Source organism: Rhodococcus sp. BH4 (assembly GCF_002079265.1).
Lineage (GTDB): Bacteria > Actinomycetota > Actinomycetes > Mycobacteriales > Mycobacteriaceae > Rhodococcus_F > Rhodococcus_F qingshengii.
Genome location: NZ_CP014942.1, coordinates 517,114 through 574,615 on the forward strand (window position 1 = coordinate 517,114; position 57,502 = coordinate 574,615).

Genomic DNA, 57,502 nt, shown 5'->3' on the forward strand with positions numbered 1-57,502 from the left:
GCACCGGCGGGCGGTCGGGTTCACCGCTCACATAGGTGAGCCCGGAGAATGCGCTGGCGATCCTGTCGAATGCACCCCGATCTCGATAAGGTCCGGTCAGACCGTAGCCGGTGACGAAGACGAAGACGCCGTGCGGATTGACTGCTTGCATCGACTCGGGGGACAGTCCCCATTTTTCGAGCGTGGGCAGGCGGTGGTTGCTGACGACCACGTCGAAATTGGGGATGAGTTCACGCAAAATTTGCTGCCCTCGGGCCTGTCTCAGATCGAGGGTGACGGACTTTTTGTTTCGCCCCTCCTGCGCCCACTGCAGTGAGCGCTTTCCCGGGGTGCCGGAATTTCCACGGAGGAAGTCGCCCGCGGTCGGCTCCTCGACCTTGACGACCTCGGCGCCGAAGTCGGCAAGGAATGTAGTGGCGACGGGTGCCGCGATAACCGAGGAGATGTCCAGGACCCGGATGCCTTCAAGGGGTAGTTCAGCCATGTTCTTCAGCGTCCTTCGATGTCGTGCCGTGAGTGGGATTTTGTCGTCAGGTGTCTCGGATGGGCTCTCGGCTCGGCGGGTGGGGCCGAGTTAATGCGCCCACGAAGCTGCGTTCGCAACCGGTTCTCGAGTCGTCTGAAAGCCATTGGCGGGATGTTCTTCGTCGGCGTAGCCGAACGAGATTGCGCAGACGATCTTGCGGTTGTTGTCCAGTCCCAAGAATTCGCGGATGAACTCGGCGTAGCCGGCCAGCGCTGCCTGAGGAATGCAGGCGACACCGAGGCTCTCCGCTGCGAGCAGGAATGTCCCGACATAGAGTCCGCAGTCCACCGCGCCGTACACACCGAGGGCGTCCTCAGTGGTTATCACTGCGACGTGAGGGGCTCCGAAAAATTCGAAGTTCTTCATCGCTTGTCCTACTGACGCGACACGGTCACCTGGCTCGATGCCCAGAGCGCCGTAGAGCTGGGCCGCACAGTGTCGTCGCCGGGCGCGATACTCACCTTCGTATGCATGTGGGAACGGAAAGTCCGGTTGATGTGGTCCACTACGCACGTGTTGGACTAAGCCACGCCGAAAACGCTCGGTAGCGTCTTTGCTTGTGATGGTGGCGTGCCAAGGTTGGGTGTTGCACCAGGATGGCGACTTCTGTGCCATCTCGAGAATTCGCTCGACGATATCGGTGGGAACTGTCTCCGGGCGAAAGGCGCGGCAGCTTCGTCGGTCCTGCAGAATCGCGTCCAGGACTTCGGGACGTCCCGTGGTGTGGAGCTCTGAATCAGGCACTGAGCCAAGCCTTTCCAAAAAGCATGATGGAGTCCATGCTTGGTTCGATACCGTGAACGCCGGCCGCCCACAGAGTGAAAGTCGGCGCCGCGCCGAGTGTGACGAACGGGAGGGTCTCGTTCACCAGGCCCTGAAGTTCTTCGAGCAATTCTCGACGTGCATCCGAGTCTGCATCTGTTGTCTGAAGTTGAGAGAGCAAGGCGTCCATGCGTGGGTTCGAATATCCCAGGTAGTTATTGTTGGACGTACTATTCAGTGCTGATGTCAGTTTGTTGACGGGTGCGGCAGCGGGCAAGCTGATGCCGGAATAGCTGATGTCGTAGTCGTGCGCGACGTTGAGTCTTTTGGTTACATCGCCGGCGCTGTTCTCCAGCTCCAGTGTGACTGTGAAGCCCACCGCTTGGAGCATGGACTGCACCGCGAGTGCAGTGGCTTGCGATTTCGCTGCGGCGATGCCCAGAAACGATAAGTGTCCGTCGTATCCGTCGCTCTTTGCCTCGTCGAGGAGTCGTTTCGCAGCCTCTGGGTTGTAATCCAGTCCGCTGACTTCACCGTGCAGCGGGGACCACTCGGGGAAGATCGAGGATCCGGGCAGGCCAGCGCCTTTGTCAACGCGTTCGTTGAAAGTGTCCAAATTGACGGCGTGAGCAATGGCTTGACGCACGCGAACATCGGCACCGGGGCGACCTGGACGGTTGTTGATCATGACGACGCTGGCGAGGGGCACCGTCTCGATATATCCGGGATAACCCTCCGTCCGGGCGCGCTGTACCGCCTCAGAGGAACGGATGAATCCAACTTGGACATCGTTCACATTGAGGGCCTCAATCTTTTCCGTATCTCCGGTCAACCCGACGAAGCGCAGAGCATCCAGATATGGCTTTCCGCCCCAATAGTCCGGTCTTGCCTTGAGTCGGAGTTCCTCATTTGGCCTGAATTGGTCAATTGTGAAGGGTCCAGCTCCGATGGGAGTGAATTGCTCACCCGCGACAGAGCTCGCGGAGACGACCATGCCGTAACCGCTGGCGAGTGTTGCGGGAAACTCTGTCCACGGCTGTTTCAGCGTGAACGTGATCGAGCGAGGTCCCGAGGTTTCCGCGGACGCGACATTCGACTTCCATAGTTGGCTTCCGGGGCCGTTTGCGTTGGTGTATCGGTCGATGCTCGACATCACCGCGGCTGCAGTCACATCATTTCCGTCGCTGAACGTAACCTCGTCGCGTAGTTGCAGGACCCACTGCAACCCATCCGATGACACAGTCAAAGACTCGGCCAAGTGTGGGACGAACGTGCCGGAAGTGGGCTCATAGCGCATCAGAACGTCGTAGATAGCCGCCATTTCATTGCCACCGGTCGCGCCCAGCGCCGGGGTCTTAGCCGGGTCGAGGTTGGTGACATTGGAATAGGCGGCCATCGTCACGGTGCCGCCGCCGGTGGGTTCGGTGGATGTTTGCTGCCCGCCGACGATCCCATTATCGACAGCTCCCGTAGGCGTTTCCGTCAGATCCGCGCCGCTGGAGTCGCACGAGGCCAAGAGTGTCATCGTCAGCAGGGCGATGCCGATCATCAATCGAGTGGATCGAGCACCGCTTCGTCGAAGCGGCAAGAACACGCGCATGGATCCTCCAGCCTGTGAACTAGCATAATGTTACTAACGAAACGCTAGCAGCAATGGGGTTCCATCACAAGGATTTTCGACCACTCGGTTCAGGGGTCAAGACCAGGCTCGCGAACTGTTAGCGTTGTTTCGATCCAGAGGAGGGGCGATGACCGAATTACCGAAGTCTGAGGACAACCGTGGCTCGCGCAGGTCTCGCGACCGGAAGGCAACTGAACAACGGATGCTCGATGCGGTGACACGACTGCTCGAGCGCGACGGTGTGCTGGCGGGCATCAACCTCCGGGAGGTGGCGGACGAGGCCGGTGTCAATCGCGGCCAGGTCTACCAGTATTTCGGTTCGAGAAGAGGTCTACTTCGTGCTGCAATTGCCCAGCACAGCTGGGGAGAAGCCGCGATTTTCCAGGCCGACCGCGCGCTACCGTTCACACAGAGGCGCGCGCGTGTGCTGGAAGAGACGATCCGTGCACAAGAAGCTTTGCAGCTTACCGCGCTTCTCGTGCTCGACGGAGATCCTGATGTACGACTGTTCCCTCAGCTGGATCGCAGCAAGGCCGATCTCGAGCGCGATCAGAAAGAGGGGGATCTGCACCCCGATCTTGATCCGGTCGCAGCCCATGTCATGACTGCCGCAATGAACTACGGCTACACCATCTTTCGTGAGCAGATGAGTCGCGAGACAGGTATTCCGGTAGAACAGCTCGACGAGCGCGTCACTGAGGTGGCAGTCCGTATGCTCACGGGTCTGTCAAAATGAGCGACTGCGCATTCTCCCATTATCCGGGAGCCGCTAAAGATCGTGAGTCACTGCTCATGCCGACCCAATTCGCAAATATCCTGCTTGTCTGCCAGGCACTGGTGCCGGTGTGAGCCACTCCAGCTGATCGAACCTTTCCGCACCCCGGTCGGTGAGGAGAGACATGTCAATTCCAAGGATGAGCGGATTCCAAAATTGGGGCCGCTCGATGTGAGAGCGACCCCAAATGCTTTGTGATTCAGGAAATATGCTTGACGCTGATGACGCGGGTTTGTAAGAAATCCTCGATGCCCGCGAGACCGCCTTCTCTGCCGAAGCCGCTGGACTTGGTACCGCCAAACGGCAACTCGACCTCCAACGCGTTGTGCTGGTTGACCCACACCGATCCGGCGTCTATCCGCTCGGCGACTGCGGTCGCCGCAGCTTCGTCAGCACCCCATACCGATGCTCCGAGCCCGAATTCCTGGGCATTGACCGTCGCGATCACCTCGTCCAGGCTGCTGTAGGCGACTACGGGGAAGACCGGACCGAACTGCTCCAACGCCACGATTTCGGCGGAATCGTCGACGCCGCAGACCAATGTCGGTTCGAGGAAATAGCCCGGCAGGTCGGTGCCGGGTTTTCCGCCGGCCACGATCGTGGCACCACCGGCCACTGCCTTGTCGAGCAGTCCCTGCACGAAGGCGAGTTGCGCCTTGCTGTGAAGAGGCCCCATCCCCGTACCGGGTGCGAGTCCGTCACCCACGGTGAGCCTGGCCATGAGTTCGGAGAAGATCCGACAAAACTCGTCCACCTTGCCTTCCGGTACATAAGCACGTTTGGGTGCGACGCACATCTGTCCGGCATTGAAGAAGGCCGAGTTCACGAGAAATTGCGCAGTGGAAGCGATATCGGCGTCATCAAGCACGATCGCCGGATCGTTGCCACCCAGTTCGAGAGTGACCGGTGTGATGGCCTCGGCTGCTTGTTTCATGATCAACTTGCCGACTCCGGTGGATCCGGTGAAGGTGACCTTGCGAATCAACGGGTGTTCGACGAGTGCTTTACCGATGGCCGGCCCGCCGTGGACGACCTGAATCACGCCCTCCGGCAGAATCGCGGCAAGGACCTCGACGACCTTGTCCACCACAAGGGAGACGGACTCGGCCGGCTTCACGACGACGGTGTTACCGGCGGCGAGCGCTGGTGCGATCTTCGCGACCATCAGAAAGACCGGGAAATTCCACGGCACGATAGCGGCGACAACCCCGAGTGGCACCCGCTGTATCCGGGCGGTTCGTCCCACGACGTCGGGTCCGAATTCCTCGTCAGCCCAATCGATCTGAGCCGCGTGCGTGAAGTTTTTCGCGCTGACCCACATCTCGCCGCCGGCTTCGATGGCCGTCTTGCCCTGTTCCTTCACCAGCAGGGGCACGATCTCGGCGCTCCTGCGTGTCAGCTCGAGAGCGCAGGAGTGCAGCAACTCTTGCCGGTATGTGCGGTCGGTTTTCCACTGTGCGAAGGCTGAGTCCGCGTTCCGGACGGCCTGATCCAGCTCCTCCTCGGTCGTGATCGGAATACGCCCGATCTCTTCGAGCGTGGCGGGATTGATCGATACGAGTTCGTTCATCGTCTGTTCTCTCATCGTCGTGACTCTCATCGTGTGCCAGTGGCTCAGTGTCCGAGCCACTGCGGCGGGCGCTTCTCGAAGAAAGCACTGATGCCTTCCTTCATGTCGTCCGATGCGAGGAAGACCTCGATCGCTCGTTCGGTGGCCTGCCATCCGAGTGCGTCCTCGTCGGCGGTCAGGGTGCGTAGCGCACGCAGGCTCTCGCCTACCGACATCGGGGACGAGAGGCAGATGTCTTCGGCGAGCGCCATGGCCCGCTCGAGCGCGCATCCAGGCTGGGCCACCTCGTTGACCAGTCCGAGTTGGTAGGCCCGGTCCGAGTCCAGCGTGCGGCCCGAGATGAGGAGTTCTCGCGCGATGTTCGGTGGCAATGCCCGCGCGGCCCGGAAGAGTGCGCCCGATGTGGCGACGAGTCCGCGGCGGGTCTCGGGGAGGCCGAAACTCGCGGTACGGGAGGCTATGAGCGCATCGCAGGCGAGCGCGATTTCGAATCCTCCGCCGAGGGCCGGGCCCTCGACGGCGGCGATCAGGGGGGTGCTCCGCTCCCGTCGGATGATCCCGTACTCGCCACCGCGCTCGGTTTTCAGGTCGGCGCCCGCGCTCAGGTCGGTGCCTGCACTGAAGATCGTCGTTGTCCCCGTGATGATTCCGGCCCACAGTGCCGGATCGTCGTCGAGTCGGTTGAGGGCTTCGTCGATTCCCTCGGCCATGGTGCGGTCGATCGCGTTGCGTTTGTTCTCCCGATCGAGGCGGATGATCAGGATCCTGCCGTGCTGTTCTTGGATTACGCTCATGCGCCTACCACCTCAGCGACGGTAGCGCGAGCCCAGCGGTAGTCCGCCTTTCCGGCGGGAGAGCGCACGATGGCGGGAACGACGACGATCGAACGCGGGATTTTGTACCCGGCGATCGAGGCCCGGCAATGTTCGGCGATCTCATCGGTGTCGATATCTTCGAAGCCCTCGCGAAGTTGCACCACAGCCGAGACTTGTTCGCCGAATCGGGCGTTCGGTGTGCCGGCGACGACTGCATCCATCACGGCGTGATGACTCTTGACGGCAGCTTCGACCTCTTCGGGGAACACCTTCTCGCCGCCGGTGTTGATGCACACCGAGCCGCGGCCGAGCAGCACGATCGAGCCGTCCGGTTCGACCCGGCCCATGTCTCCGAGGATCGACATCCGCACCCCGTCGACCACGGGGAAGGTCTCTGCGGTCTTCTCCGGCTCGTTGAAGTACCCGAGTGGTACGTGTCCGACGCGGGCAATGTATCCGAGCATGCCGGAGCCGGGCTCGATCGGACGCAGTTTTTCATCCACGACCAGCATGTCGGGGTTGCCCACGACGCGCATGTTGCCGTCCGCGTCGATCTCGAGTGTGCCGTCCACCCCGGATTCCGATGCTCCGAATCCGTCGCGCAAGAACAGGTTCGGCATCAGTTCGAGAAGCTGGTTCTTCGAGCTGCGTGACCACAGTGCCCCGCCGGAGCTGACAAGTGTCAGCGAGGTGAGGTCGTAGTCGGAGCCGTGGCGGGCTATCGCATCGGTGAACGGACGTGCCATCGCGTCACCGACGACCGTGATGCAGGACAGTTGCTCGTCCTGAATGAGACGGAGCGCTTCGACTGGTTCGAAGCTGCGCATGAGAACCTGTTTTGCGCCGCTGAAGAAGCCGCTGAACACCGAGTAGACCGCGGCTCCGTGCATGAGCGGTGCCGGGAGCAGAAACGCCATGGGGTGGGAGTTGGCTGCGACAGCGTCGGCGAGGTCGGCGGTGTTGGTGAAGGCGGCACCTCCGTGGTTTCCACCGGCGAGTGCGGCCATGAAGAAGTCCTCGTGTCGCCACACCACTCCCTTCGGCATTCCGGTTGTGCCCCCGGTGTAGATGACGAATCTGTCGTCATCGCTGCGTGGGCCGAAGTCCCGGTCCGTCGAGTGGGTCCGCATCGCGTCGTCGAAGTCATTGAGAGGCAAGGGTATCGACGTCGGGTCATCCACGTACCCGAAGACCAGGACGTTCTTGATGCCAGGGCAGGCGGGGAGGGTGCCGGCGATGATCGGAACGAATTCGCTGTCGACGATCAACGAGACGATCTGAGAGTTGTTGTAAAGGTATGTCAGCTCGTCTTCGGTGTACCGGTAGTTGATGTTGACCGGCACCGCCCGAATCTTGAGGCAGGCCAGCAGTGCCTCGACGAACTGGGTGCTGTTGCGCATGTGGATGCCGACGTGCTCACCCACCTGGACACCTTGCTTGGCGAGGTAGTGTGCGAGTCGGTTGGCCCGTTGGTCGAGCTGGGAGAACGTGCGACGCTCATCGCCGCAGACCAGTGCGGTGCGGTCGGGAAGTTTGTCGACAACGGCTTCGAAGAGGTCTGCAAGGTTCAACGACATGTGAGGGATCCTTCTCGAGTGGAACGAAGACGTGGGCAGCGGCGGGCCGTCAGCTCAGGACACCCAGTCCACGACTGTTCCGATGTCCGCCCGATCGGTGCGGAAGCCGTTGGCGGGGTGGGATTCGTCTGCATAGCCGAACGAGATCGAGCACACCACCTTGCGGTCGGAGGGAAGGTCGAAGAAGGTGCGAAGGTAAGGCGCGCTCCCGGCGAGAGCGGCCTGCGGAACAGCGGCGACACCGAGGCTGTGCGCGGCGAGCAGGAATGTGTTGATGTACAAGCCGCAGTCGATCGCGCCGTAAACTCCGAGTGCCTCGTCGGTGGTGATGATCGCGACGTGGGGTGCGTCGAACAGATCGAAGTTCTTCATGGTCTGCTCGGACGAGGCTTGGCGATCACCGGCCGCGATGCCCACGCTCGAATACAACTGCATTGCGCATTCCTTGCGGCGCGCACCGTACGCACCCCGGTACTCTGCTGGGAAAGGGAAGTCGGGCTCCTGCGGGGACGTTCGAACGTACTCGGCGAGTCCCTTCCGGAAGCGCTCGGTGCTTTCCCCTTCGGTGATCGAAACCTGCCAGGGCTGGGTGTTGCACCAGGAGGGAGTGCGCTGCGCCATCTCGAGGACCTGTTTGATCGTCTCACGCGGAACGGGGTCCGGTCGGAACCCTCGGCAGCTGCTGCGCGTCTCGAGTACGGACCGCAGATCGGTGTGGACAGGCAAGGTGGGTACTTCGGTCACGATGACACTCCTGTAGATGACTGGACGATCAGACGTCCGGAGATGGGGCGTTGGACCCGTTGTGAAATGTTCGACGCGGAAGCTGTGGCTTCCGACGGGTTCTTGAAGTGTTGCTGATTTCATCAGTAAGTTACTGGCGCAACAGAATTAGTTCTTCTAGATCAATCCTGGGGTGGGGATTCCCACGTAGTCGAGCGGTCAAATCGCTTATGAAAGGTCTTGTCCATGAGCACATCACAGATGACCCTGCGAAGCCCGAGGGCAATTCGAGAGTGCGATGACGAAACCGAGCGCGGCGACGATTCGCCCTCGGTTCGCCGCGATATTGTGTGAAGTGGCCGTTCCTTGTTGTTGCAGATTATCGGGAGAGGCCGACAGGCTTGTCGCCGACGATCGAAATCCGCTCCATCACACGGCGTGCCGGGTAGTAGTCGCTCGACGCGTAGTGCTGGCATGTCCGGTTGTCCCAGAAAGCGATGGTGTTCGGCTTCCAACGCAAACGAACCTGCAGTTCGGGGCGCATCAGGTGGCGGTACAGCAGGCGCAGCAACTCGTTCGACTCTTCCTCCGATACGCCCAGAATCCGTTGCGTAAAAGCGACATTGACGAAAAGAACGCGCCGGCCGGTCTCCGGGATCACTCGCACGACGGGGTGGTGTACCGGTGGGAAGTTCGGTCGGAGCTTCTCGATCGCTTCCTGTGGCATCCCGGAGCCGAACGATTTGATCCAGTCGTGTTCGGCTTCGAGGTGATCGATCCGGGCTTTGATGTCGTCGGGAAGTAGGTCGTATGCCGCGCCTGTGTCGGCCCAGAGTGTGTCGCCACCGACGGCGGGGATCTCGATGGCACGCAAAACTGCTGCGAACGAGGGGAATTCGTGCCACGTGACGTCGTTGTGCCAGATGTTTTCGGCGCCGACGGCGGCTGCGTCCTTGGCGAGGGTGGCGACGTCGACATCGCTTTGCCCTGGTTGGGTGTAGCGGTAGAACGGGTGCTGTTCGAGGGCGCCCCAGGCTTCGGCAAAGGCACGGTGGTCCGCGCGTTCGATGTTCTGGTCCCGGAAGAAGAGGACCTTCCATTCGAGCAGTGCGCGGCGCAGTTCGGCCATTACCTCGTCTGACAGGTCTCCGCCCAATCGTATTCCGGAGATTTCGGCCCCGATGGTCGGCGTCTGTGGTTCCAGCGAGAATAGTTCGTAGGGAAGGACTTCCATATTCGCTCCGGTCCGTGGCGCGATGATCGGCCCGAAGTAAGCGAGCGGATCGGTCGCAGTGGGTGCGGCAGTCGCCGGAAGTGCATATGTCATGAGGTCGCTCCTAAGGATTCGGTGGTAGTCGTCGAGATCGGTGCCTCGAGCATGGCTACGCAGGTATCGACGAGATCGGAGACGATCGCCGTGCTCTCTGCGGGGGTGCGATCAGCCGCTTCCTGCGCGGCGAGCATCGTCATGTTGTGCATGACGATGCTGTCGGTGCGCCAGAGCGCGATCGGGTGCGGGGCAGGACAGAGTTCGATCAGCAGGTCCCGCACGTGGTTGTAGCTTTCCGCTCTCAGGTGCTTCCGGATCAGGTCGGCGAGAGCCGGATTGAACAGGGCTTGGACGAGGAAGCGCCCATATCGGCTGCCGGGTCGGCCGAGGGTTTCCGCTGCGAGCGGCCGGACGAGGGCCTCGACGGCTTGTCGGATGGTCGGCGGGGCTCCCAAGCGTGTTATCTCGTTGAGCATTTCCTGTCGGCGGGTGTCGACGGGAGACATGCGGGCCTCGACCAGTGCCTCGATAAGACCGTCGTGAGAGCCGAAGTGGTACTTCGCTGCCGATTTGTTGGATTGGTTCGCCGCGAGCTGGACGCCAGTCAGCGTCAGTGCGTGCAATCCCTGTTCGGCGATGATCTGTTCGGCGGCCTCGATCATCGCCTGTCGAGACGTGGTCTGGGTCATACCTAGAGATTAAGGGGCACCCCTTAACATGTCAATGGCGCCTCACTGTCGAGAGCAGTTCTCCGCACATGGGGGCGTGGGTGTTCAGCTCATCCGAGCGGTTCTTCCCGGGGTGCCGGGGTCGCAGTCGGGACGTGGTCGCCTTCGCGCACTGGGTTGACGCCATCAGCGACATCGTCGAAACTGCCATCACCGATGGCGAACTTACCGACACACCCACCGCACACCGACTCGCATGGAACCCGTGCGCTGGCACCGTCGGAGCAGCCAACGCATCAGCAACCCTGCGAGAAGACATCGATCTCGCAACCTGCCTCGAAGACGTGGTAACAGCGCAGTTGCGCAATGCCTTCACGCCCGCCTGATCTAAAATATGGGCACTGAACTCAACATCAACCGGTCTAAATTAATTGCGGGACAACTAGACCGGCAACATCTGCACCATTGACTTAGCGACAGGATCCCACTTTCGAGTTCAGTTCTCGATCCGAGGGGGCCGGTCGCTAGCTTCCCGCTCGATCCGCGCAAGCTGGATATTGGTATACAACGACGAACGCTTCAAACCCGTGTTCTTACATAGCTTTTCGATCTTGAACTGGCCCGTCTCATAAATTTGCAGTAGATACACACGTTCCTCGGGTGAGAGCTTGTGCGGCCTCCCTTTCATCTTCCCAGCAGCTGTCGCGGCGGCAACAGCATCACGAGTACGGGAACGAATCAGATCTGACTCGAACTCCGCCATCAACGCAAGAATTCACGTGGGCGTCGTCGTTGCGGCAATGGTGGGTTTCACGTTTATAGATCCGGTGATTCCGGTGGTGCGGCAATAAACGATCCGCCAGATTTCGGGGATGCCGCGATACGACCTGCCTTCCGGCTGTTCATTCGCCTGGGGTGGGTCGCCCGAAACAGTGGCGGGTACAAAACACTTGTGCGTCGCGGTCGATGATTGAAGAAACGTCGGTTGGGGAAGGGGAGCGGAATGGCTACTTACAGAGTGATCAGTCCTGCAGGCGACGTCACCGCGACGCGCGACATCGAGAGCGCTGACGATGCGCATGCCTGGTTTGTGGATTCTCGCGCCGACAACTCGGAACTGGGATGGCGAATGGAAGTCCACCATGATGGCGAATGGTCGTTCTTCGACGACACCGAGGGCGCATCCAGCTGAGCAGTCGCGCGGCGGGAGTGACGAAGATGAGGAAGGACGTTCAAGCATGAGTCAATTACTGGCAGGGAAGAAAGTGGCATTCCTTGTGGCGACGGAGGGAGTCGAACAGGTCGAGTTGACAGATCCGTGGGATGCATTGGTTGCCGAACACGCTCAGCCGTCGATTGTTTCGACAGAATCCGGCACCATCCAGGCGTTCAACCATCTCGACAAAGCTGACGTCTTTGACGTGGACGCGGTGGTCGAGTCGGCGGAGTCGTCCGAATACGACGCTCTCGTCCTGCCCGGGGGCGTGGCCAACTCTGATTTTCTCCGCATGAATCCAGAAGCGGTGGCGTTCGTCCGGAGTTTCTTCGATGCAGGGAAGCCCGTCGCGGTAATCTGCCACGGACCGTGGACGCTGGTCGAAGCCGGCGTGGTGGCCGGTCGTACGCTGACGTCGTGGCCTAGTTTGCGTACCGATATCACGAACGCCGGCGGCACGTGGGTAGACGAGAAAGTCGTAGTCTGTACGTCTGGCCCGAATACGTTGATATCGAGCCGCAAGCCCGATGATTTGCCGGTGTTCTGTGCGAAACTGACCGACACGCTCAGCCAGTCCGAGGCGTCGTCGAGGACTCTCGAGGGAAGTTGACGAGGCAGGTAGACCGTGACTTCTGCACCGCCCGAACCAGATCCGGAGAATACTCTTGATCTGGAACCCGGAAGTGCCGAGTCCGTACTGGTGACCGGCAGCAGGCTCGACAACCAGGCATGGTGAATGCGATGGGAAGAGCCGGGCAGGACAGTAACTTGGCGCGCGTGCTGCTTGAGGTGGCATCGGGTAATCGAGACGCGTTCGCCGAGTTCTACGATCGCACCTGTGGCCGGGTTTACGGGCTGATCATCCACATGATCGATGATCATCGACGTAGCGAGGAAATCACACGCCAAACCTATGCCGAAGTTTGGGGGACTGCCAGCCGATACCGAGCCGAACGCGGTTCGCCGACGGCATGGGTCCTTCGGATCGCTCATCGACTGGCAGTGGCAGACATGCGGTCTCAGCAGCACGAACGCATCCAGCCGATTGCTGACGACTTCGCCGACGCGCAGGAGTCGCGTCGGCAGGGAGAGAATGTAACTCGTGAACATGAGATAACGCTGGAGTCGTTCTGGCCGACAGTGCAACATCGGGAGAGGAAGGATCTTTACCGGAGTTATTACCGTGCCATGACATCTCGGCAGATCGCTCAGGCCGACGACATCCCGGTGGAAGTGGTGAGATCGAGCATCAAAACAGCCCTACTGGCGGTCCACCTTCACTACGTCAGAACCTCGTCCCGCCCTATGTCGCATTGACGAAGCCAGAGTGGGAGCTTCCGTATGGCAAGCCATCTGGGTCATGTCAAGACAATTCACGTTTCTCGTGACAAATAGAGGTCAGAATGTGTTGGCAGAGTGCCGATGATGTGCATGAAGGCTCTCCCGTCACAATCGTGACGGGAAACCGTGCGGCGGTTTCGTTCAGTGTCCGTGGGCTAGGACTCGCGGACGGTACGTATGTTCCGGATAGTGCGACCATCGGCTGGCGGGCTCACTGTTCGTGTGGCTGGGAGGCTCCCGAACTCATCGAGCGTGTCAGCGACCCTCGATTACCTCGCCGCCGGGGTCAGGTCCTCGATCACTATGGTGGGCCGGCGTTACCGGAAACCGAGGACTGGTGCTATGCACAATGGCTCGATCACCTTCGCCAGGTTTCTGCCGAAATTTCGGTAGCGATGGAGAACGCGGGACAGTCCGCAGGGAAATAAGGCGATGGTTCGATCGCGGCATCGACGCTCGAAGGTGCCATGTTTCATCGATCGGCGAATTGGGCAGAAGGGGCGAGAATCGTTGCCCGCTCACATGCGCACACCGGTGAGTTCGGGCAACGGAGCCTGACAAGACTGCACTCTCTCCTATCGACGAGGGTACGCGCCTGATCGGTGGCTGACGACGAACCACCGATCAGGGCCTCAGATACTGCGTGTCAGCATGTTGGTCCTCGCTGGCACGCACGGCCCACCGATCGGATGCTCACAACACCAATCGGTGGGCCACCACGAACGCACAGCGTGCTACGGCTCGACTTTACGTGCGCTTTTCGGCCTCGTGGTCACACTCAACCGGACCCGCATGGTCCGCCTCCTGGACCACGGATCCAAGTGGCGGGCCAACTCTCGATCGGGCGTACTCGTGCTCGGTATGCATCGAGCCAGAACGCGCATCCGCGCGAACCTAGCATCGAACCGTGTTTTCTATTGAAGTATTATCGACATCTCGGTGAAACAAGCGCCGCGCGACGACGAGTACGCGCAGGACGCTCACCCGCAGTTCTGCTGCGGGATGGGACCGAAAATGGACGATTCATCAGCAAAGGCTGCCGCTGACACATCCGGTATCTCATCGTCCGGTCAGCCGCTCGCGGACGACATCTTCGAGTCGCCGGACAGATTCAGTGTGCAGGTGAGCGCGAGTGCATCCGAAAGACTGATTCAAACATTCTGTCAGCAGCTGATGGCAACAATCGCGAGCGCCGACATGGCCGGCGTCGTGCTTGTTCCCGAACGCGGCACGAAACCTAAGACAGTGGCATGTACCGATGCCCGCGTTTTCGACATCGAACACGAGCAATACCGGATAAACGAGGGTCCGGGTGTGGAATCTGCCCGAACGGCCCAACCCGTGCGTGCAGACAATGACAGCGTGGTTCGCAAGTGGCCCGACTTCGCGCAGCGCGTCTCCGAGGTCGGTGTCGCCAGCTATCTCTCGGCCCCGTTGTTCATCGACGAGATTCACGTCGGGGTACTGGGCCTGTACAGCTTCGTCGATCACGGCTTCGACGAGATCGACGAGGTATTGCTGCAGGTGTTCATCGCCGCAGTGGAGGGTGCGGTGTGGAAGGCCAGGCGGGGAGAAGAATGGAAAACCGAAATTGCAGGCCTGCGGGCGGCGATGAAATCGCGCGGACACATCGAACAGGCCAAAGGAATGTTGATGGTCATGCATGCAATCACCGAGGACCAAGCATTCGAGATGTTGGCCGCGCAATCGCAGCGACAGAACATTCGCCTCACGACAGTGGCTGCTGAGATCATCCGAGCGTTGAGCGGACAAGCAGGAATCTAGATAACCGAGAACCTCGCTGCGAAAGAAGCGCGACAACCGGACGTGGTCTCACTGCCGCGCATAGTCCCCTGTTAAACGTGAAACTGGACGTAGACCCTAACCGAGTACGTTCAGCCGTTCGGCGAACTGCAACAGAAGGTCCATCGCCTCTGGGCTCAAACCGTGAGCGCGGAGAAGGAAGCGGCGAACGCCGTCGTCGTCAATCGCCGATATCGCCATGCGTTCGCGGTCTCGATTCTCGCCGCTGTCATCGCTGCGCTCGTAGGGCAGGTCGTAGAAGTACGAGAGCGGCACTGCGAAGTACTCGGCGATCCGTTCGATGTATCGCGGGGCTGGCCGCCGTCGGACACCATTACGAAGTTGAGGAAGATACGGAGCCGAAATCGGACAACCTTGATCGGTCAGTGCCTGCGCAACCATGGTGTTGGTTGTACGGACGGCCGAGCGGGCGACCAGCGCATTGAGCTGGCGGGCGAACACGTGATCGCTCCCCATCATGGCCCACCACCCATCCTTGAGTTAGCTACATAGTAGCTTTTGGTGGCGAAGGTGATGATCATGTCATGTCATGTCGTATTCGTCTCGGTGTGATGAGCGATGACTTCACGTGCCAGCACCGTGACGCGGCGATGCTGGGCGCGGGCGTCCGACTGCAGGCGACGTAATGCATGGTCGATCGACATGGTGTGGCGCGCAGCGAGTATCCCACTTGCAATATGCACATCGGCTCGCGAGAAACCGTAGGGGCCGGCAGCAAGATACGGCGTTCGCGTAAGGTCGGTGAACACATAGCTGACCAGTGACCGGGCGCAGCGTACGCAGATCCTCTCCTCCTCAGGTGTGAGGCACCGAGGGTTCTTGATGTAGACGGTCAGAACCCCGAGGGGTACCGAGTCGATGACTAGCGGGAACGCATGGACGTTCCGGACATCCAGTGCGTAAGCGTCCGCGGCGAATGTCGGCCATTCGTCCGCACCGTGATCGCTCGCGTCGTGATGGTGCACTTCTGGACGTAGACGGCGAAAGCACTCCACGGTCGGGCCTTCGCCGAGGATGAATTGCAGTTCGTCGACCTGCGCGGCGATGTCGTCGGTGGCGTAGACAAGGTCACCGGCAGTGCCGGAGAACACCGATACCGCCGCCCCGTCCACAGCGGTCTGTCCGAGAAGATCGAGAACGACATCAGCGGTCCGCGCGGCAGGTCCGTGTCGGTGAGGTGGCGAGCGGGGAATGTCGTTGAGCATGCCGGACGCCTTCCCATCGATCGGGAACCTCAACCCTCCGACATGATTTCAATGAACCTGTACGAGCGCCATGTTTGCCTCGACGACAAGCAGGGTAGGAATCTGTGCGATCCACCGGTAGCCGATCCCCCAAACGTCGTTGCCGGTGGATCGCCTGTGCCGTACCTGACCTCTGCCGGGCCGAGGTACACGCACTACCCGTGTTTCGCTCTCTCGAAACCCGACGGGTTCTATCTCGATGGGGCGCAGAACGGAGAGCCGTGAGAGTCGACGACGAATGCTCGAGCAGGAGTGCGCTTGCACACGCTGCACCGAGTCCGGAGGTCATCGCGGCCACGGAACTTCTTCTCGCTCAGCCTGATGCGTACCGCTACCGTCGACGCTATCTGGAGCTGATCGTCCGTGGTCGCGGTTCAGGCGTGGCCTCCGACTACACCGCTGCCGAACGGTATCTCTTGCGTACAGCCGATGCGTGCCGGCGCTCGTTGCGCCGGAACAACTCTTCGCCTGCTGAGGACTGACGTCCTATTGCCCGAAATTAGGGATGCGACGCCCTTGGTTCCGGTGTACTGATGTAGAGATGTTGAGTCTCATAGGTTTTCTTCTGGTTCTCTGGCTTGTCTTCGTTGTCGTGGGTTTCGTCGCCAAAGGCTTGCTGTGGATGGGTCAAACGTAACGCCTCCACATAAGACGCGCCGACACCATCGGAGCAGCCAACGCACCAGCAACTCCGCGAGAAGACTCGACCTCAACATCAACCGGGCGAAATTGCTTGAGGGACAGCTAGTCCGACAGCATCTGCACCATTGACTTAGCGGCCGGATCCCGCTGTCGAGCTCAGTTCTCGACCCGAGGGGTCCCGCTGCTAGCTTCCCGCTCGATCCGCGCGAGCTGGATATTGGCATACAACGACGAACGCTTCAAACCCGTGTTCTTACATAGTGTTTCGATCTTGAACTGGCCCGTTTCATAAATTTGCAGTAGGTACGCACGCTCCTCGGGCGAGAGCTTGTGCGGCCTACCTTTCATCTTCCCAGCAGCTGTCGCGGCGGCAACTGCATCACGCGTGCGGGAACGAATCAGATCCGACTCGAACTCCGCCATCAACGCAAGAATGCCAATGAACATCTTCCCCATCGGATCAGCCGGGTCGTACACCTGACCATCAATCGACAGCGACACACCCTTCTCCGCGATCCGCTCTACCGTCTCATGCAAATCCTTCGCCGAGCGAGACAGCCGATCGAGCTTCGTCACACAAAACACGTCGCCGGCGCGAGCCGCGTTGATCGCATTATCCAAACCCGGCCGACGAGCCTGCCGGCCACTGACACCATGATCGACATAGACCATGTCACGATCCACACCGGCCTTCACCAGAAGATCCACCTGAACCGCCGTGTCCTGCCGGACCGTACTGCACCGCGCATACCCGATTTTCACGCCACCCCCACTGCCGAACACGAATTGTCCACTAGAGCCTATGCCATAACGGACAAATCCAACGGACACCCAAATTGGACGTTTCGGTACGAAATTTCGCCACGTCAGTCGCGCCTAGGCGCCCGTTCTTCACCGTCCGGTATGACGACGGTCAAAACGCACACCCAAACCCGCAAAATCGCTCTGGCGCCGCGCCCCTCGATGCGCGCGGGGTGGGACAGAGCCTGCCAGGTAGTTTTCACGGCACATCGTGCCGGGCTCTTTTCGAACTGATTACGCCACCTTCAAGCCATCGGTGAAGGAAACCCCGACCTCCGCTAGAAGTCCCTTCATTAGGCGTGGCGACGGCAGCCGTCATCAGCGCCCCTCGCCTTCCGACGTACGTAGCGGTGGGTCCGGCTTGCCGATCTTGCAGGAGTATTCGTGGTGGAAGGATGAGGGGATGCGCCCGAACCGGTACCTCGACGATTATCTGCATGGGCTGGAGTTCCTGGGTGGGGTGTACCCCGATGATGCGAGGGCGATCGCCGAGCACGGGATCGTGGCCGCCCTCGACGATGATGATGCGTTCGTGTTCTTGCTTCGCTTGGTCGGTCCAGATGCCCCGGCGTACGCGGATGAACTGTGGCAGTTGATCAGTGGTTTTCTCAACAGTCGCCGCGTCGAGGAGTTGTTCGGAGGCGCTGAGGATGTTGTTCGGAGGCGCTGAGGATGCAGGGTTGGCGGATCTCAACACGGTGAGAGACCCGAGATACTTCCCGCCTCCTACTCGACCGAGGATCCCAAGGGGGAGTGCCCGACGAACATAGCCCTGACAGGTTGGATGTCAGGCTAATAACGTTCTGCGCAGCGCTTGCTGTCACAGTGAGGAAACCACCTGCGTTTGGACGGGGCGCTCTCCGAGGCCGCGATTCAGGGAACGGTTTCGGATCCTTTTCCGTTCGATAGGAGATCTCCGACAGAGAAGCTCTATCAGCTGAGCTGCACGTTTTCGAGATACTTTGAATGACCAGCGACAATAGCGGAGACGTCGTGGTCGTGGATTCGGTCGTAGTCGGTGCGGAAACCAACGAATCCGACCGCCGTTTGTCCGGCTTGGGCGGTCTTATAGGCGTACTTGAGCACACCATCGTTCGATGAGTGGTAGTTGTGCACGGCACCGGTGACTGCTTTGTTGAGAAGTCGCCAGTCACCACCCGACCCGACTGCAGCGCCTAGCAAATGGATAGTGTCGATCTTCGGCCCGCTCCTCGACGTCGCAAGGGTCTCGGCTGCTGTGGCTGCAACGCGGGCACCAAGGCTATGCCCGACAAGCACGTAGCGTTTTGCATCGGTTCTCGCCAATAGTCCTGCCAGAGCCACACCCGTCCGGTCTGCCTTGACTTTTGCAGTATGCCACGGGTTTTTGGCAACGGCTGCTATCACCAGCGCGGGTGCCAACGGTCCCAACTTCTTCGCGCCCGCCTTTCCCGCCTTTGCAGCCAGCCCCTTGACTCCGAGCGCGGCTGCAGGTTGTCCACCCAGTGCCTTGGCCATTGCCGCTAAGTCTCCGAGATCATTGCTCCCCCAGTGAACTCGATAGATCGGCGAATCCGGGTAGCGTCGTGCGACAAGATCCTTCCAATCCTTGCGTGTGTCCGCTCCCTCGCTGAACAATCCATTCGCGACGATCACGGCTGCGCCGGACCCCGGCTTGATCAGTTCTATATAGAACGACTTGTCAGCACCGATGTAAGCAGTCGTCACGGAACTGCCCAACGCGCCGCCGAGGGCTCCACCGACAGCTGCGACGACTGCTGTCCCGCCAGCCATGCCCAGCCCACCCGCAGCGAGGGAGCCACCACCAAGCAAAGCCAACCCGTAACTGCTCGCCGCGGCCCCCGTGTAGCCACCCCCTGCGATGCTCAGACTGCCGATTGCACCGCCAATCGCCGGAGCAGCAAAAAATGCGCCGGTCGCAAGGGCACCCGCGGAGAGAACGGAAATCGCTGCTACCCGTGAACCTAGTGCGAGATTGCGACGTTCGAAATCGAGGAATTCGTGGTAATCCTCCAGCGACCCGAAGCTTGCCGACGCCTTTTCGAACCCGGGGATCTCATGCCTGTGCTCGGCGCAGTACCGCGGCACCAGCACGGCTGCGAAACCTCGCGTGGCCATGTTCGCGCACCCGGGACCTGCGCAACCCAGCGTCGGCGATCCGCACGATTCGCATAGGTACGCCGGCATCGTGCCGAATCCTTGCGTCAAGCGGCGGTGGTCGCTTCGGGTGAAACATGCTGAGCACCAAGAATTCTTCGACGCGGTACCTAACTTGTCGACCAGTTCGGCGATACCAGCCGCCGTCTTACGGTGCGCACTTGCCTGCTCACGATGACTTTTCCGCTCGGCGCCCTCCGGCAGCGTGCGGTCCAAATGATCGTGCTTGGCGAATGCCCATGCGTTGTGGACCAAGGCAGGGTTGGTGCCCAACGCGTCGTCACCGAGAACACGAGGCTCTAGATCGCCGAGCGCACCGTTGCAGCGCATCGTCAACCCTTCCGGGCTGCGAACCTCGCATTCGAACTCTGTGCTGCCGAGTGAACGAAATACGACTTCAGCGGACCTTGCCACTACTTGCCTTCCTAAATTTTTCTTCGACCAGCGTGAAAGCGGCTTTCATTGAACCTTTTCGGCCGCAGCGGCTCGGCGCAGAAACGACAACACCCAACCGATCCTGAATCGCCGGTGCGATTCAATCCGATAGAGAGTTCGGAAATGATTGCTGCGCCAAAAACGAGCTACAGGGAGTCAACGATGTCCTTGACTTTTTCTCCATCACTCGATGAGAGTCCTTCGTTGATCTGCACGAAGATCAACGCATTTTCCGAACCGTAGCGGTGTGGTCCGGCCAGAAAAGCGGCATCGGCATAGCTTTTCACTGTTTTGTGGTATAAGTCGGCATTGTCGAAGATCATGACGGTTCCGCCTTCCCCCGGCACCGAGGGGAGATCGAAATCGTAGGCACCGGTTGCCGCCACTGCGAGACCTGTGGTGCTCCCTGGTGCGCAGTTCTTGCCGATGCCAGCGTCTTCGATTTGTGAACACACACTTGCTGGCGTCGTCGCTCCAGAGGAGGAGGATGTAGCTTCAGCGGAGGGAGTCGTAATTTCAGCGGAGGAAGCCGCAGCGCCATCGGAGGAAGCGGACGAACAACCCGATACGACGAGAAGCGCAGCCGTAGCAGAGACAGCGGCAAAGATCTTCAACGAGTTCATAGGTCTCTTCTTCAGATCGCCAATTATGGCGGTGTTAATGAGAACTTCACTTAAGCAGATAAGTCCGACAGGTTTCAGCCGACGCACCGAACAACGGGTGCGACCGAGCGTCCGCGCACAGATTTGAAAGACTCATCCCATCCGACGCCGAGTTCGGTGCATTTCTCTGGATCCTCCACAGCTGATACTCGAACGGGTCGACCTTCCCCGTGAATCGGACCTTCGACAACATCCAAATAGTTCACCCGCACTTGCACATGGCAAGTGCGGCATATCTCTCTTCAGAGCTGTCCGAGATGCTGACGCCCCGTAGGTCAGGCCCTTCCTCAGTCTGTGGACCGGCGGCCGATAACCGTCCCTTTTGTCAGGTGAACCGCTGGTAGAAATCGGACGACGAAGATCCAGCTTTCGGATAGCAACACAGACCGTGTTCCTAGTGCGACAAGGTCGCTCAAAACAACGTCGGCGGCTCGCAGCAACTCGCCGCCCGAACCTGGCTGTAGTCGTGGATTTCAGTGGGCCCTAAACGTCCGTCTGAATATCCTCTTCCTGGGCACCGGGCGCTCAGACGGCCGTCTTCTGATCGATCGCTGCCTCGTAGAAGGCGTCCGCGAGCGCGATGATGACAGCACCGATGGCGGGGCCGTCGCTGAAGAAGTAGTCGGCCATGGTGTTGTGGGCCCCCTGATTGTCGACGACCGCCTCGACGACCGCCGACTGGAAGTCCTGTGACTCCATGAACTGCTTCTTCGAGTTGACCTTGGTCTGGTTGACCAGGTCCGGGTACACGAGTAGCCGCTGCACCAACCCCTGCACGAACTCGCGGACCTGGGACTCGGTGAACGCTTCGGCACCGAAGAGGTCGTTCATCTTGTCGATGACAACCTGCAAGGCAACGTACTTCGGCTCCTTCCGGGTGCCGGTGCCGGCGGCGCTGATGCCCTTGAGCTGACCGTCACCGGTCAGCGAGATGTCGACCGCAGCCGCCTTGTTGTGCTTGACCCCGACCAGGACCACGTCGGAGAGATCGATCTCCGCGGCCCAGGACGAGTCTGCAATCACCTTGTCCAGCAGCCGCAGGAAGATCGACAGCATCTCCATGTACGGGTCGCCGTAGTCAACGATCTGGCTCATAAAGTCGTAGAGCCGGACGTAGGTCGCGACGTCCTTGCGGAACAGGTCGAGGGTGTTGAGTGTGACTTTGTCGTCGGCCTCGATCGCCGCCGCGTAGCGACGCGCGAAGTCGTGCTTGGCCGGGCTAATCGCGGCCGAGAGCGCGTTGTTGCCCTTGCTGGTGACCCACAGTTCCGCGACGTCACGCACCTGCTCCGGGGTGTAGATCCCGGACTGGGCGAGCTTGGTGGCGAGGTGGGCGACGACGTACGGGTCGGTCTCGGTCTCGAGGGTGGCGCCCGTGAAGTACGGCTCGAAATCGGACCGGATGGCGTCGGGTTTGTTCACGAAGTCGATGACGAACGTCTTGCGCTTCTGCTCCCCGCTCGCAGTGCGATGGGTGCGGTTGAGTCGGGAGAGCGTCTGCACCGTGGTGACCCCGGAGAGCTTTTTGTCGACGTACATCGCGGAGAGCAACGGCTGATCGAACCCGGTCTGGAACTTGTTGGCGACCAGCATGATCTTGTACGTCGCGCCTTTGAAGGCGGCGGCCAGGTCCGAGCCGGCTCCGGGGTTGAGGTTGGCCTCGATGAACTCGTCGTCCTTGCTCGGCTGTGGCCCCCAGCCCGACGACCACTGCTCGTCCTCGTCCATCGTCACCGAGCCGGAGAAAGCGACGAGGGTGCGGTAGTTGTACGAGGCGTCCTCAGCGGCCCGCTTGGCGATATAGGCGTCGATCGCCTTCTTGTACTTCACCGCGGCCTTGCGCCCGTCGGTCACGATCATCGCCTTCGCCTTGCCCTCGAGCAGGTGGGCGACGTTGGTGTGGAAGTGCTCGACGATGATCTGCACCTTCTGGCTGATGTTGGTCGGGTGCAGCTTCACCCACCGCATCAGGCCCTTACGCGCCGCGGCCTCCTCTACCTCACCACCGTCGCCGCTCTCGGCTTTGCCGGCGATCTTCAACGCGGTGTCGTAGGTTTGGTAGCCCTTGAGCACGTCGAGGATGTAGCCCTCCTCGATCGCTTGGCGCATCGAGTAGAGGTGGAATTCGACCGGCTTGCCGTCGGGCCCCTTGCGGCCGAAGAGCTCGAGGGTCTTGTTCTTCGGCGTCGCGGTGAACGCGAGGTAGGAGATGTTCTCCGACTCGGCCCGCTCGGTCATCTCCGAGGCCAGGATCGCCTCGACGTCGACCTCACCGCCCTCCTCGATCTCCTTGACCTCCTCCGCGGTCAGGACGGCTTTGAGCTTGGAGGAGATCTTGCCGGACTGCGAGGAATGCGCCTCGTCGGCGATCACCGCGAACCGCCGGCCCTTGAGCGAGGAGTCCTTGCTGATCTCCTCAAGAGCAAACGGGAAGGTCTGCACCGTCACCGCGATGATCAACTCGCCGTTCTTCAACGCGGTTGCCAGCAGCCCGGATTTCGACTTCGCGCCAGCCTTGCGGACATCCTCCGGGCTGATCGTGGCCACGATCTTCCCCGACCCGTCGATCTGCCGGATCGCGTCCTGAAGCTGCCCGTCGAGCACGGTACGGTCCACGACCACGATCACCGAGTCGAAGACCTTCTCGTTGTTGACGTGCAGCCGTGCGAGTCGGTGCGCAGTCCAGGCAATGGTGTTCGTCTTCCCCGACCCTGCCGAGTGCTCGATCAGATAGCGCTGACCCACCCCCTCCTCGCGCACGGCGGCCACAATGTTCGTCACCGCCTCCCACTGGTGCAACCGCGGGAACAGCATGCTCGTCCGCCGCACCGACGTCCCGGTCGCGACATCCCACTCCTCCTTGGTCTCCACGATCATCAGCCGGCCCATGATGGTGAGCCAGGCGTCCTTCTCCCAGACCCGCTCCCACATGTACACCGTCGCCGACCGCCCGCCCTCGGCCGGCGGGTTCCCCGAGCCGCCCTTGTGCCCCATGTTGAACGGCAGGAAGTGTGTTTTCTCGCCCTCGAGCCGGGTGGTCATCGCGGCCAGGTCGTTGGAGACCGCGAAGTGAACCAGTGCCCGGTGCCCGAACGACAGCAGCGGTTCCGGCCGCCCGTTGGTCAGCGGATGCCGGTCCTTGCGGTACTGGTTGATCGCCTCGTCGAGGGACTGTGTGAAGTCGGTCTTCAGCTCGACGGTGGCGACCGGGAGGCCGTTGACGAAGAAGACCAGGTCGATGCTGCGCTGGTCGGCAGTGGAGAAATGCACCTGCCGCATCACCCTCACTCCCATCGCCGCGTACTGCGCGTTGGTGGTCGCGTTCAGGCTGGTTTCGGGGCGGAACTGCGCCATCTTCAACCGGCCGCCGCCGATGTACTGCACCCCGTTGCGCAGGATGTTCAGCGTCCCGCCACCATGTTCGAGAGGCTTATCGAGCGCCGCGGTCAGCACGTCGAGGAACTTCGCCTCCGACCCCGCCGCCTTCAACGATTTCTCGTACGCCGCCTGCTGGGTCTCCTGCAGCCAGGCGAACAGATCATCGGGGAATAGCGCCCGCTCCCGGTCGTAGCCAGTGTCGTTTGCCGAGTAGAGCCACCCGTGGGACTCCAGGTACGCGCAGATCTCGGATTCGAAGACAATCTCGTTGTGGTCGGCCATCACACCATCTCCCGTACGTCGATCTGCCCCGTCACCGCCGCCGCGATAAGCACCGCCCGGCGCTCGCGAGCGAGTTCGACGAACTGCTCCGACTCGGCGATCAGCGTATTGGTCTTCGCGTTCTGCTCGTCGAGATGCGCCGCGATGCGGCGCTGATCTCCGACTGGCGGCAGCGCAAGCGGCAACCGACCGAACATCGCCCAGTTGCGGAAGTCGACGCTTCGCTCACGCACGTTCGGGGCTTGAGTGGCGAGGAAGCCACTACGCCCCAGGTATCGGAGCAACCGCGCGACGTAAGCCAGATCGTCTCCAACGGTTGCTTCGCACACGTGATAAACCGGCGTTGCGTTCCCCTGGCTATCGGATACTCCCACAGCGCCTGCAAATCCATCGAGGGCGTGAAACACCAGGTCCCCCGGGCGGATCTCTTGGTATCCGTGCTCGGTGTTGGAAAAGGTAAAACCGTCCTCCCGACGGTTGCTCCGAAGGGTCACGACGCCGTCGCGAAACGCAGTAACGACGCCAAGGCCTCCGACCGCGGGGCGCTGGAGTGGGCGGAGTGCCCGCTTGACCGTGGTGTGACGAGCTTGAACCGGCGACCCCAGAAGGGCGTCGGCTTCTGCATCGCGCCGCTCATGGAGGAGGTCGATTAGCCGCTGTTGCTCCTCGATGAGGGTATCGATTCGGGCGGTCTCGCGGTCGAGGTAGTCGGCGATAGCGCGCTGCTCCGAGCGCGGCGGGCAGGGCAGCTGAACTTTGGCGAAATGGGCGAACTTGATGGACTGTCCATCACGAAGCTGGTTCGTAGTTGTACGCAGCTCCTGGATGTATCCGTCGGACTTCAGCAGCCATCGAAAGTAGCTGGGAACCACACGGTCGCTCGGCTTCAGCACTGTGTACGCCGCGCTTACTTTGCCCGAGTACCTGGATCTCTCTATCCCACCCTGGAACGAGCGGAGATGGATGATGAAATCATCCGGCTCGACGTGCTTCATGTTGTCCTGACCCTGAATGTTCTGGACAACAGAGTTGCCTGTCTTCGCCATGTACTCAGCCTGAGGCAACACGCCATGGGTCTGAGACGGCGTGAGATGCACATCATTGGCCCGGTTCGGTTCGCGACGCTCCGCGAACGCAGCCTTCGATGGAATGAGATACCAGTCTTTGGGCAGGACATCAATCCACCCCTCTGCGGCTGAGGTCATCCTTCGACCTCCCGCAGCAGTTCGAGGATCTTGGCGACCTGCTTTTCCAGGTCGGCGTCGATCTCGACGAGGGGGCGGGGCGGTACGTACTTGTAGAAGTGGCGGGTGAAGGGGATCTCGTAGCCAGTCTTGACCTTGGTCCAGTCGATCCAGGCGTCGGGGACGTGCGGCCTTACCTCGGCGTCGAAGTGCGCCTGGATCACCTCGGTCTTAGCTGTGGCGCCGGCTGTGGAGCCGCCGTAGGTGAAGGGGACGTTCTCGGTGTCGCGCTTCTTCGAGTCCGGCTTGGACTTGCCCTTGCGGTCCACGACCGGCTTCCCGCCCTCGTTCAACAGTGGACGCTCGACAGTTACGGTCCAGTAGCCGAACTCGTCGTTACGCAGCACCTTGGAGTAGTCCGGGTCGGCGTCAGTGAAGTCGGCGTACAACTTCACCACCTCGGCGCGGTCGGCGTTGCTGATCTCGCGGCCCTTGGAGCCGAGGTTCTTGCGCATCTTGGTCCAGAACGAGGTGCCGTCGATGAGCTGGACCAGGCCCTTGCGGTCGGGATGTTTGGTGTTATCGAGGATCCAGATGTAGGTGGCGATGCCGGTGTTGAAGAACATGTTGGTCGGCAGCGCGATGATGGCTTCGACCAGGTCGTTCTCCAGTAGCCACTTGCGGATGTTGGAGGGGCCAGACTCTGCGGCGCCGTTGAACAGTGGCGAGCCGTTCATGACGATGCCGACGCGGCCGCCGCCGTCCTCGGGGGCGCGCATCTTGTGGGCCAGGTGGAGCAGGAAGAGCATCTGCCCGTCCGAGGTCGCCGGAACGCCCGGAGCGAACCGGCCGTAGGGGCCCGCTTCGTCGCGCTCTTTCGTGACCGCCTTGGCGTACTGCTTCCAGTCGACGCCGTACGGAGGATTGGACATGCAGAAGTCGAACTGGCGGCCCTTGAACGCGTCATCGGTCAGCGTGTTACCGAAGGCGATGTTGGTCGCGTCGTGGCCCTTTGAGAGCAGGTCGGACTTGCAGATCGCGTACGACTGCCCGTTGTACTCCTGCCCATACAGGCTCAGTTTCGCGTCGGGGTTCTGTGCGAGCAGGTGCTCCTCGGCAAGGGCGAGCATGCCGCCGGTGCCCGCAGTCGGGTCGTAGAGAGTGCGGATGATGCCGGCCTCGGTCAGATCGACGTCCTTCTCGGCGAAGAGCAGGTCGACCAGCAGCCGGATCGCGTCCCGCGGGGTGTAGTGGTCACCGGAGGTCTCGTTCGCGGCCTCGTTGAACTTGCGGATGATGTATTCGAACGCGTCGCCCATGTCGGCGTTGGAGACGACGTCCGGGTGCAGGTCGATGGCTTTGAATGAGGTGATTACCTCGCGCAGCAGCGCCGCCTTATCGAGGGTGGGGATTTCCTTCTTGAAGTCGAAGTATTCGAACACGTCGACATCGGGGGAGAACCGGTCGATGTAGTCGACCAGGTTGTCCGCCAGCCCATCGGCGTCCTTGAGGAGGTTGGCGAACGAGTAGTTCGAGGTGTTGTAGAACGGCCGCCCAGTGGCCTTCTTGACCTCGATCTTGAGCCGGTTGGGGTTGTCGTACTTCGCCGCTAGCTCGCGCACCGTATCCCGGTCGGGTTCGATGATGCAGTCGAGGCGGCGCAGGATTGTGAGCGGGAGGATCACGTTGCCGTACTGGTTGGGGCGGTAGGGACCCCGAAGTTGGTCGGCGATCGACCAGATGAAGCTACCGAGGGTGCTCACAATGCTCCTTACGAGGCTCACTCAACGACGAATATTGGACGCCTAGCGCGAGCCCGTGCATGCCGTCCAAACAGGCAGCGCACCGTCTGTAGCAGTCGGTGCGTCACACGAAACATCATTGCGCACCACGAGGCCCGCGCATGCCGCGAGGTGCGCAGGCTCCGCGAATCCGTCGCGGTCGGCTTCCTCGCAGTGAACGTTCCCTGGCGCCGCGGTCCGGATATCCGCAGAAGTGTGTTTCATTTCCTTGGAATTGAGACACCCCTATGTTTACGTGTGGGATCGAGTGTTTCCACAGCTCAGCGCGTCTCAGAAGTACGTTCCGAACTAGCGTCTCTCCACTGTGAAATGCGGCTACTTATGAGACGGTTCCGGTGGGAGCGCAGCGCCCCGACCGGACACCTCGTCGGCCACGCCATCGTCACTATGGGATGCCGCTCCAGGATGTGAGTCCGGTGGCAGCCGGGATCGGCACCACGAACGCTACAGAGTGCTTGGCGCGGGTCACGGCAACGTAGAGCCCACAGGCTGTCTTCGGCTTGAGCTTCGTTCCCTTCGTGAGAAAGGCAGTGATGGACTTCGTCGGGTAGATGATCACTCGGTCGAAGGTCAGTCCCTTTACAGTCCCGAAATTGCGAAACGACAGCTCCACATCGTTCGCGGTGGTGATCCGGTCTCGTAGTGCCTGCGGATTGAACTGGCTCATGTACAGCGTCATGTCACCTTCAGCGATCGCGAAGACCCCGTCGTGGCCCGTGATCTCGGTCTGTTTCGAGGTCGTCGGTTCGAAGCAGAATTCGGAGGGGAAGAGCGTGTCGGAGAAGTCGGCAATCGCCTGGTTTGCACGCCAAGTTTCCTGGTTGTGATGGACGTCGAGAAGATCTGAGGCTCGGTGCAGTTCGAACCAGTCGAGCATCTTCACGCCTCGGAACTTCCTGAGGTTCGGGTCCTGAGGGTTGGTATCGAACACCGATTGCCGCACGTCGCCGACCATGTGGACATCGATGCCTGGCGCTTTCATAAGCTGCTCGACGATGTGGAGGTCACACCCGGTCAGGTCCTGCACTTCGTCGATGTAGATCTCGTCGTAGATGTGGGAGAGCCGGTCGACGACGGCGCCGTCACTCGCTACGGATACGTCGTAGGCCAGCTTGGAGAGATGGAGTCGATATGCGCGACCCTCGGCGTCGAAGAATCGGGCCGCTTCCTTGGCATACCTCCCGCCTACAGGCTCACCGTCGAAGTTGAGGCCGCGTAGGCGCTGTTCGGGGAAGCGCAGTGGAAGATACGGGCGGATGCAGTGCCGAAGCAGGAACGTAAACCAGCCCATGACATCGGGGGCTGCTCCGGGTGCGCAGGCTTGCTGGAGGCGTCCCTTGAGCTCAGCTTGTCCGGTCTGGGTGAACGTCAGCGCGAGACGGTGTACGCCGGGTGATCCACCCGCGCAGGCATCGACGATCGACTGCGTCTTGCGTGATCCGGCGACGGCGAGAGTGACCCGGTTCATTCGACGAACTCGATTGCTTTCATCAGGTAGTCCGGAAACGTGATCGAAGTTCTTGATTCGACGATTTTCAGGGCAGCATCGGTCTTGTGGCCGGTCATCCAGTCGAGGGTGGTCTTCGTGTCGTCCGTAATCGGCAGAAGTGCTCGCAAAGTAGCGTCCCCGTTGGCGTGGATCAGCTGAGGCTCCAGGGTCCTGCCATCGGCTGGATCCCCGATGAACAGCTGCCGTTTCCCTGGCTGTAGATAGGCAGCGACCTTCCCCTCCCAGTGGCTTGGCTGTTTGCCGTCGTTGTCCCGGATTCCAGCGACCTGACGGCCGAGTGCCGCAGAGAGTTCCAGGGCTCGAGCCAGGGAAACGCCGGCCATGGACAGTACGTCGACCCCAGTTTCGATGGGCGTCTTGTCGTGTTTGTCGCTGAAGGCGCGTTCGAAGAGCATTTCGTCGGATGGTCCCTCCGCAAGAACGAGTTTGTCCGCCAGGACGATCCGGAGGGTGTCGAAGCCAGAGAGGCGTTTGAAGTAGAGCACGGTATCCGCCGAGATGTCGGAGAAAGTTGTCGGTGTTCCGGCATGCAGGAGTCGGAGCTTGTCGAGCCCAAGGCGGTTGAGAACGTAGGAGCTGTGGGTGGTGATGAAGACCTGCCGATTACCGGCGAGTGCCTCGATGCGAGCGATTAACCGTGTGAGGCTGGTGTGGGAAAGGTGATTTTCCGGTTCCTCGATCAGAACGTAAGCGGTGGTGTCCGCCGAGCGGTTCATCGCAAGCGCCACCTTGATCGCGGCCTGAGGGCCTTGACCAGCGAGCGCAAATGGAATTTGGTCAACGTGCGGTACAACACTCGCCTCCCAGGAGGCGCCAGCTGACTGGTCCATCTGCAAGGCAAGATCTATGTCGTGGAGCTTGGTGCCCTCGGCGACGATGCGCTTGTTCACCTCGGCAAGTGCCGTCTCCGAAATGTTGTGCCGTGCGCTGCGGTGCGCGACCGAGATCGCTGCCCGCTCCTTCGCCTCAACGAAGTCGCCGAGCATCTCGCGTGTGTGATAGTCGAGACCCCAGGTCGACCGAATGGTCCGAGAGTCAATGAAGGACACACCCAGGCCCTTCGGGCGGCGGTGAAGCGTCGCGCCGGCGAAGTCCTGCCAATCCACTTCGTAGTACTCGACGGGAATGATGTCGGGGGGCGGTCCGGGGCGGCAAGGTAGCTGGCGAATTCCTCGGCGTAGTCGGTCGACGGTTTGATGTGGATGCGCACACCCGGTGCGTCCTCAGAGCGGGAGTTATAGACGCCCCGGAGGATGTGGATGTCCGGGTTCGCAGGGCTGAGAAAAAGCTCGATGAGGATTTCGGGAGCATTGGGAGAATTCCCGGCAGCGAGTTCCGCGAAGTAATTGGCCACCAGTTTCTGGTTGAACCAGTACGGATTGAGTTGTTCTTCGGCCCGACGACCGTCGACCCGTCCCGTCCCGTCAAACCGAGACTGATCGCCTCCAACAGAGTCGATTTACCCGCTTCGTTGCCGCCCACGACGATATTGAGCCCTGTAGTGGGAACCATCTCGAAGTCTTGAAAGAGGCGGTAGCCCCGGACGACGATGCGCTCAATCATTTATGTTGACCTCGTACCCACTCATGGACGCCCGGTGTGCATCTGGAATGTCGCATTGAAACACGGGGTACCGACAGTCAGGCACGCTAAATCGCCAGTGCATCGATTCCGATAGCCGAGCGAAGAAGCCCGCGGCACATATGGAAGAGGCAGGCCTGAGATGGTGGCAGTTGAAGGGCGACTCTAGGTGCGAATAAACAGAATTTGGGCGTCGAGAATAGATCGGTATTCGACGCTTCTGTGAAGCATGTACATCCCGAGTTCGTTCTGAGGTCTAGGTGTCGAGATCTCGTGTCGAAAATCTATGTCGAATAAATCGTTGGCTTTTGCCTTTTCGACAGACGAGTTCCTTTCAGGCTGCCCACCAGGCGATGGCGATGGCGGAGAGGATGCAGCCGAGAATAAGGGCAGTTTCGACTGGCACGCCGAGTCGTTCGTGCAGGCGTGGTCGTTGGTGGGCGCGAGGCGATGCTGGGGTCATGCGGTGCTGGCGGGTTGGACGATGGCTTCGAGCTTGGTGAGTCGTTCTTCGAGGACGCCGGTGATGGCGAGCAGTCCGAGCACGGTCGGTTCGGTGATGTCGCTGCCCTGTTGCGCGTGTTTCAGCAGCGTCGTGCGCAGGAGTGAACACATGGGGGCATCGTCACTGATGGGGTGTTGCTCGAGTTTGGCGGTCAGACGCTCGGCGGGGGAGGTCATGGGTAGCTCCTGCACGTGTGGATATGCAGGCCGAGCGAAAGGGGCGACTGCCTGCGCGGGGGTAACGGGTGGTGCGCTGGAACCGAGGCGGAAAGCAGCGCACCACAGTGGGTGATGTCACTGCGTCATTGCTGGGCGGTCGGTATGCGGGAGGTGAGTGACAACGCACCCATGGGTGCGATGAATTAACTCGGGACAGGTTCACCTGCAGGCGGCGAGGCACTCCCCTCTGTAGTTCAATGCTCGAGTAGCTGTAACTGTGCGAAGACTGGTAGCCGGGGTGGGTGGCACGTAGTTTTTCGGGGGCGGCATCACCCGGTCCCCAACGGGTATGGCGAACGCTCCGCCGGTAGCCACCCCTGGTCTATCGGCGGGCGAGCCGTCCCGCAGATTCGGGCGCGTGGACTGTGTTTTCGCTGTGCCGGTGGTCAGCGCGGGTGGGGGGTGCGCCACAGGCTTGGGGTGTCGCCGTCTTCGGTGTTGGCGAGGGTCCGGATTCCGTCGGCGTCCTGGGCGAGGATGTCCGCGAAGTGCTGTCTGTGGGTGTCGTCGAGGCCGTCGGGCAGGTTCGCACCTTTGGTGATGGATGCTGCGGCGCCGTCGAGGTAGCGGGCGATGCGCAGGAGCAGTGGGCGTGGGGTGGGGACGAGGAATGCGCCCGCGTCGGCGGTGATCATGCCGAGAGTCGACAGTAGCGACAGTCCGGTGACCGCTTCTTTGTCGTCGAGGTTGATGTGGGCGACTTTCAAGGCTTCGGCCAGTGCCGCGGTGGTCAGGCCGAGGGCGGCGACGGGCATGGCGATGGCGCGCTCGAATTCGATGAGGTCGGCGCCGGGGGCCTCGTCGGAGAGGGACACCGCGAGGGACTGCGCGAACGCGAGGAGACGTTCGTCGGTGAAGTCTCGCTGTGCGGTCTGGCGGGTGACTCTCATCAGGGTCGCGTATTCGGAGACTTTGTCGTCGAGGATATTCCGGGCTTCGGTGTCGGTGATCGTGAGCCCGAGATCGAGCAGGGCGGCGCGGAATTCGGTGGATCGGGTGTGGAGCCAGGTGGGCCGAGGACTCATCGCTGCTCCTGTGAGGGTGAGGCTTTGGTTGTTCAGGTGAGCTTAGATCGGCCGAACTGTGGGAGGGACATGGCCGCTGTAAGTCGCAGGGCGGTGGCGGATCAGCGGAACTGTGTGCGCTACATTCCTTTTCCGCGTCGTCTCTAGTTCCGAGACGGTGACGGATGGGGTTCGGCGGGATGTTGTCACACACTTTCGTCGAGCTGCTCCCTGATCGTGCGCCCGACCCTCTCAGGTTGGGTGTACTCGACCCGCCTGGCTGGTACTGACGACCAGTCGGGTGGGTCACCACGGAGAGGTCCACGCCGCAATCGGCTGATAGCAGCTCCGGCGCTGACCCACTACCGGTGGTAGGGGCCGTGGGTGCTCCATCCAGGCATATGGGGTTGTAGTTCGTCATGACTGCAGGATGTGGTGCGGAGGAGTCGTAGAGGTCCGTTTATGGGGTCGATGCGTTCGGCATGTTTCTGGATCCAGGTGGCCCATTTTCGTGCCTCCTCGCCGTTCTCGTCGTCGAGTTGTTCGGCTCGTTCCGCTACCTCCTCTGCGTAGGTACGCATTGCTGCGGCGGATTGCCGGCGGTCCAGTTCGTCGCGGAGTCTGTCGGCGTTGCGTTCGTAGCTGAGTTTCGTGAACGCCTCCTGTTTGACTTCCTCCCATCGCGTTTCGCGGATCTGGGAGCGTCGTACTTCCTCCTGACGTGACCAGTCGGCTTCGGCTTCAGCGATCTCGAGTCTGCGGACAAGCGTCGGCAATTGTTCTTCGATCGTGGTGCCGTCGGTATCTTGGAGCGAAGCGATGACCTGGTCTTCCCAGGTCTTGGTGAGCGTCACTTCCAGCTTTCCGGATGCTTGGAAGTACTTGTTCGCCGTCGTTCGCTCAGCTCGGGTGTAGTAGTCAGTCTCGGTCGTGTACGCCTGCACGTGGCGTCGTCCTCCGCGTTGGTCGAGTTCGCGGATCGTGACGACAAGTTCCCTCGACGGAAACCGGAGTGTCAGATCGGGGCCGGATTCGCCCCGTCCCCGGTGTGGCACCTTCGTCGGAACCGTCCAGCCGAGTTCAGTGGCCGCTGTCACGATGGCCTGCAGGAAGCGCGCAGCGCGAGCGATCTGCGCCTTGGAGACCAACGCCTTCTTCTCCTGAAATGCAGCAACGGCAGGATGAGGGTTTCGAAGCTGACGGGGCACGGACAATGCACGCACGGCAGTCAACACTTCGAAATCTGGCTCCAAATAAACGGTCACGCCCAGGACAGGGTCCATGCGCGTTGGTTCCTGGGCCACACGCTGTCCGTCGGGCAGCAGACCCGATTGCGACGCGAGACAGTTCTGTAGGCGCTGAACCTCCTGGGAGTCGACGTCGGGACCCAGATCGAGACGTCCCCCGACTGCGACGACGTCGCGCAGCAACGCTGCAGCGTTCTCACGGAGTTGCTGTTGCTCGTGTTCTCGCTTCAGTCGATCCTGTTTCTCCCGAAGAGTGCGCCTGCGTTCTGCTTCGATGCGGTGGGCTTCCTCCTCGAGACGGCGGGTGCCGTCCGGAGTGATCCGCGCGGTCCACGTCTTCCCGCTACCGGAGACACGAAGGAAGCCGCGGTTGTGGAGCGAACGAGCTGACACACGATGCGATGGACCTTCGTAGACGCCTTCTTTGCATCCGTCGGCGACCCATGTCAACAGGTCGAACTGGGTCACGGTGAGATGATTCGTCGCTCGCCCCACTACCACTCCTGTCCTCGGAACCTTTTGAACCATTCTCGCTGTTTGGGCTACGGATTATCCCGACTGCAGAGCACCAGTCGACACCCTCGCCGCCGTCGAGGAAATCATCACCGGACAGCTCACATTCGACGAGGTCGCGATCGACTGACCCGATGAAGCGGCGGTCCCCAGCCCGAAAGGGCTGGGGACCGTCCGCCCCTTCCGCCCCGCACCTTCCACCTCCCGCCGGCGGTAAAGAGCCACCGGCGGACCGGAAGGGCGGAATACGGACACCACTACAGACACTCGAGAAAAGCACCCGGCCGCCGGCCACGAACCACGACAAAAGCGCAAGGAAAAGGAACCGACCCGCCCCGGTGTGAACATTCTTCTATCCCGACACTCGCGCATCAAGGCCGCTCCAGAATAATATCCACACGCGCCACTCGCACGCTCGAACAACGGCGCTACGATATTTTTTCCTACACTCACCTTGACTCACTCCCGCCGAGACCAGAATATCGGCACATGCCGGGGGAGGGGAAGAAAGTGCAGGTAGTGCGCTATGAGGGTAGCTGCGTACATCACGGTTTGGATTAGTGAAAGAATGCGGAAAATGATTGAAGATGTCATTAGCTAACGCGGAAACTAATCGAAGAAATGCCCGCGAAAATATTGTTATATATCGCATTGTTCGATAGAATGAAATCAATAAAGAATGACCGACGAGGGGGAATGGCGATCACCGTATACACCTAGCCCGCATGTGTGCAATGCAATGCCACGTACCGCGCACTCGACAAAGCGGGAATCGAATACCACGTCATCGACATCACCGAAAACGTCCAGGCCCGCGATTACGTCATGAGTCTCGGATACCTGCAAGCCCCCGTCGTCGTCGCAGGAGAAAACCACTGGAGTGGATTCCGTCCCGACGAAATCTCCAAGCTCACCCCGGCCGCCTGACCACACACTTTCACCAGCGAAACGAGGACACCATGACCGCAGCAGCATTCACCTTCACCCCCGATGCAGACTTCGTCGACCGCGCACTCGACGCCGAGCTCCGCCGAGACAGCGAATCCGTCGACCGCAAACTCCGCACCATGCTCGCCGCCCTCGACGACTCCCTCGCCGGAATCAGTGATGCACGCGAAGAGCTACACACCTCTACATCGCCCCTGACGCGGACACCGGCGAAGACGTTGTCGCCCATGACCAGGACATCGCCACTCTCCTCGCCGAGGCTGCCCGCAACCTCCGCGCGGCCGCCGAGATCCTGCGCAGCCACCGGCAACTCACCTCACCGCGACCCTGACCTCCCATGCCCACCGGCGACAGCAAGGACCCCGACGTGACACTCTCACTGGCCACCGCCCCCGACTTCGACGACCTCACCGACAACGACAGTGAGATCGACGAGTACAGCACCGCCCTCGACGTCGAGGCTCAACTCCTGTGCTCGCTGCTCTGGGCGCCGGCCGAGAGCGCGAAACGCGCCGTCGCAGCCCTGACCAGCGCAGACTTCTACCGACCCGTGAACGCGGCACTGTTCACCGCCATCGAGGAGCTAGTCACTGCCGGCAAACCACACAACAGTGCCCACGTCTTCACCACCTTGCAGCAGGAAGGCCGCACCAGCGGACACCTCGGGAAACAACTCACCAAAGCACTCACCGACATCACCACCATCGGCATCCCGTCCGCCGAACTCGAGCACAACATCGCAGCAGTCCTCACCCAGGCCTACCGGCGCGGATTCCGCGAAGCAGCACGATCCCTCGCCCAAGCCGCCGAAGAACTCCCCGAAGACCAACTGTTCGAACACCTGCTCAGCATCGGCCGCGAACGCCGCGCAGCCTCCCAGCGCCTCGCAGCCATCCGCGAAGGCAGGCCATGACCGACACCCAGTCGCAGCCGAAACACCGTGCCAGATCAACACATTTCATCGCCAACATCGCCTTTGGGATCCTCTACCTGGCGCTCGCAGTATTCGTCCTGACCGTCGCCATCACCGGCACCACCGACGGCCCCATCCTCGCGGTACTTGCCGGAACAGGGTTGATCGCGTTGGCATTTCGCTACTTCATCGCAGCCTGCAAACTCCGCCACACGCCCTCAGCGAAAGGTGAACACCAGTGATGAACGACGACGAACACGACGCCTGGCAACTGCACGACCACGGAGCCAGCTGGGAAGACATCGGCATCGAAATGGGATGCAGCCAGGCAACAGCGCAAACCCTCGCGGCCGCCTACGAGAAACGCACCGACACAGCAGCCCACGACGCGCAAAACGCCCTGTTCTGACCCCTCAAAACTGCAATCCCTGTCGGACCCGCACGGCACACTCATCGCCTCCTCACCAGCGAGATCGCCGGAGGCGAAGCAATCGCCCGCGGACTCGCCGAACTAGCATCACAACACCTAGATAGCTTCGGGACCTTGGATGCGCGGAGCTGAAACAGACGAGAGGGCATACATGACCACATCTGATCTAGATCTCGATATCGGAAGTAAGACAACAGGTTCCGAATCCCCTGAGGGGTGCAACGATCCGCGTCTCGTCGAAGCGACATACACGCTTGATGGAATGGTGATAGCGGTGCTGGGCGCGGGAAAGATCGGGGAGGCCCTTATAGCGGGTCTACTGCGCGGTGGGCACAAGCCCGAAGAGCTCCTGTTTACCGCGCGTCGCGCCGACCGTGCGCTGCAGCTGACCGAAGAGTACGGCGTGAAATCCGTCGAGACGTGGGTAGCCGTCGATCAAGCGGACGTGCTGGTCGTGTCCGTGAAACCGCAAGACATCGACGCGATGCTCGAAGAGTTGAGCGCCGGGATGGCAGCCCACAAACTGGTGGTGACCGTGTGCGCCGGCCTGCCGACAGCGCTGTTTGAACGACGCCTTGGCGACGTGCCAGTCGTCCGGGTCATGCCGAACACCCTGATGATGGTCGGCGAGGCGATGAGCGTTGTTGCCGTCGGCCAGCACGCCACCGCCGAACATGTGGCCACCGTCAAGACGATGTTCGAGTACGTCGGCGAAGTTATAGAGCTAGCCGAGCCACAACTCGACGCCGTCACGGCGCTTTCCGGGTCAGGGCCGGCGTACTTTTTCTACCTCGTCGAAGCTATGATCGACGCCGGCATCCTGCTCGGTCTGCCGCGAGGAGTCGCCAAAAAGCTGATCATTCAGTCGGCTGTGGGATCAGCGAAGATGCTCGACGAGTCGGGAGAGCATCCGATCATTTTGCGGGAAGCGGTCACTTCGCCCGCAGGGACGACGATCAGCGCAATTCGTGAGTTGGAAAATCACGGAGTCCGTGCCGCCCTATTTGCGGCGATCGAGGCCGCTCGCGATAGATCCACTGAGCTGGGCAAACAGTATGACAACTAGATTTTCCGTACCGTTGTCGAGTGACACCATGTCTTACGACAGACCTATGTTCATGATCTTCTTGGGCCCGTGTGCCGCCCGAGTAGCTCGGCAGTGACAACTGCCGGCTGTGCGGGCCGCCGGTCAAGCAAGAACTCAGATCGACCATCTGCAGCAGACTATCGCCGAAGGAACCTCTGATGCGCTGCTGCCGTCGACCGGCGAACGTAACGGTGAGTTCAGGACTACTCGCACATCGAACCGAGCGCGGCGGCCGAACGGAATGCCCTCAGACCGTTGCAGAACGTGTGACCCGCACCAACCACAGCGAAAGCAGCGCCGCGACCGCGACGAGCACAAGGCTGCAGATACTGGAGGCGACCAGCGAAGACACGTAGTCGGCGGGTTGCCCTCGGGAACCGAGTACGGCGAAGAACACGCCACCGATGCCAGCGATTCCGATCGTGCTGGAGAACTGCTGGACGGTGGTGAGGACACCGGAAGCCGCGCCCGCGTAAGTCGGGCGGATCCGGGCGAGCACCTGCCCAGTCACTGTCGGGACCGCAATCCCGTTCCCGATTCCGACAAACATCATCGGAATCGCAAGCTCCACGGCGGTCAGACTCTCCAACCGTGCACTAGCGAGAACGATCACCGTCGCGAATGCGACGATGACGAGTACGGTGCCGACGACTATGGCACGTGCACCGTATTTCTGTACATACGGTCGGGCAACGATGGATGCAGCAGCGAAGCCAATACCAAGCGGCCCAAACGTCAAACCGGCATGTAAGGGGTCCAGACCGATCCCGTCCTGTAAAACCAGGGTCACACAGAAGATGAAGCTGAAGAAGGCAGAAAGCAAGACGACTGAGAGGAACAACCCGAGGTTGAATGCCTTCTCGGTGAACAGTTGAAGCGACAAGATTGGTGTTCCGCCGGAGTGCTGGAGCCGCTGCTCCCACGCGAGGGCGGCAACCATAACCGGGACCGACCCGATCAGCATCGCCCAAGACCACCACGGCCAGCCCTGCGAACGACCGACGATCAGCGGGAACAGCAGCAGCCCCAGACTGGCGGTCACGCCCACGGCACCCGGAATGTCGAGTCGAGCGCGCCTACTGCTCTCGTGTAGCGGCAAGCTCCGCAGTGCGAGCGCCACCGTGACGATCGCGATCGGGACGTTGACGAAGAAAATGACTCGCCACCCAAGACCGGCGATATTCGCTTGTAGAAGCATCCCGCCGATGACCTGCCCGGTAACCGCGCCTACTCCGATTGTGAACCCGAACCAGGACAGCGCCTTCGGCCGCTCGGCTGGCGGGAAGGACGAGGTGATCAACGCCAGTACCTGTGGCATCATCGCAGCCGCAGTCACGCCCTGTAGGAGACGGAACCAAACGAGCATGGCCCCTGAAGTGCTCACACCGCACAGCAGCGACGCGACACCGAAACTTGCCATGCCAATGACAAACATTCGACGGTGTCCGATGATGTCGCCCAGCCGGCCACCGGTGATGAGTCCGGCGGCGTAGGTAAATGCGTACCCGCTGACGATCAACTGCAGCGCCGCGTCGCTCGCATTCAGATCGTGCTGCAAGACTGGCAATGCAACATTGACCATATATAGGTCGAACTGCGCCATGAACATCGCGACCAGGATCACCGGCAACATGTGATGGCGTCGAGGAAACCACTCGTGAGTGGGTTCGCCCGGGGACGCATTCGACTGTGGTTGTGTTCCATTGAGTTTGGCGCCTAGTGTTTCCCGAGCCTGGGTCACGACTCTCCTTTACTCGATGATCATCGTAAGGTCAGACTAAGACTGCGCGACTCGGTGGCATCGACGGCACCAGGGCAGATTTGTTGCGCGGACACGAATGCTCCGAGGTTGGTTGTAGGAGCTTCATGCTCACTGATCGTTCGCGTCCGTTCGCTCAAATATCCTGCTGGGCAATAAGTTACCGCAGGACAGTAGCCATTACCGGACTACGTTGCGAACCCTGTGTCGGTGGTGTTCATTCAAGCTTCCTGGCCGGCGGAGTGAGGGCCTGCCTGGGGGCTCCGGCGAGCATCCAGGTGTGGGGGACCGGTGGATTCTGCACGGCTGCTGTCGTCACTGAGCCCTAACCGTCACAATCGAGCGTATGCCCCTGAATATCGTTGCCATGAAATCAGTTTGGTTAGATCGACGTTCGATCAACAACACTTCGGCCAGAATGAGTTTTGTCGCTGAGCTTCGGCGTTGGATCCGAATGCGCAGCCGCAATGGTAGGCGGGCTCTTCGGTTGTCGGCCGCGACGAGCCTCGACTGCCGCAGCGAGGCGATCGAGCTGGGTTTCGGTGGTGGCCCAGTCGATGCAGGCGTCGCTGATCGATTGGCCGTAGGCCAGCTTGTCTGACTTACCGAGGGTCAGGTCCTGGCGACCGGCGACTAGGAACGACTCAAGCATCAGGCCGACCACCCCTCGCTCACCCGCGGCGATGCGGGTGGCGATGTCGTCGACTACGTCAACCTGCCGGTTGTGGTCTTTGTTGCTGTTTCCGTGGCTGGCGTCGACGACGACACGCGGGGCCAGCGACGACTTTTCCAAGCGCGCCTTCGCCTCGGCGACCGAGGCCTCGTCATAGTTGGTGCCGTTGCTGCCGCCGCGCAGGATGACATGGCAGTCGGGGTTGCCGGAGGTTCGAATCAGCGCGGAGCGGCCGTCGAGGTCGGTGCCGGGGAAGACGTGGCTGGCGGCGGCGGCGTGCACACCGTCAACCGCGACCTGCACGTCACCGTCGATGCCGTTCTTGATCCCGACTGGCATCGACAGTCCACTTGAGAGCTGCCGGTGGACCTGGCTGGCGGCTGTCCGCGCCCCGATCGCGCCATAGGAGACCAGGTCAGCGATGTATTGCGGGGTGATCGGGTCGAGGAATTCACACGCGACGGGCAGACCGAGCGCGGTGATCTCGACCAGAACCTTGCGGCCGAGGCCGAGGCCGGTGTTCACATCGAACGAGCCGTCCAGATGCGGGTCGTTGATCAGACCCTTCCAACCAAGTGTGGTGCGGGGCTTCTCGAAATACACGCGCATCACCAAGTGCAGCCAATCGCCCAGCTCGGCGGCCTTCTCGGCGAGCTTGCGGGCGTACTCAAGCGCGGCCACCGGGTCGTGAACTGAGCACGGGCCGACGATCACCATGAGACGGTCGTGGTCACCATTCAGCGCGTCGACGGTGGCCGTGCGACCTAGGCGGACAGTGTCTGCGAGCGCGTTGGTCAGCGGGTTTACTTGGCGGACCTCGGCGGGCGAGCGCAGCGGGCTCACGCTGATCGTGCGCTGGTCGTCCAAAATGGGATGCCACGAGTCGAGGCTGGCTGCGGTGGTCATGTGTGGGGTCCTATTCAACGGCGGCTCGGCTCTACCAGCGACTTATCGGCGAGTGCGCGGGATGGATGGCTGGGCAGTAATACTGAAGCACCGCCAAGGGTCGGCGATCACCATCGCATCGAAGGGATTAGCGTGATCGATCCGGGTTTTCAGTCGTAGGCGTTTCCAGCCATCATCCGCTTGAAGTCATCGTTATGCTCGACGTATTCGGCGATTGTTCCATCCGGAAGCATGGCCCGCATGTTGTGTCCTGAAGGAACCACCTTGACATCGTTAATAATCTTGACCCCAGCCTGGATCAAATATGCGCGCACATCGTCCAGTTCCTCCACCACCCAGGTCAACTTGGTAGCCTCGAACTGTTCAGTATCGGCTTTATCTCCCGCGATCAGCATAATGTTTCCGATCGCTACCAGGTCGAGCCTAAACGCCTCGTAGTAAAATTCGTGATGTGGACGGTCCACTCCTTGGAGTGCCATGTAGAACTTTTTGTATGCTTCAAGTTCTGTCTTCCGCAGGTATATCCTGGCAAAAAATTTGACCATCTTCATGGCTACTCCCGACTTAGGGTATTGACATCACAGCTCACCCTGCACGCAGAATCTGTTCACACTCCGACAAGGACGCGACGGAATTACCAGCTGCCGTCGAGGGCATTTCGAGTTAGCGTCCTAAAACGATCCCAGTGCACGCTCGGTCAGCATCGTCGACCCCTGCACGAGGGTTCTCGCTTTGAGCAACGTGTCCATCAGCTACGAGAGGCGATTCTTACTTACAGGACGATGTGACGGCTTCATCGTTCCTGCCGCCGCTCTGTTAGGAAATTGAACGCCTTATCTTTGATGGTGATGGTCATGTGCATTCCCGACCCTTCGGTGGCCGCTGCACCCGAGATCATGTATGGCATGTGCCACTGATACTGCACGAGGATTCCGCTTTCCGAACCGGAGTCCGACCCGTCATATTGTGAGACGTCGCCGTAGTTGTTGACGCCGAATCGACGGGGGTACGCAGCAAATCCTGGCAACCACGCCGCCCCTGCTCTTGCAAAGTCCTCTGGGGTTTCCAACTGTGCCACTGCTTTCTCAGCTTCGACTGCCAGCTCCTTGTAGTAGTCGCGAATCTGATCTCCACTGCAGCGAGAAACGACCTCGTGCGGAACGAACAGGAACAGGAGATGATTTCCGAAGAGGAGACTCGACGCATACGAGGCGTTCTTCATTACCATAAGGTTTTCACTGGCGCGGTTGAGAAATTCCGCTTTGACCATGTCGAGATGTGCACCGATCTTGCGGGCCGGTTCGACGGTCTCTCGAAGCTTCCAGGGCATGATTCGCGAGCATTCATCATCATCAATGAACGGCTTCCTCGCCGGGAGATATTGGTCCAGGTCAGCGGTCTGCAACTGAATTTCGGCTATCGACTCTGCAATGCGGAAATGGTCCTTGCCCGCCATCATCGTGGCCATCAACGCTTGATGGAAGCGGAAACACCTGTAGCCGTCGTTCATCGACATGGGAAAGACTGTAAAGATGCCCTGAATATCGGGGTTCGACTTGTAGGTGACGGACATCAACAGGAAGCCGTCGTAGTAATTTGGGTACTCGTCGAACACGATCTCTTGGAAGGATGAGATCGGGAATTCTTCCGGACTCTCGAATTGTCGCTCGATCAGATAGCACTTCGAAAAGAATGGATTCTCGTCGAAGTAATAACTGACTGCGTCTCGAAAGTCGCCAAGCGAGAATGGCTGTTCGACGTTGTACGTTGAAAGTGCCGGGTAAAATTGTCCCACACCAAGAGGATGTGGGAAGGACATCAGGGAGAGTCGGATAATTTTGTCAACTATCGACAACGGCATGGTCTAATCAACTCCGATAGACGAGTACGAGGAGAAGTCCCGGAAAGCGTTTCGGTCGGGGCTCGGAAAATCGCGAAAAATGTCCGATTCGGCGGCTAGCTAACTCCCTTCTGCAGGGACTGGCGAAAGCTAGACTCCCGTCGGTTCAATCACTGGCTCGTCCGGAGCGGTGGCCGGAGCCGCGTCCTCCGCTGGTGCGGAAGGGGACTCTGTGCGCCAGGTGCACCCGTCGCCTGACTGTTCGCACGACACCTTAATGTCCGGTTCTACGTAGCGGGTGGCGATGGCCGTGTTGAGTTCCTGGCAGTACGGGCACGGTGACGAGAATGTCAGGGCGACGCCGGCTCGTGCAGCTTCTTTCCGGTACCGGAGGATCCCGCAGTCGGCGTTTCGCAGGACGCTGCCCGAGGGCTGATCCTCGATGGACACTGCCGAGTCGTACAGCAACAGCTGACGTTGCAGCCGGTTCATGAAGTGATTGGCTGCCGATTCCCCATCGGGCCGTTGGACTCGTAGCAAATCCGCGGTGATGCGGGAATTCGCCTCGATCCATCCGGAGAGGCCTTCTTCGCCGTGCTCTCCCAGAACGAACTCTTCCGCGGCGGCCTGGGCCTCGAAGTATCGCTGACGCCACAGGTCGACCTTCTCTGCCGGCTCGAGCGGGGTCGTTTCACCGGTCATGGTCTGTGTTCTTTCCGGTGACGTTGTCCAACTCGGCGAAGACCTCATGGGCGACACGAAGTCCGTTGTGGGCGACCGGCCAGCCGCCGTAGTAGGCGAGCTGAATGATGACTTCGATGATCTTCTCTCGCGACATCCCGAGGTTCAGGGAGGCGCTGATGTGGCCCCGCAGCTCGAAATCGGTGCGCGCCAGCGTGACCGCGGTTAGTGCGATCAGTTCGCGTTCCTTCAAGCTCAGGTGCGGGCGGGCCCAGATTTCACCGAACAAGTGGTCGACGGTGATCTGGGTGAAGTCCGGGGAAGACACTGGGCGCGGTTCGCGGCCGAAGACCTCCTTGAAGATGGCTTCACCCCGATCACGCCGGGTAGATGGCTGATTCATCGATCAACTCCTCCATATTGAGGCTAAGTTGGCTGCGGTTGGGAAGCTGTCAACATTGGCTGCTGCCTTCGGATTCATCACAGGACGATGCTGAGCTTGCCGTGCTCGTACAATGTCTCGTGGTCGAGCACCACGACCCGTTTCCGGATCCGGAACGATCCGCCTCGAGGGACGAGTTCGAACCGGTATTTTCCGACGTAAACGTCGGAGCGCCGGTGCCCGAAGCGGTATGCGACGACATTCGCCGCAACCTCGAGGTAGCTGCCCTGATCAGCCAAAATTTCCACGTTGCTGACAATGCGATTCGTTCGCGACCGAGGGTTTTCGCACCACACTTCGCCATCGAGGATTTGCTTGATCCGCTGACGAAGTCGGGCTGCATCGTCGTCGATGAGCCCGAGCGCTTCGTCCGACTCGCCACGGACATCTGTAGCAGGCACCACGTAGCGGATGTCATCGGTCAGCATCTCGTCGTACCACTCCGTCAGGCGCCACTCGTCGAGCAGTCGGGCCTCACGGAAAATGAACTGGCTCACCTGGTGCCAAAGTCTCACCTGGGCTGCATCGTCGACCGTCAGTTCGTTGGTCATTGCTGTTTTGCCCCTTACAACTCGGCCTGGTGAGCGACCTCGACGCGACCGTCGTCGCCGTGCATCATCCGGTCCCACTGCCGCCAGAATTCGCGAGCAGGAAGCTCATCGGTCGTCTCGGGAATCTCCTTGTTCATACCGCGTGACAGATCCGAGTAGCGCACCGTGCGGTTGAGATAGCCTCGCTGGCACGACTCGACGATCTCGATGTCGTCGGGAGTGGCGAAGCCGGCAGGGCCGAGGAACGTGAGATAAGAACTCTTCCGGAGTTCCCGAATCTCCGGATCCTCATCCTTGGGGGCCAATGCAACCGATGTAATAGACATCCGGTCGGCACCGACCGGGTCGATCTTGCGAATCGTGATCGCTTGCCCATCGATAATCATCAAGTTCGGGAAAATCAGCAAAGCGCGATTGGTACTGGTGATCCGTTCGGCGTGTTCAGTGCCGAACCGCTCGACGAAATGTGCAGCGATAGCCTCGATTTTCGGCCGGACCTTGTCACCGAACATCGGCGTCCAGTAGGCGAGTGGGCGGGCCGCGGCCGGCGGCATCTCGTTGGCTCCATGACCCAGGCCGAGCGCGCGACCGAAACCACCTCGTCGTCGTGGCGCCTTCCCCCCGAGCGACTCCATGTAACCGACGTAGCGTTTGTGCAGTGCACTGAAGTGATACAAGTCGACGCTGTTCTCCATCAGGAGCTTCCAGTTCGCTTGAGCCCCGTGCAGTTGCGCGCCTTGGATCACCTCCATCCCGGACTCGGACTGGTCATCGATCAGATCGAGGTACTCCGTGGCTCCCGCTAAGTACTCGGTCAAGGTGCGCGGCTGTTCCGGATCGAAGGTGAGGAAGACAAACCCGCGGTAACTGTCACTGTGGTGCTGTGCCAGGCCGAAGTCCGCCTTCTTGAAGCCCGGCCCGTACCCGTCCGGCATTGGGACCCCGGTCAATTCACCCCGATTGGAGAACGTCCAGTCGTGATAAGGGCACCGGAACGACTTCGCCTGCCCGGTCGGCTGTGAACAGATCAAAGCACCGCGGTGAGTGCAGGCGTTCGCAAACACCCGGATCACCCCGTCGGACCCGTGCGCCATGACCACCGGGCGCCCGCCGACATCGCGTGATACGAAGGAACCCGGCGCGGGCACCTCCGATTCGTGCCCGACGTACAACCAGCAGCGATCGAAGATCCTCGCGATCTCGCGCACGGCCACGGCGTCGTCGGTGTAGGCGCGGTGATCCACCCGGAACGAGGGGATCTCTAAATCATCGATGACGATTGGGTCGTCCACCGCCCGCTGCAGTTCAATCGTCACTGCTCCCTCTTTCGCTGTAGTTTCTGAACGGTTCCGGACACAAGAGCGGGCATTGAACCCCAGGGGCAGACTCGGGCGACGCACTGACCGCAATATCGGCTGGCGTCACCACAGCACCTCTTCTCGCACTGTCGGTTTCGAATGTATCCGGTGAGGGAGGAAGCCCACCACTACTCATTCAGGTAGCGACGAAGTTCGGGCGTCAAACGGTTGCGCAGCGCTGAAGGTTCCGATGATGGGCATTGAAAAATCCCGGCTGGCCTTGTTGCGGTACGGATTTGATAGAGCGAGGTGTCGCCGGTGTTCGGCATGGTGTCAGTCAGTCTCCGACGCCCTCGGTGAGCGAGCGCAGGTTTGTCAATGAAGTGCTTCGCGGCGACATCGGTGAACAGCTGGTCGTCGCGGCCAGCGAGCTCAACGACGAACGACGTAGATGACCTTCTCAGACGGGGCGAGAAAATCTGTATCGCAACGCAATTCGCTGTTCCAGGCAGCCAGTTCCATGGATCGCCACACGGTACTGCCCGACCAGCAACACCGAAGCAGAGAGCCCTGATCCGTCAACATATTCGTCAACGTATTCGTCAATATGCAGACAGCTTCCAGTTGTTCGTGAACATCAGATACGCCTCGTCGATCACGAGTACGTGTGTACGGACACGCCCTTATAGGCTCTGCGACAATAACTTTGAAGGCATTGAGGATCAGCTGGCACCTACTGGCAATGCCGCTGCAGACGGACTTTAGCTTTGCAGCGCGATGCGTGGGCTGCCACTACCTACCCGGTTGAGTGGTAGCCGCCCTACGAATCACAGTTGCGTGGCCGCGATTCGCGCTAGTTCCACCCGCGAGCAAATACCGAACTTTTCGAACACCTTTCGCAAGTGGTAGTTGACGGTGTGGGTGGACAACTGCAGCTTCCGTGCGATCTGGGCATTCGTCATCCCCTGACTCACATAGAGCGAGATAGTGCGCTGTGCGTCGGTGAGGGCCGCCCACTCCTCCGCAAATTGTGATTCGACCGTCACTGGCGACACTCCTTCGTGCCGACCCAGCATCAGCTCGGCATATTGGGCGGCCCCAGCCTCGCGGTATCGCCGGGACGCGGTCGCGATACTGATTCCGGTCAGCCGGTGCTGGGCGCCGTACATCTTCTGCCGCAACTGGCCCAGATGTTCATGAGCCAGTGCAGAAGCCCACGGGTCGGCATAGGAGTTCGCGGCGTCGCGAAGTTTGAGTTCATCGCGACCGATCAAGGCCCTGGCGTGAATGGCGGAGTGACGGATGGCGTGCCAGTCGGGATTTCGAGCAGCCAACTCCTCGACCGCATCCAAGACCACAGTGGCTAGCGCAATATCCGCATGGTCCAGTGCGGACTGCACCAACCAGGGTGCTGCACCGGCTTCTTCGATGAATAGCTGCCTGGAAGTCAACAGCAGGGGCAGCCGGGTGGCGGCCAAGGTTTTTGCCCGTTCGAAGCCGAGTTGTGCGCACGCGATCCGGAATTCGCTCCAGTCGGATCTGATAGATGGGAACACCGTGCCAAATTCGGCAGCTTCTGCGCGGGAGCGCCAAACGTGGTTCGCGGCTGCACCGACCTCACCGGCACGCAACCGTACCAGCGCCGCAACTCCGGCGGCGAACGGCTCGATCCATTGATTACCGGAACTCGCGGCCAGCACAAGGGCATTGTTTATCTCCCGCTCAGCTTCCTGGAACCTCCCTTGTTGCAAGCGAATCCGGCTCGAGATCACTCCCGCGCAAGCGGTCGCGGCGAACGGTTCATGGTCGGCGCGCACCAGCTTGTCGACCCGGCTCAGCAGGCTCTCCGCCAACGCGAACCGGCCGTCGTCTGCGAGTTTGGAGGCATACGACAGCAGCGGATACGGAGTCCAAGGCGACGGCGGAGCCGATTCTGCGATTATGACCGCGCGCTGTCCCCATTCAATGCTGTTGTTCAGAGACCCCGTCGCCCACATCAGGTTGGAAATTACTGTGCAGGCCACCAATACGTCCAGGTCCAGGCAGCCTGCTGGAACCTCATCAACAATCGCCATCGCCCGCTCAAGCACGAGGGCAGTGTTGTTATGCAGAAGCCCGACGATATTCGCACTAACCACACAAGGGTTGCGAGCACCACCCAACTGCGTCGACTTGGCCATTTCGAACAGTAGATCCTCACACAGTACGCTGACCAGAGGCTCAGGCAACGGGGTTCGCAATACGTTTCTCGCGAGCAGGATTGCGGGCCACAATCTGTTGGAACCGTCCCGCGCAACATAGAATTGGCGGCGCTTGTCGGGCGTCGTAGTATCCGTGAACCCATGCCCCAGGACCAGGGCAAGATCATTACCACTAGTCGACATCGTATGTAATTGCAAATCCCCGGTCACGAAAAGAATCAACCCCCTGATTCAATGCACTATGAATGGATGGACGGTAATCCGTGTGCCTACCGTCCGGTCCGGAGCGGCTGGGAACATTAATACATAACCTTAGAGTGCGCGCATCACGAAATCCGTTTCAGTGCCCGAGGTCACAAAACGGACCGTTCGACTTCTTATTGAAACATGCTGGTCAGGGTGCCGTAGAGGCGTAGGTAGGTCAGGCTAACAGATGGGAATGATGTCACGACGCATGCCAAAAGTAATTATCTTGCTCTAATAGACTAAAGTTCAGGTAAATTGGGCATTTTAAAGATTGGGTAAATTCGAGCCACTCACGCTGATTTTGTACGGTCTTTCCTTGCCGCTATCCAGTTTATTTCGATTGATGAACAGCGTCCGCATGTCCAGGTCATTTTCATGTAGAGCAAGTTTGCCGCTCAAATTCGCCGGATGTCCTGATGTCGGGCCGACAGTGTCGACTGCGGCGAATGTCGGGAAATTTATCTACTTGCCCAGCTTGTGGCGGCATACGCCGCTTTCGGTTCCCTTGAAGCTGGCCACCATCGGAAGGTGCTACGCCAACGGCCACAACCTCGATGATGCCAGTGCTCCGTTCACACGCAGTGGGTCCACTGAAATCGATAAGAATCGTTGCCGATAAGAGTTATTATGTCACTCTAACGATGAAAAGTGCTGCACTGCAGCGAAATACGTCCGCGTCGAGTGTGCATCGTCAGTATCGAGTGGCGGCATCGCTACCAGAGTGCGAGCGGACGTCCTGCAGCCTCGGCCGCAGCGATGCGCTCTCCGATCGTGGCGACGTCCAAGTTCTGTTCGATCCCGATACGGATCGCGGCAGCGATGGCGCGAGTGCGACCCGCAGGTCCCCGGACGTCGGCGAGTGGGCTGGCGATGTTGCGTCGCCGAAGCTCGTATTCGCTGCGGTTGCTGCGATTGGTTCCCAAGTGCATATGTGCCGGATTGGTGCAGCCTGCGAAGTCGCATTGATGACACAGCACCGCGTCATCGGTGTTGGACCAGCCCAACCTCGATATGACACCGTATTCGAGCTGGTATGCGAACAAATGCGCCGGCACGGTCCCACGCCGCGACGGCCCGGGCAGGCTCGCCGCTCGGAAGGAACCGTGCCCGGTCGATGACACGCCGCCGATCCATGGCCAACACTGCTCCTGGCGGCGTCGAAAGCGTTTGGACTCGAAGCGAGAAACGACGGCAGGATCGTCGAGCCACGAACGCCACAGACGTTCGGGGATACGTACCGGGTAGGGCTGCCCGATCAACGTCATCTGGAACGCCGGTCGCGCGGGAGTGCCGTGGGGCATGCCGGGCAGTGGCGGTGGAGCATCGTTGACGAACGTCATCGTTTGTTCCTGACGCTTGATCCGGGCTGTTACCGGGTCTGAATGTAGAGACAAGTGCCGACAACCAGTTGAAGATCCGGGGTCTGACCTGTGGTGGGGGTCGGTAACAGTCCGCGGGGCGTCTGAGCAGCACCTGGCGCGGAGAGCGGAGTCCGTCGAAACGGGGTGTAGTCCCAAACCTGGAACAACCTGTTCTCCTCTCCGTAAATAGGGACAGGCCAGGCAGGGTGTGTTCTTGCATGAGGCGGGTCATGAGGGCTTGGGAGCATGTCGCGCTCGTCAGAGTCGCGTACGTCGGGCATGGGTCGAGCGTGGTCCCAGCCCTTCAGATCACACGTCGACGCCGTCCGATGGGCTGCCAAAACGAGTTGCATCACCGCATGATGACGACAAACGCCAGTAGGGCCTCGGGTCCAGCCGAGGCCCTACTGGTTTGTCCGGAGGGGATGTGATCTACGAACTGGATGCCCGAGTCCGCATTCCCTCCACATCAGGTCCGGGGATCTAATGCTTTGGACGTAGGTGCGAAAGTTCGTCCGCATTCCCCTCAGGGTTGGCAACCGGGAGGGTTCCTGGCCACTCGCCTTCTCCCCGATTGGAAGTCGGGTTCCGGGCTAGTGGATAACTTGCTTTCGCGCCTGGGAAGAACAGTACAGGGGCTATTTGAACTTTGCAACTGTGGATCGACCTACGACGAATAGTGGCCGAGTTACCCCTTTCGGTCCGACGATCGAGTGTCGCTGCCGATTGATCCTGCGACGGTTGGAGGCTCGAATATTGGGTATGAGCTGCAGAAATGTTGTAATCCTGATACGTACGAGTTGGCAATGTGTCCTGCCGGTCGGCGGATTGGCAAACGTGTTTGATCTTCTGAAGTCGCAGAAAACCTGGAAGACTGCAAGCAGGGGAAGGTGGACAACCGCCTCGCAGTTGATTAAACGAACCACGACTTGTAGATTATTAGGTACACGTTAGTTGATAAGTCAGTCACCGCTAGGTGAGTGAAGTATGGAGGACATGAATATGACCGGGGAGGCCACTGTAGGGAGCGGCGGCCAGGGCACGAGGAAAATGGGCGCTGAACAGCCAGTTGGTGTCTCCAAAGAGTCTATAAAACTCGCAAAGGAGATTCTCAAAACATCGAATCGGCGAGTGGACATACCCGTGCGGAATTCGTTCGTCCGAGATTCGGAAAACAACGGCGAGACACCCCTGTCACGTCTCGTTGCGGCGAGGGGCCGCGGCAATGCCGTCGCCATTCGACTCTTCCTCGCTCTGATCTGGCGTTGCTCGTCGCCTCCCTTCGATACCGAAATCTCATCTCGAAAGTGGGCAACGCTGCTGAGCCTTGACGATCCCGAGAAGGGGGGCGCGAAACGAATCTCGGATGCACTGAAAACCCTCGAGCGCGAAAAACTCATCAAACTGACCCCCCATCCAGGGCAGCCCTCGACCATTGAGCTTCTCGAAGAAAGCGGTACCGGAGCTGCCTACGAGCTCCCGTCCACCGCCTACGTTCGATCTGGTGATCAGAGAGACCGGCATCTCTACTTCAAAGTGCCTTCTAGATTGTGGACTCGAGGACATATTCAGACGCTGTCGGCCCCTGCGCTAGCTGTGCTGTTGGCTGTTCTTTCGAGCCAAGAAGGACCCGGGAAGCCGGTCTGGTGGTCAACGGCGTTATTCCCTGCGCGCTTTGGCCTTTCACCCGCAACCAGAGCTCGCGGAACCAAGGAGCTTGTCGATCATGGCCTACTGAAGGTCGGGAAGACTCTTGTCACAGAATCGAGTTTCTCCAAACGAGATTTCTCCCGAGAGCGGGTTCGAAACGTATATCGTCTGACCGGAGCAGCCGGGCCTGCCCCAGCCGTCAAGAAACGGCCCAACCGACCCGCCGCAGTGAGTCCGCCCGCAGTTACTGCCGGGACGGCAGCGTTTTTCGTCCAGCGGCCGAAGTAAGGTTCCGTGTTAGCTAGATGCCGGCGGCACCCTCATTCCAGCGTCGCTCGACGAGCCTTGGTAACTACACCACTAATGGATCAAGCTGGGAGCACCTCGCCGCTGGCATGGGGTGCCGCCAAACCTGGGCATCCAATTTCCAATTCGGCGCGCCACAGAGAAACGCACTGCCAACGCCCAAACCACACCCCTTTTCCTCCTCCGCACAGGTCCGTTGACCCCAGGAAACTGGCAGTGATCAGGTAGAATAGTCAATGGTGCGCAGCTCCCCTGCGCACCGCCACCCTCGCCCGAGTCGACGAAGGAGCGCCGGTGACCACCGCACGCAACGCGCACTCGCACATGACCGAAGCCCAGATCGACCGAGCCATCGCCGCCGCCACCGCCGGACACCGCATGGCCGGCATGGAACCCAGCGCCACCGACCTCGAAATCGGCCGCCGGCAACTACGCGGAGAAATCACCGGCGACAAAGCCGTCGAACTCGCAGTCGCCGCAGCACTCGCCGAATACGAGGCAACACAGCCCGAGTGAACGATCCCTACGAGATCGCCCCCGGCGTCCTCAAAAACAGATACGGCATCACCGACCCCGCGAAACTCGCAGTAGTCGAACGCGCAGCCGCCTACCAACGCATCCTGCAACTCGAAACACAGCCCATCCCAGGCAATTTCGACTTCGACCACCTCAAAAAGATCCACCAATTCATCCTGCAAGACGTCTACGACTGGGCCGGCACCCTCCGCACCCGCGACACCGGCGCCGTCGGCATGAACCTCCCACACTGCCGACCCGAACACATCGAAAACCAAGCAGCGTTCATCTTCCGCGGAATCGCCAAAGACAACTTCCCCCAAGGACTCCCGAAAGACCGCGCCGTCGACCGACTCGCATACCACTGGGGCGAAACCACCGTCCTGCACCCGTTCCGAGACGGCAACTCCCGCACACAACGAGTCTTCTTCGACGAACTCCTCAAATCCTCCGGCTGGACCATCGACTGGCAGAAAGTCCACGCCTCCGCAGTACAAGCAGCCCGCTACGTCGCCATGGAAGCAACCCACACACCGCTCCGCGACGTCCTCGCCCCCGGCGTACACCGCAACAACACCGAACCGCCCACACTCGCCAGCACCCAAGGCAACGTCATCCACCTCGAGGTAGCCGAGCATCACAAAGCGATGATCGAGCACCTCCGCAGCGGAAACCGCGAACCCTACAACCCCAACGAACTCAGCGACATCGCCAACCGCGCCCGCATGAGCTTCCCCGCATCACCCACGCACCGTGCCCGCAGCGCGGCCCCCGAAGACACCACACCGAAACGGCCGGCCACACCGAAACGCGAACACGACCTCGGCAGAGACTGACCCTCGCGGTTGCGCGGAGTCAGCGCAGGTCAGCCGCATCGACGACATGCGACACTGTCGGCACGTTCGGCGTCCGCCGGGTACTCCCACACGTCTCACACTTCCCCGAACCCTGTGGACTACCGACCACAGTTGGCATCGATACCCACACCCCACCGCACAGAACGCCCGGCGAGATCACTTCTGAACACGGCTGCGTCACCGGCGTTGACTGATCCATCAACCCACCGTAGGACAGATTCCGACTCGTGTCAGACACACTCGCACGTAACCCGAAAACCAGAGCGAAGGCGCCACCGCCGCTTAACCGGCTCATCCCAATCGGGGGTGTAGGAGTTGGGGTCTGAAGCCGCCGGTCTCGAGCAGGCTTCGGGCGATGTAGTTGGTCAGGTTGCGGAACCCGAGTGCGGAGCCGCGCAGGTGTTCGAGCCGTCCGTTGAGCGCCTCGGTCGGCCCGTTGCTGGTGCCGGGTCGTTCGAAGTAGGCGAGCACGTCAGCGGCTCGCTTCTTCAGGGTCCGGCCCAGGGTGGTGAGCTCGGTGAGCACCTTGGGGACGCCGGCGCTGAGGTCGGTGATCAGCTTCTCCATGAGCTCGCGGCCACGTTGCCGGTCCTCGTGGCGATAGGCGGCGATCATGCGCTGGTAGACACCCCAGGTCGCCTCGACCTCGACGTGAGCGTCATCAACGAACAGCGCGCGTAGCCTGTCGCTCTGCTTGTCGGTGAGCAGGTCCGCGCCGGTGTGCAGCGTGCGCCGCGACTTGTAGAGCGGGTCGTCCCTGAACCCACGGTGCCCGTGGATCGCGAGTTGGACCCGGCGCCGGCACCTGTCGAGGGCGTCACCGGCCAGGCGCACGACGTGGAAGGGATCCATCACCGTGACCGCGTCCGGGATCTCCTCTGCAGCGGCGGTCTTGAACCCGGTGAAGCCGTCCATCGCGACCACCTCGACCGCGTCACGGAAGGCGTCGTCGCGGTCGGCGAGCCAGGTCTTGAACGCCGCCTTCGACCGGCCCTCGACCATGTCCAGCAGCCTTGCTGGGCCGGCGCCATCGCGGACCGGGGTGAGGTCGATGATCACGGTGACGCACTTGTCGCCACGCCTGGTGTGGCGCCAGACGTGCTCATCGACGCCAATGACCTTCACGCCCTCAAACCGCGTGGGGTCGTTGATCAGCAGCCGCTTGCCTTCAGCCAGGACCGCGTTGTTGGCGGTGTCCCACGCGACCCCGAGTCCCTCGGCGACACGGGCGACGGTGAGGTGTGCGACCACGATCCCTTCCAGCGCCCACCGCAGCCCGGTGCGCGAGAGCTTCGCGCGTGGCTCCGCCGCGACGCTGGGGTCTTGGCGCCACACGTGTCCGCAGTCGGCACAGCGGTAGCGGCGCACTACAACTTCCAGCACGGTCGGTCGCCAGCCCAGCGGCTCGTGGGCCAACCGCCGGATCACGGTGTCACGAGCAGCGCCTTCGCTGCCGCACCGTCGGCACCACTGATCTGGTTCCACCACGCGGCACGCGAGGACCGCACGATCCGGTTCAAGTCGTGTTGTCCGGTCACGCCCTGACCTGACCGCCTTCGCGTCTCATCCCAATCGACCCTGATCGAGTCTGCTGACCCCCTCGACGAGAACGCAGCGACATCACAGCCACCCAACCCCGACCGTCCGGGAAGCCGGGACACGTCACATGGCCTGTGCTGCGGGCGTGTCGAGTGGGTCGTCCAGGGGCGACGCAGGAGCGTCGACGCGACGTGCTGAGAGGTGGTTCCAGTCGAGCACTAGGACACCGGCTACAGGTATGGCGATAGGTCAGGAACGGCGTCGCTCCCTACGCAGGAGGGAGCGCAGAGTCTCGGCGTTCGCGTAGCCGACCCGTAGCGCGATCTCGGCGGAGGTGAGGTCCGTGGTTGCTGAGAGGTGCCGAGCTCGTTCGATGCGAAGCCGTTGGACGAAGCCGAGCGGAGTGAGGTTGAGCGCCGCACGGACTCGTCGTTCGAGGGTGCGCCGGCTGGTGCCGAGCGACTGCGCGACGAAGGCGACGTTGAACGGTTCGTCCAGGCGGGCGCGCACGAAGCGTTCGAACTCGACGACGATCGGGTCCTCGTGCCGGAGATGTTCGTAGGCGACGAAGGCCGCCTGCGACGGACGCTCGTCGATGATGAGGAGCTTGGCGACATGTTGGGCCAGGTCGGGGCTGATCGATCGCACGAGTGAGAGCGCGAGGTCGATGTGGGCGAACGCGGCGCCGGCGGTGACGAGGTTCCCGTCGACCACGACCATGGTGTCGAGATCGAGGGCGACGGTCGGATAGCGCTTCAGGAACTCCGGCCCCAGGAACCAGCTGGTCGTCGCCCGCCGATGATGCATCCGTCCGGTCTCGGCGACAGCGAACACGCCGGTGCACGCCGCGGCGATCCGGGTGGTCGCGTCGTCGAGGCGCCCGAGCGAGGCGATGACCGAACGAGCATCTCGGCTCTGGAGGGCGTCGTTGGTAGCGGCGGCCGTGAGGGTTCCAAGCGCAGGGACGACGACCACGTCGAACTCTGCGGACTCCGACAGCGGGTGGTCCACCGACAGGGTCATCGATGCCGTCGTGGTCACTCTCCGTTTCGGTCCGAGGATGGCGAGTTCGATCGGGTCGATCCGCGGGTCGACATCGCCGCGGGCTCCGTCGGCCACCCGCACGATGTCGATGACCGACGCGACAGCCGAACCGAAGCAGCCGTCGATCGCGATCAGTCCGATACGCATGGCGCGAACAATAGCAATACTGCCGTATACGCCACTTCTCACATGCCCTTGCTCGTCATACGCTGAACTCGCTTCACCAAGAAACCTCGACACCTAGGAGAACCCCTCATGTCCACACCCGCATCACTTCCGTATGCCTTCGTCGCCAAGATCGTCGCGGCCGATGGACAGCACGACGCGCTCGCCGATCTGCTCGCCGGCGCTGTCGCGCTCGCCAACGAAGAAGTAGGAACGATTGTCTGGTTCGCGGTCAGGACCCACGCCGACACCTTCTGGATCTTCGATGCATTCCCCGACGAGGCCGCTCGCGACGCCCACGCCAACGGCGCCATCGTCGCAGCCCTGATGGCCAACCAGCACCTCCTCGGCGCAGCACCCGAGATCCTGGCGGCCGACGTCCTCGCGTCCAAGCTCCCGTAGTCCGCCAACGCACGAGACGATCGCGCCCCGCCGAGCCGTCGCCAGGTCGCGACGCAACGCCACGCTGCGTTGCCGAGCGGTGCGAGGCCTATCGGCACACGGACAGGATGCCGGCCGCGAGCGCTCAGCCGGCGAGGGGTCCGTCGCAGAGGAGAGCGACGTCGGTGTCGGGCAGAGCCGTGAGGCCAGCGCATCGCGCGACCACCAGAACCGAACCGCCCCTGCCCTGCGTTTCCGCAGGTCAGGGGCTGTTCGCCGGAGCCGCCTGTCGGAATCGAACCGACGACCTAATCACGTCGGCTTTGCGTCTATCGCTTGATGCGCCCACTGGGCGAACGAGCCGCTGACCTGCGCAAACGCCGAGCGTGGGGGACGCCGCCATCCGGTGGTGACCGACGACGACCGACCAGTACCGACCGTTTCACCGGAGCTTGCGGCGGCGTCGAAGCCGAGCAAGCTCCATTCCTTTAGCTCACCGCGCCCTCCTCCTCGCCGGTCCCGTCGTCGTCGAAGACGTTTCAGGGCTCTTCCCAGATGAGAGTGTAGGTCGGCCGGGCGCGTCGGTCCGCAGATAGACGTCGAGGTCTCCCGACGACGGAGGTTCCTACGCCATCCATCCGAAAGACCTCGACGTGACCGACGCTACCCCGCCGGCCGGCTTCGGCCGCCCTGACCTGACCGCCTTCGCTCGACTCGACGGCCTCGGTCTGAGCGTGACCGGACAACGACTTGAACCGGATCGTGCGGTCCTCGCGTGCCGCGTGGTGGAACCAGATCAGTGGTGCCGACGGTGCGGCAGCGAAGGCGCTGCTCGTGACACCGTGATCCGGCGGTTGGCCCACGAGCCGCTGGGCTGGCGACCGACCGTGCTGGAAGTTGTAGTGCGCCGCTACCGCTGTGCCGACTGCGGACACGTGTGGCGCCAAGACCCCAGCGCCGCGACGGAGCCACGCGCGAAGCTCTCGCGCACCGGGCTGCGGTGGGCGCTGGAAGGGATCGTGGTCGCACACCTCACCGTCGCCCGTGTCGCCGAGGGACTCGGGGTCGCGTGGGACACCGCCAACAACGCGGTCCTGGCTGAAGGCAAGCGGCTGCTGATCAACGACCCCACGCGGTTTGAGGGCGTGAAGGTCATTGGCGTCGATGAGCACGTCTGGCGCCACACCAGGCGTGGCGACAAGTGCGTCACCGTGATCATCGACCTCACCCCGGTCCGCGATGGCGCCGGCCCAGCAAGGCTGCTGGACATGGTCGAGGGCCGGTCGAAGGCGGCGTTCAAGACCTGGCTCGCCGACCGCGACGACGCCTTCCGTGACGCGGTCGAGGTGGTCGCGATGGACGGCTTCACCGGGTTCAAGACCGCCGCTGCAGAGGAGATCCCGGACGCGGTCACGGTGATGGATCCCTTCCACGTCGTGCGCCTGGCCGGTGACGCCCTCGACAGGTGCCGGCGCCGGGTCCAACTCGCGATCCACGGGCACCGTGGGTTCAGGGACGACCCGCTCTACAAGTCGCGGCGCACGCTGCACACCGGCGCGGACCTGCTCACCGACAAGCAGAGCGACAGGCTACGCGCGCTGTTCGTTGATGACGCTCACGTCGAGGTCGAGGCGACCTGGGGTGTCTACCAGCGCATGATCGCCGCCTATCGCCACGAGGACCGGCAACGTGGCCGCGAGCTCATGGAGAAGCTGATCACCGACCTCAGCGCCGGCGTCCCCAAGGTGCTCACCGAGCTCACCACCCTGGGCCGGACCCTGAAGAAGCGAGCCGCTGACGTGCTCGCCTACTTCGAACGACCCGGCACCAGCAACGGGCCGACCGAGGCGCTCAA

55 protein-coding genes and 1 pseudogene (2 of these 56 running past the window's edge) are annotated in these 57,502 nt (G+C 61.1%); 19 read left to right on the forward strand and 37 right to left on the reverse strand.

Translation table 11 applies throughout. From position 1 onward, the window contains the following. The 3 genes from A0W34_RS31765 to A0W34_RS31775 form a co-directional block, all read right to left on the reverse strand. On the reverse strand, window positions 1-484 hold the beginning of the coding sequence (locus A0W34_RS31765; protein ID WP_081559477.1) for a CaiB/BaiF CoA transferase family protein. 713 nt of this gene lie to the left of the window's left edge; the window shows 484 of its 1,197 coding nt (coding positions 1-484); the start codon lies at window positions 482-484; its stop codon lies off the left edge, out of view. 90 nt (window positions 485-574) lie between these two features. Then, window positions 575-1,270: a nitroreductase gene (locus A0W34_RS31770; RefSeq protein WP_076948899.1), complete on the reverse strand. Its 696-nt coding sequence runs from the start codon at window positions 1,268-1,270 to the stop codon at window positions 575-577. After that, complete coding sequence (locus tag A0W34_RS31775) at window positions 1,263-2,837, reverse strand: ABC transporter substrate-binding protein (RefSeq protein WP_198035749.1); 1,575 nt, start codon at window positions 2,835-2,837, stop codon at window positions 1,263-1,265. The genes A0W34_RS31770 and A0W34_RS31775 overlap by 8 nt, the downstream gene beginning before the upstream one ends. A 274-nt stretch (window positions 2,838-3,111) precedes the next feature. Here A0W34_RS31775 and A0W34_RS31780 point away from each other — a divergent pair, with 274 nt between their 5' ends. Next, the gene (locus A0W34_RS31780; protein WP_179090799.1) at window positions 3,112-3,645 is read left to right on the forward strand and encodes a TetR/AcrR family transcriptional regulator; all 534 of its coding nucleotides are present in this window, start codon (window positions 3,112-3,114) and stop codon (window positions 3,643-3,645) included. A gap of 238 nt (window positions 3,646-3,883) precedes the next feature. On the opposite strand, the gene A0W34_RS31785 is transcribed toward A0W34_RS31780, so the two are convergent. From A0W34_RS31785 to A0W34_RS31810, 6 genes are all read right to left on the reverse strand, one after another. Then, window positions 3,884-5,269: an aldehyde dehydrogenase family protein gene (locus A0W34_RS31785; RefSeq protein ID WP_198035750.1), complete on the reverse strand. Its 1,386-nt coding sequence runs from the start codon at window positions 5,267-5,269 to the stop codon at window positions 3,884-3,886. Between the two features lie 29 nt (window positions 5,270-5,298). Further along, window positions 5,299-6,048, reverse strand: coding sequence for an enoyl-CoA hydratase-related protein (locus tag A0W34_RS31790; RefSeq protein WP_064442779.1), 750 nt, complete (start codon window positions 6,046-6,048; stop codon window positions 5,299-5,301). Further along, window positions 6,045-7,646, reverse strand: a complete 1,602-nt coding sequence (locus A0W34_RS31795) for an acyl-CoA synthetase (RefSeq protein WP_076948895.1) — start codon at window positions 7,644-7,646, stop codon at window positions 6,045-6,047. Before A0W34_RS31795 ends, A0W34_RS31790 begins: the two co-directional genes overlap by 4 nt. A gap of 54 nt (window positions 7,647-7,700) precedes the next feature. Next, window positions 7,701-8,390: a nitroreductase gene (locus tag A0W34_RS31800; protein WP_064442777.1), complete on the reverse strand. Its 690-nt coding sequence runs from the start codon at window positions 8,388-8,390 to the stop codon at window positions 7,701-7,703. A gap of 358 nt (window positions 8,391-8,748) precedes the next feature. Continuing rightward, window positions 8,749-9,696, reverse strand: a complete 948-nt coding sequence (locus A0W34_RS31805) for a TauD/TfdA dioxygenase family protein (protein ID WP_081559485.1) — start codon at window positions 9,694-9,696, stop codon at window positions 8,749-8,751. Continuing rightward, window positions 9,693-10,328: a TetR/AcrR family transcriptional regulator gene (locus tag A0W34_RS31810; RefSeq protein WP_232330107.1), complete on the reverse strand. Its 636-nt coding sequence runs from the start codon at window positions 10,326-10,328 to the stop codon at window positions 9,693-9,695. Before A0W34_RS31810 ends, A0W34_RS31805 begins: the two co-directional genes overlap by 4 nt. Window positions 10,329-10,408: 80 nt before the next feature. On the opposite strand from A0W34_RS31810, the gene A0W34_RS31815 reads away from it, so the two are divergent. Next, on the forward strand, window positions 10,409-10,693 hold the full coding sequence (locus A0W34_RS31815; protein WP_232330108.1) for a hypothetical protein: 285 nt from the start codon (window positions 10,409-10,411) through the stop codon (window positions 10,691-10,693). A 110-nt stretch (window positions 10,694-10,803) separates the two neighbouring features. On the opposite strand, the gene A0W34_RS31820 is transcribed toward A0W34_RS31815, so the two are convergent. After that, on the reverse strand, window positions 10,804-11,070 hold the full coding sequence (locus A0W34_RS31820; RefSeq protein WP_232330109.1) for a hypothetical protein: 267 nt from the start codon (window positions 11,068-11,070) through the stop codon (window positions 10,804-10,806). Between the two features lie 240 nt (window positions 11,071-11,310). Here A0W34_RS31820 and A0W34_RS31825 point away from each other — a divergent pair, with 240 nt between their 5' ends. The 4 genes from A0W34_RS31825 to A0W34_RS31845 all read left to right on the forward strand — a co-directional run bounded on the left by A0W34_RS31825 (window position 11,311) and on the right by A0W34_RS31845 (window position 14,649). Next, a complete protein-coding gene (locus A0W34_RS31825; RefSeq protein ID WP_076948893.1) occupies window positions 11,311-11,499 on the forward strand; it encodes a hypothetical protein in 189 nt (62 codons plus the stop codon). Between the two features lie 46 nt (window positions 11,500-11,545). Further along, window positions 11,546-12,133, forward strand: coding sequence for a type 1 glutamine amidotransferase domain-containing protein (locus A0W34_RS31830; RefSeq protein WP_076948892.1), 588 nt, complete (start codon window positions 11,546-11,548; stop codon window positions 12,131-12,133). Between the two features lie 119 nt (window positions 12,134-12,252). Further along, window positions 12,253-12,840 carry a sigma factor gene (locus A0W34_RS31835; RefSeq protein WP_064442773.1) on the forward strand — a complete coding sequence of 196 codons (588 nt, stop codon included), beginning with the start codon at window positions 12,253-12,255 and terminating at the stop codon, window positions 12,838-12,840. 963 nt (window positions 12,841-13,803) lie between these two features. After that, window positions 13,804-14,649 carry a GAF and ANTAR domain-containing protein gene (locus tag A0W34_RS31845; RefSeq protein ID WP_081559487.1) on the forward strand — a complete coding sequence of 282 codons (846 nt, stop codon included), beginning with the start codon at window positions 13,804-13,806 and terminating at the stop codon, window positions 14,647-14,649. A 96-nt stretch (window positions 14,650-14,745) separates the two neighbouring features. On the opposite strand, the gene A0W34_RS31850 is transcribed toward A0W34_RS31845, so the two are convergent. Together A0W34_RS31850 and A0W34_RS31855 are read right to left on the reverse strand one after the other, a co-directional pair. Beyond that, entirely contained in the window at window positions 14,746-15,147 is a 402-nt protein-coding gene (locus tag A0W34_RS31850) for a hypothetical protein (protein ID WP_076948889.1), read from the reverse strand. Window positions 15,148-15,215: 68 nt separating this feature from the next. Further along, on the reverse strand, window positions 15,216-15,893 hold the full coding sequence (locus A0W34_RS31855; RefSeq protein WP_076948888.1) for a GAF and ANTAR domain-containing protein: 678 nt from the start codon (window positions 15,891-15,893) through the stop codon (window positions 15,216-15,218). A gap of 260 nt (window positions 15,894-16,153) precedes the next feature. Between A0W34_RS31855 and A0W34_RS31865 the strand changes: the two genes are divergently transcribed. Then, complete coding sequence (locus tag A0W34_RS31865; RefSeq protein WP_064442767.1) at window positions 16,154-16,414, forward strand: hypothetical protein; 261 nt, start codon at window positions 16,154-16,156, stop codon at window positions 16,412-16,414. A gap of 316 nt (window positions 16,415-16,730) precedes the next feature. On the opposite strand, the gene A0W34_RS31870 is transcribed toward A0W34_RS31865, so the two are convergent. After that, on the reverse strand, window positions 16,731-17,357 hold the full coding sequence (locus A0W34_RS31870; RefSeq protein WP_269750133.1) for a recombinase family protein: 627 nt from the start codon (window positions 17,355-17,357) through the stop codon (window positions 16,731-16,733). Between the two features lie 421 nt (window positions 17,358-17,778). Between A0W34_RS31870 and A0W34_RS32985 the strand changes: the two genes are divergently transcribed. Continuing rightward, window positions 17,779-18,045 carry a hypothetical protein gene (locus tag A0W34_RS32985; protein ID WP_143541235.1) on the forward strand — a complete coding sequence of 89 codons (267 nt, stop codon included), beginning with the start codon at window positions 17,779-17,781 and terminating at the stop codon, window positions 18,043-18,045. A gap of 263 nt (window positions 18,046-18,308) precedes the next feature. Here the strand turns inward: A0W34_RS32985 and A0W34_RS31880 are convergent, their stop codons facing one another. The 11 genes from A0W34_RS31880 to A0W34_RS31930 form a co-directional block, all read right to left on the reverse strand. After that, window positions 18,309-19,946: a DUF726 domain-containing protein gene (locus A0W34_RS31880; RefSeq protein WP_081559491.1), complete on the reverse strand. Its 1,638-nt coding sequence runs from the start codon at window positions 19,944-19,946 to the stop codon at window positions 18,309-18,311. 167 nt (window positions 19,947-20,113) lie between these two features. Beyond that, window positions 20,114-20,590 carry a hypothetical protein gene (locus A0W34_RS32990; protein WP_143541234.1) on the reverse strand — a complete coding sequence of 159 codons (477 nt, stop codon included), beginning with the start codon at window positions 20,588-20,590 and terminating at the stop codon, window positions 20,114-20,116. Between the two features lie 564 nt (window positions 20,591-21,154). Continuing rightward, entirely contained in the window at window positions 21,155-24,289 is a 3,135-nt protein-coding gene (locus A0W34_RS31895; RefSeq protein WP_076948882.1) for a type I restriction endonuclease subunit R, read from the reverse strand. Further along, complete coding sequence (locus tag A0W34_RS31900) at window positions 24,289-25,494, reverse strand: restriction endonuclease subunit S (RefSeq protein WP_076948881.1); 1,206 nt, start codon at window positions 25,492-25,494, stop codon at window positions 24,289-24,291. Before A0W34_RS31900 ends, A0W34_RS31895 begins: the two co-directional genes overlap by 1 nt. Then, window positions 25,491-27,236, reverse strand: a complete 1,746-nt coding sequence (locus tag A0W34_RS31905; protein WP_081559493.1) for a type I restriction-modification system subunit M — start codon at window positions 27,234-27,236, stop codon at window positions 25,491-25,493. Before A0W34_RS31905 ends, A0W34_RS31900 begins: the two co-directional genes overlap by 4 nt. A gap of 424 nt (window positions 27,237-27,660) precedes the next feature. Continuing rightward, entirely contained in the window at window positions 27,661-28,743 is a 1,083-nt protein-coding gene (locus A0W34_RS31910) for a UvrD-helicase domain-containing protein (RefSeq protein WP_076948879.1), read from the reverse strand. Next, window positions 28,740-29,834, reverse strand: a complete 1,095-nt coding sequence (locus A0W34_RS31915) for an ATP-dependent nuclease (RefSeq protein ID WP_232330111.1) — start codon at window positions 29,832-29,834, stop codon at window positions 28,740-28,742. Before A0W34_RS31915 ends, A0W34_RS31910 begins: the two co-directional genes overlap by 4 nt. Beyond that, window positions 29,821-30,348: an AAA family ATPase gene (locus A0W34_RS33575; RefSeq protein ID WP_332316485.1), complete on the reverse strand. Its 528-nt coding sequence runs from the start codon at window positions 30,346-30,348 to the stop codon at window positions 29,821-29,823. The genes A0W34_RS31915 and A0W34_RS33575 overlap by 14 nt, the downstream gene beginning before the upstream one ends. Before the next feature lie 477 nt (window positions 30,349-30,825). Beyond that, a complete protein-coding gene (locus tag A0W34_RS31920) occupies window positions 30,826-31,047 on the reverse strand; it encodes a hypothetical protein (RefSeq protein WP_081559495.1) in 222 nt (73 codons plus the stop codon). A gap of 428 nt (window positions 31,048-31,475) precedes the next feature. Beyond that, window positions 31,476-32,114, reverse strand: a complete 639-nt coding sequence (locus A0W34_RS31925) for a hypothetical protein (protein ID WP_076948876.1) — start codon at window positions 32,112-32,114, stop codon at window positions 31,476-31,478. 341 nt (window positions 32,115-32,455) lie between these two features. After that, window positions 32,456-33,808, reverse strand: a complete 1,353-nt coding sequence (locus A0W34_RS31930) for a hypothetical protein (RefSeq protein ID WP_232330112.1) — start codon at window positions 33,806-33,808, stop codon at window positions 32,456-32,458. A gap of 774 nt (window positions 33,809-34,582) precedes the next feature. On the opposite strand from A0W34_RS31930, the gene nrdH reads away from it, so the two are divergent. The 6 genes from nrdH (at window position 34,583) to proC (ending at window position 37,210) form a co-directional block, all read left to right on the forward strand. Further along, the gene (gene nrdH / locus A0W34_RS31935) at window positions 34,583-34,780 is read left to right on the forward strand and encodes a glutaredoxin-like protein NrdH (protein WP_232330113.1); all 198 of its coding nucleotides are present in this window, start codon (window positions 34,583-34,585) and stop codon (window positions 34,778-34,780) included. Between the two features lie 32 nt (window positions 34,781-34,812). Further along, window positions 34,813-35,172, forward strand: coding sequence for a hypothetical protein (locus A0W34_RS31940; protein WP_232330114.1), 360 nt, complete (start codon window positions 34,813-34,815; stop codon window positions 35,170-35,172). After that, entirely contained in the window at window positions 35,139-35,714 is a 576-nt protein-coding gene (locus A0W34_RS31945; RefSeq protein ID WP_081559497.1) for a DnaB-like helicase N-terminal domain-containing protein, read from the forward strand. Before A0W34_RS31940 ends, A0W34_RS31945 begins: the two co-directional genes overlap by 34 nt. Then, window positions 35,711-35,956, forward strand: coding sequence for a hypothetical protein (locus tag A0W34_RS31950; RefSeq protein WP_076948872.1), 246 nt, complete (start codon window positions 35,711-35,713; stop codon window positions 35,954-35,956). Before A0W34_RS31945 ends, A0W34_RS31950 begins: the two co-directional genes overlap by 4 nt. Next, the gene (locus A0W34_RS33300) at window positions 35,956-36,123 is read left to right on the forward strand and encodes a hypothetical protein (RefSeq protein ID WP_179090797.1); all 168 of its coding nucleotides are present in this window, start codon (window positions 35,956-35,958) and stop codon (window positions 36,121-36,123) included. The genes A0W34_RS31950 and A0W34_RS33300 overlap by 1 nt, the downstream gene beginning before the upstream one ends. A 283-nt stretch (window positions 36,124-36,406) precedes the next feature. Beyond that, the gene (gene proC / locus A0W34_RS31955) at window positions 36,407-37,210 is read left to right on the forward strand and encodes a pyrroline-5-carboxylate reductase (protein WP_076948871.1); all 804 of its coding nucleotides are present in this window, start codon (window positions 36,407-36,409) and stop codon (window positions 37,208-37,210) included. A gap of 268 nt (window positions 37,211-37,478) precedes the next feature. Here the strand turns inward: proC and A0W34_RS31960 are convergent, their stop codons facing one another. From A0W34_RS31960 to A0W34_RS32005, 10 genes are all read right to left on the reverse strand, one after another. Beyond that, window positions 37,479-38,972, reverse strand: coding sequence for an MFS transporter (locus tag A0W34_RS31960; protein WP_143541233.1), 1,494 nt, complete (start codon window positions 38,970-38,972; stop codon window positions 37,479-37,481). Window positions 38,973-39,372: 400 nt separating this feature from the next. After that, the gene (locus tag A0W34_RS31965; RefSeq protein WP_081559499.1) at window positions 39,373-40,569 is read right to left on the reverse strand and encodes a 3-deoxy-7-phosphoheptulonate synthase; all 1,197 of its coding nucleotides are present in this window, start codon (window positions 40,567-40,569) and stop codon (window positions 39,373-39,375) included. 149 nt (window positions 40,570-40,718) lie between these two features. Further along, entirely contained in the window at window positions 40,719-41,120 is a 402-nt protein-coding gene (locus A0W34_RS31970; RefSeq protein ID WP_076948869.1) for a hypothetical protein, read from the reverse strand. Between the two features lie 242 nt (window positions 41,121-41,362). Beyond that, window positions 41,363-42,364, reverse strand: a complete 1,002-nt coding sequence (locus A0W34_RS31975) for a hypothetical protein (RefSeq protein WP_076948868.1) — start codon at window positions 42,362-42,364, stop codon at window positions 41,363-41,365. Between the two features lie 195 nt (window positions 42,365-42,559). Next, on the reverse strand, window positions 42,560-43,111 hold the full coding sequence (locus A0W34_RS31980) for a hypothetical protein (protein ID WP_081559501.1): 552 nt from the start codon (window positions 43,109-43,111) through the stop codon (window positions 42,560-42,562). After that, window positions 43,101-43,493, reverse strand: a complete 393-nt coding sequence (locus tag A0W34_RS31985; protein ID WP_081559503.1) for a carboxymuconolactone decarboxylase family protein — start codon at window positions 43,491-43,493, stop codon at window positions 43,101-43,103. The genes A0W34_RS31980 and A0W34_RS31985 overlap by 11 nt, the downstream gene beginning before the upstream one ends. Window positions 43,494-43,570: 77 nt before the next feature. Beyond that, complete coding sequence (locus tag A0W34_RS31990) at window positions 43,571-44,083, reverse strand: aromatic-ring-hydroxylating dioxygenase subunit beta (RefSeq protein ID WP_076948865.1); 513 nt, start codon at window positions 44,081-44,083, stop codon at window positions 43,571-43,573. A gap of 14 nt (window positions 44,084-44,097) precedes the next feature. Continuing rightward, window positions 44,098-45,399, reverse strand: a complete 1,302-nt coding sequence (locus tag A0W34_RS31995) for an aromatic ring-hydroxylating oxygenase subunit alpha (RefSeq protein WP_076948864.1) — start codon at window positions 45,397-45,399, stop codon at window positions 44,098-44,100. Window positions 45,400-46,208: 809 nt separating this feature from the next. Then, window positions 46,209-47,561 (reverse strand): helix-turn-helix transcriptional regulator, encoded by a 1,353-nt coding sequence (locus A0W34_RS32000; RefSeq protein ID WP_076948863.1) that lies wholly within the window; start codon window positions 47,559-47,561, stop codon window positions 46,209-46,211. A gap of 980 nt (window positions 47,562-48,541) precedes the next feature. After that, window positions 48,542-49,168 (reverse strand): hypothetical protein, encoded by a 627-nt coding sequence (locus tag A0W34_RS32005; RefSeq protein WP_081559507.1) that lies wholly within the window; start codon window positions 49,166-49,168, stop codon window positions 48,542-48,544. Between the two features lie 1,008 nt (window positions 49,169-50,176). Here A0W34_RS32005 and A0W34_RS32010 point away from each other — a divergent pair. The 3 genes from A0W34_RS32010 (at window position 50,177) to A0W34_RS32020 (ending at window position 52,497) form a co-directional block, all read left to right on the forward strand. Next, complete coding sequence (locus tag A0W34_RS32010) at window positions 50,177-51,127, forward strand: hypothetical protein (protein ID WP_143541232.1); 951 nt, start codon at window positions 50,177-50,179, stop codon at window positions 51,125-51,127. A 312-nt stretch (window positions 51,128-51,439) separates the two neighbouring features. Then, a complete protein-coding gene (locus A0W34_RS32015; RefSeq protein ID WP_076948860.1) occupies window positions 51,440-51,661 on the forward strand; it encodes an antitoxin VbhA family protein in 222 nt (73 codons plus the stop codon). Then, entirely contained in the window at window positions 51,658-52,497 is an 840-nt protein-coding gene (locus A0W34_RS32020) for a Fic/DOC family protein (protein WP_076948859.1), read from the forward strand. Before A0W34_RS32015 ends, A0W34_RS32020 begins: the two co-directional genes overlap by 4 nt. 312 nt (window positions 52,498-52,809) lie before the next feature. Here A0W34_RS32020 and A0W34_RS32025 read toward each other — a convergent pair. Next, window positions 52,810-54,101, reverse strand: a pseudogene (locus A0W34_RS32025) (ISL3 family transposase). Between the two features lie 205 nt (window positions 54,102-54,306). Then, window positions 54,307-55,248, reverse strand: coding sequence for a GlxA family transcriptional regulator (locus tag A0W34_RS32030; RefSeq protein WP_003941078.1), 942 nt, complete (start codon window positions 55,246-55,248; stop codon window positions 54,307-54,309). Between the two features lie 108 nt (window positions 55,249-55,356). On the opposite strand from A0W34_RS32030, the gene A0W34_RS32035 reads away from it, so the two are divergent. Continuing rightward, on the forward strand, window positions 55,357-55,668 hold the full coding sequence (locus A0W34_RS32035; RefSeq protein WP_003941073.1) for a putative quinol monooxygenase: 312 nt from the start codon (window positions 55,357-55,359) through the stop codon (window positions 55,666-55,668). Between the two features lie 291 nt (window positions 55,669-55,959). Here A0W34_RS32035 and A0W34_RS32995 read toward each other — a convergent pair whose 3' ends face one another. After that, window positions 55,960-56,124, reverse strand: a complete 165-nt coding sequence (locus tag A0W34_RS32995; RefSeq protein WP_156888995.1) for a hypothetical protein — start codon at window positions 56,122-56,124, stop codon at window positions 55,960-55,962. A gap of 176 nt (window positions 56,125-56,300) precedes the next feature. Between A0W34_RS32995 and A0W34_RS32040 the strand changes: the two genes are divergently transcribed. After that, window positions 56,301-57,502 carry the 5' portion of an ISL3-like element ISPfr2 family transposase gene (locus A0W34_RS32040; protein ID WP_081559509.1) on the forward strand. Its footprint extends 124 nt past the window's final position, so only the first 1,202 of its 1,326 coding nucleotides appear in the window; its start codon is at window positions 56,301-56,303; the stop codon falls past the right edge of the window.

Coding starts and splice junctions, on each gene's coding strand:
- A0W34_RS32010 (WP_143541232.1), top strand. CDS start 50,177: ATGGAGGACATGAATATGACCGGGGAGGCCACTGTAGGGAGCGGCGGC.
- A0W34_RS31825 (WP_076948893.1), top strand. CDS start 11,311: ATGGCTACTTACAGAGTGATCAGTCCTGCAGGCGACGTCACCGCGACG.
- proC (WP_076948871.1), top strand. CDS start 36,407: ATGGTGATAGCGGTGCTGGGCGCGGGAAAGATCGGGGAGGCCCTTATA.
- A0W34_RS31950 (WP_076948872.1), top strand. CDS start 35,711: ATGACCGACACCCAGTCGCAGCCGAAACACCGTGCCAGATCAACACAT.
- A0W34_RS31925 (WP_076948876.1), bottom strand. CDS start 32,114: ATGAGTCCTCGGCCCACCTGGCTCCACACCCGATCCACCGAATTCCGC.
- A0W34_RS31830 (WP_076948892.1), top strand. CDS start 11,546: ATGAGTCAATTACTGGCAGGGAAGAAAGTGGCATTCCTTGTGGCGACG.
- A0W34_RS31970 (WP_076948869.1), bottom strand. CDS start 41,120: ATGAAGATGGTCAAATTTTTTGCCAGGATATACCTGCGGAAGACAGAA.
- A0W34_RS33575 (WP_332316485.1), bottom strand. CDS start 30,348: ATGATTGAGCGCATCGTCGTCCGGGGCTACCGCCTCTTTCAAGACTTC.
- A0W34_RS31945 (WP_081559497.1), top strand. CDS start 35,139: ATGCCCACCGGCGACAGCAAGGACCCCGACGTGACACTCTCACTGGCC.
- A0W34_RS33300 (WP_179090797.1), top strand. CDS start 35,956: ATGAACGACGACGAACACGACGCCTGGCAACTGCACGACCACGGAGCC.
- A0W34_RS31775 (WP_198035749.1), bottom strand. CDS start 2,837: ATGATCGGCATCGCCCTGCTGACGATGACACTCTTGGCCTCGTGCGAC.
- A0W34_RS31790 (WP_064442779.1), bottom strand. CDS start 6,048: ATGAGCGTAATCCAAGAACAGCACGGCAGGATCCTGATCATCCGCCTC.
- A0W34_RS31850 (WP_076948889.1), bottom strand. CDS start 15,147: ATGATGGGGAGCGATCACGTGTTCGCCCGCCAGCTCAATGCGCTGGTC.
- A0W34_RS32005 (WP_081559507.1), bottom strand. CDS start 49,168: ATGACGTTCGTCAACGATGCTCCACCGCCACTGCCCGGCATGCCCCAC.
- A0W34_RS31785 (WP_198035750.1), bottom strand. CDS start 5,269: ATGAGAGAACAGACGATGAACGAACTCGTATCGATCAATCCCGCCACG.
- A0W34_RS31810 (WP_232330107.1), bottom strand. CDS start 10,328: ATGACCCAGACCACGTCTCGACAGGCGATGATCGAGGCCGCCGAACAG.
- A0W34_RS32035 (WP_003941073.1), top strand. CDS start 55,357: ATGTCCACACCCGCATCACTTCCGTATGCCTTCGTCGCCAAGATCGTC.
- A0W34_RS31835 (WP_064442773.1), top strand. CDS start 12,253: ATGGTGAATGCGATGGGAAGAGCCGGGCAGGACAGTAACTTGGCGCGC.
- A0W34_RS31940 (WP_232330114.1), top strand. CDS start 34,813: ATGACCGCAGCAGCATTCACCTTCACCCCCGATGCAGACTTCGTCGAC.
- A0W34_RS31780 (WP_179090799.1), top strand. CDS start 3,112: ATGCTCGATGCGGTGACACGACTGCTCGAGCGCGACGGTGTGCTGGCG.
- A0W34_RS32000 (WP_076948863.1), bottom strand. CDS start 47,561: ATGGCCAAGTCGACGCAGTTGGGTGGTGCTCGCAACCCTTGTGTGGTT.
- A0W34_RS32990 (WP_143541234.1), bottom strand. CDS start 20,590: ATGAACTCGTTGAAGATCTTTGCCGCTGTCTCTGCTACGGCTGCGCTT.
- A0W34_RS31920 (WP_081559495.1), bottom strand. CDS start 31,047: ATGACCTCCCCCGCCGAGCGTCTGACCGCCAAACTCGAGCAACACCCC.
- A0W34_RS31985 (WP_081559503.1), bottom strand. CDS start 43,493: ATGAATCAGCCATCTACCCGGCGTGATCGGGGTGAAGCCATCTTCAAG.
- A0W34_RS31820 (WP_232330109.1), bottom strand. CDS start 11,070: ATGGCGGAGTTCGAGTCAGATCTGATTCGTTCCCGTACTCGTGATGCT.
- A0W34_RS31990 (WP_076948865.1), bottom strand. CDS start 44,083: ATGACCAACGAACTGACGGTCGACGATGCAGCCCAGGTGAGACTTTGG.
- A0W34_RS31900 (WP_076948881.1), bottom strand. CDS start 25,494: ATGACCTCAGCCGCAGAGGGGTGGATTGATGTCCTGCCCAAAGACTGG.
- A0W34_RS32030 (WP_003941078.1), bottom strand. CDS start 55,248: ATGCGTATCGGACTGATCGCGATCGACGGCTGCTTCGGTTCGGCTGTC.
- A0W34_RS31795 (WP_076948895.1), bottom strand. CDS start 7,646: ATGTCGTTGAACCTTGCAGACCTCTTCGAAGCCGTTGTCGACAAACTT.
- A0W34_RS31980 (WP_081559501.1), bottom strand. CDS start 43,111: ATGACCGGTGAAACGACCCCGCTCGAGCCGGCAGAGAAGGTCGACCTG.
- A0W34_RS31855 (WP_076948888.1), bottom strand. CDS start 15,893: ATGCTCAACGACATTCCCCGCTCGCCACCTCACCGACACGGACCTGCC.
- A0W34_RS32985 (WP_143541235.1), top strand. CDS start 17,779: ATGCGCCCGAACCGGTACCTCGACGATTATCTGCATGGGCTGGAGTTC.
- A0W34_RS31965 (WP_081559499.1), bottom strand. CDS start 40,569: ATGACCACCGCAGCCAGCCTCGACTCGTGGCATCCCATTTTGGACGAC.
- A0W34_RS31895 (WP_076948882.1), bottom strand. CDS start 24,289: ATGGCCGACCACAACGAGATTGTCTTCGAATCCGAGATCTGCGCGTAC.
- A0W34_RS31805 (WP_081559485.1), bottom strand. CDS start 9,696: ATGACATATGCACTTCCGGCGACTGCCGCACCCACTGCGACCGATCCG.
- A0W34_RS31910 (WP_076948879.1), bottom strand. CDS start 28,743: ATGAACCGGGTCACTCTCGCCGTCGCCGGATCACGCAAGACGCAGTCG.